A 54,388-nucleotide genomic window follows, 5' to 3' on the forward strand; every position below is an offset into this window, starting at 1 on the left:
TGGCGGTGAGGGAGGGATTCGAACCCTCGATACGTTGCCGTATACACACTTTCCAGGCGTGCTCCTTCAGCCACTCGGACACCTCACCAAATTTTTACTGCTTGAAGTGGCTTTCGTAGCACGCTGCGCGTGCATCTTGCCGACTTCGTCGGTGGGCAGCCTCTCGCATACCTCACCAAATTTTGGTCTGTGGTTTAACGTGTTCAGCCAACACGGTGTTCGCTGCGCCGTTGCGCTGGAACGGGGCGTAATTTAGGGGAAAGGGCTGCCTGGGTCAACCACTTTTCCCCTTATTTTTCATAATCTTTATCGAGTGCCTATCCCTTGAACAGAATGCCGGTTTTTTAATCCCGTTCAAGGCTTGTCGAGAATGATCAGGCTGTCAGGCAGCTCGTTCTGATCCCGGGTTGCGGGGAAGGCGTCGGTCAGAATGGCGCTGGTGCGCTCCACGCACTCCAGGAACCCCTGCTCGACCTCCTTGTTGCGTACCCGAACCACGAAGTCGTCGATGATCTGCTGCCACTGGGTGTTGTCGATGTGCTGGGCGATCCCGTCGTCTACCAGGATCTCCACATAGTGCTCCGCCACCGAGACGAAGATGAGCACCCCGAGCCGGTCCCGGGTGCGGTGAAGTCCCTGCTCGACAAACTGCAGGCGGGCCATCAGGGCGGCCCGGTGACGGCGTACCTTGTTGGGAATAAGCCGCATCTTGATGGGTGTCCAGTGGAACAGCAGGCTCAGCAGCAACCAGACCGACCACTGCACCAGCAGGATCTCGTACCAGCCAAGCCAGAAGCCGAGCTGGAAGACCAGCAGGGGGGTGAGCATGGCCAGCAGGGCGGCCCACAGGGTCGGGATATAGCGATAGCCATCGCTGGCCGGGGCCAGCACGGTGACCAGTTCGGCATCCGTGGCCTGCTCGGCCTGTCGAACCCTGGCCTGCAAGGTGTGGAAAAACTGTTTCGAAATCATCTTGTTGTCTCTTTTTCCCTGATTACCAACCGCCAGATGCACCGCCGCCGCCAAAGCTGCCGCCGCCACCACTGAAACCGCCACCACCACCGCCAGTGCGGCCGCCAAAGGAGCCGGCACCGAATCCACCTGCCATGTAGGCGGCCCGGCGACGTCCTCCCGGCCCACCGCCGCCGCCGCGCAGGTTGTGCAGCACGATCATCGCAATCACCACCAGGATGAAGAGCCAGGGACCGCCCTGCTTGTCGGCCTTGCTGGTGTTGTCCACGGGCTGATACTCCCCGGCCAGGGCCTGCATGATGCCCTGGCTGCCGGCGAGGATGCCGGCCACCATGTCACCGCGCTTGAAGGCGGGCAGGATCCGGGTCTGGATGATATTGGCGGCGATGGCGTCGGGCAGGGCACCTTCCAGGCCATAACCCACCTCGATGCGCACCTTGCGCTCGTCCTGGGCGATGATCAGCAGAACGCCGTTGTTCTTGCCTTTTTGGCCGATGCCCCAGTGGCGACCGAGCTGGTAGCCGTACTCTTCGATGGTATCCCCCGCCAGCGTGTCGATGGAGACCACCACCAGCTGGACGCCGCTGCGCTTCTCGAAGACGGCCAGTTGCTGTGCGAGCTGGTGGGCCTGCTTGCGGGACATCAGATTGGCCTCGTCCACCACCCGCCCGGTCAGGGCCGGGAAATCGGGGGTGGCATGCAGCGCCGTGGCACAGAGCAGCAGACAGAGCGCCAGCCAGCGTCTCATCACGTTCATTGGAAGCTGACCTTGGGCGCCTCATCGGCACCGGGTTTGGCGCTGAAGGTGGGTTTGGCTTCCAGATCGGAGTAGAGCAGCTTGGACCAGATGACCCCGGGGAAGGTACGGATCTCGGTATTGAACTGGCGTACTGCCTCGATGTAATCCCGTCTGGCCACCGCGATGCGATTCTCGGTGCCTTCCAGCTGGGCCTGCAGGGTCAGGAACTGCTGATCGGCCTTCAGATCCGGGTAGCGCTCGACCACCACCATCAGCCGGGAGAGGGCGCTGGAGAGCTGCTCCTGCGCCGCCTCGAACGCCTTGAGCTGGGAGGGGTCACTCACCTGCACGCTGCCGACTCGGGCACGGGCATCGGTGACCGCCTTGAGGGTCTCCTGCTCGTGGCTGGCGTACCCCTTGACGGTGGCCACCAGGTTGGGAATGAGATCGGCCCTGCGCTGGTACTGGTTCTCGACCTGTCCCCAGCTCGCCTTGACCTGCTCATCCAGGGTCGGAATGGTGTTCATGCCGCAGCCGGTCAAACCCAGCAGCAGGGTCAGGGTCAGCAGGGCACGGGTACCACGCTGCCAGAGTGAAGTGGCCATCTTGTTGTTCTCCATTGATATTTCTCTCGGAAATAGGTTCACCATAACAGCTTGTGGTCAGCCCTCACAACGCCTGGGTAACAGGGGGGCGCGGTAGCTCATCGACACCTTGGGCAGCTGGGGTTTGTCCTTGAGCCAGGAGGTCAGCTCCTCCCCACAGCCATTGCCGGGGGGAATGGGAGCCTGGGGCTGGCAGTCCGGACTGTTTGCCGGGCAGCGCAGGCGCACGTGAAAGTGGCTGAAGTGGCCGACCCAGGGGCGCAGCTTGCCGACCCAGGCTTCACCGGGTGCCTGTTTGCACACCTCGGCCTTGATGACGGGGTTGACGAAGATGCGCGCCACCTCGGGGCGATCAGCCGCAAGGCGCAGCAGATTGAGTTGCCTGGGGCCGAATCGGCCGGGCAGCATCCGGTAGCTGGGTTCGTCGATCAGCGCCCACTCCCTGGGGGCATCCTGCTCCCAGCGGCTGATGGGCCTGTCAGCCATCCTGAACCATATGTCGGCATCCAGGCCGGTCTGGTGGCTACGATGACCTGAGGTAAAGGGTCCCCCGTGCATCATGGCGAGGTCTGCGATATAGAGATCCGGCATGCCGGCCAGTCTGGTCTGGTTGGCCAGATGCTGCAGGTAATGGATGAGGTCGGGGTGGCCGTAATAGCGCAGCCGTTTGGTGCGGATCACCTGATAACCAGGGCCTTCGAGGGGCAGGGCCACGGCATTTTTCAGGCAGCCGGCGGAGTAGCCGCCGATGGCCTCGGCATAGAGTGTGCTCGCGGACAAGAGCAGGGCGGTGGCGAACATGGGACTCCCGGGATGGCGCCCAGTGCGGGCTCAGACAGCCCCAAGCATACCAAGAGTGGCGGCTGGCCGTCATCCGTGTCGCGGTGGCGGTTGCATCGCGGCGCGTCGCTCGCGCACAATGCGCGGCAACGCAGCGACGGCAAGGCCGTTCGCATCACAGAAGGAGAAGAGAAGATGAGAGTCAGTGAGCTGGCAGCGCAAGAGAACGTGCGCTGGCTGATGCCCCCGGCCCGGCGGTTTTACGGGGTCATGATCTGCCTGTTGCTGGGGAGTCTCGCCACTGTGGTGGCCGCCCTCTGGCTGGGATATCCCGACATGGGCCTGCTGCCCTGGGTCGGGGTGGTCTTTGGCGGTATCGTGCTGGTGATGATGGTGTTGCCGCGCAACTGGCAGCGCTGGCGTCTGGCGGAGCTTGCCTGGGATGAACGCCATCTCTATCTGCTCAATGGTGGCGAAGACCGGGCCTTGGCGCTGCCCAGAGCTGTGCTGGTGGGCATGGAGCGAGATCGCAAGGTGGGACACGATGGCCAGTGGCTCGATTTCAGCCTGGATCTCGGGCTGGATGAGGTGACCCTGGCGACGGCCACCAGCCTGCTCGGGTTGTCCCGGGAAGGGACTCACGAAGTGGCCCCCGGGGTCTATCGATTCGGGTTCAAACGTGCCTGGCATGGGCGTCGTGCCCTCGGCACATTGCTGGCCGAGCTGCACCCGGCCTGACTATTTTCTCGACAATTCATCCCAATGCTCAGATACTGCCTCTGATTCGATTTGATCTTTCCTGCTCCGATAGCCCAAGAGATCAAGGACTTGGGATACGAAGCTGGAAGTGCCATGGCATGATGCCGTGGCTGGTCCGGCAGGGGGGTTGTGCCCTTACTCCCAGGTCGGTGGATGCATAGATAAGGCACCTTGAATCGAGAGTGGATGGCATGAAGATTTACGTAGGTAATCTGTCGTACCGGATGACGGCCGACGAACTGACAACCGTGTTCAGCCAATTTGGGCAGGTAGACAAGGTCGATATCATCATCGACCGCGATACCGGTCAGTCCAAGGGGTTTGGTTTCATTGAAATGCCGGTCAATGGCGAGGCCGAGAAGGCCATCGCCGAGTTGCACGGCACCGAGGTCGGCGGCCGCACCATCACGGTCAATCAGGCCAAACCGAAGACGGATGCACCCCGTGGTCGCCCCCAGCGCCATCGTTGAATCGTCTCGATAACGGAAAACGGCATGGAATCCTCCATGCCGTTTTTGTTTTCAGGGTCTGGTGCAGACTCAGGGAACGTCGTAACCCAGAGCGGCCTTGCGGATGCGGAACCACTGCTGGCGAGTGAGCTCAATGGACTCGGCTGCCACGGCGGCGGCGATCCGCTCCCGTTTGCCGGAGCCGATGAGGGGCAGCGGCTGACTCGGCAGCATCATCACCCAGGCGTAGACCACCTGCTCCAGACAGTCGGCACCCACCTCCTGGCGGATCAGCTCGAGTTCCGCCCGCAGCGGGGCATAGTCGGGGGCATGGAACAGCCGCCCGCCGCCAAGGCAGGACCAGGCCATGGGCTTGATGCGCAGTTGCTGGCATTGATCCAGGGCTCCATCCAGCGTCCCCTCCTGATGGAGCGGGGAGATCTCCAGCTGGTTGGTGACCAGGGGGAAGGGCAGGCGGGATTGCAGCAGGGCAAACTGGTGGGGCGTGAAGTTGGAGACCCCGGCGTGCTTGATCTTGCCTGCCTGCTTGAGGGTGATGAAGGCGTCGGCCACCTCGTCGGCGTTCATCAAGGGGTCGGGGCGATGGATCAGCAACAGATCCAGATGATCGGTGCCGAGCTTTTGCAAGGAGGCTTCGGCACTGGCGACGATGTGTCCCTTGCCGGTGTTGTAGTGATTCAGGGCGTGGGTCGGATTGGCGGTGAGGGCGATGCCGCACTTGCTGACGATCTCCATGCGATCGCGCAGGGAGGGCTCCAGGCGCAGGGCATGGCCGAAGGCCTCCTCGCACTGGTAGCCACCGTAGATGTCGGCGTGATCGATGGTGGTGACCCCGAGATCAAGGTGATATTTCATCAGGTCCAGCAGGGCGGCGGGGGAAAGCTGCCACTCCATCAGGCGCCAGTAGCCCATGATGAGGCGGGAGAAGGTGGGGCCTTGCTCATGCAGGGCCAGACGGGATACGGACATGGTGACTCCTCTGGAGATAAAAATGCGAAAAGAAAGGGGCAAAATCATGTGCCAGCATCTTGGTCTCTTCCGGCGGACAAGGCAATAATGCCCCCTTCGCGAATTCGAACTATGGTTCTGACTCCAACGGGTCAAGATCACGGTGTCAGTGAGAGGAGAAGGGGTGATGGAAGGATTTGCCGCCAGGCTTCAAAGCCTGATCGGGGAGGGGAGCGTGAGCGCTTTTGCCCGCAAGGTGGGGTTGAGTGAAGCCCTGATCCGCAAGTATCTGAAAGGGGCTGAGCCCGGCCTTGGCAAGGCGAACCAGATTGCCATGGGGGCCAACTGCTCGCTGGAGTGGCTCGCCACCGGTTGCGGGTATCTCTATCGTCAGGCCGAGGTGGTGGACAGGGACGCGCTGGCGGCGGCGGGGGCGCTGGTGCAGGAGACCCGTCCGGGAAAGCCCATGCCGGACGAGGAGCAACTGGTGACCCTGCTCGCCTATTACCAGTTCCTGCGCAGCCACAAGCAGGCGGACGGTTTTCTGGACCTGGCCCGGGCGCGGGAGTTTGGGCGCCATCTGGCCGAGGCCTGAGCCTGACGAGTGCCCCCGGCAGTCCGCCATTCTTCTGATACCCTCTAAGCAGTGATCAAATCCAAGGACACGCAGATGAGCTATCTGATCCTGGGCAGTGGCGGGTTGGGCAGTGCGCTGGCACGGGCGCTGGCCAGACGGGGAGAAGAGTGGTTGCTGGCGGGCAGGCAACTGCCCAGGGGACTGGATCCCGCCTGCTACTTTCCGCTGCAGGAAGTGGACTCGCTCTCCTTTGAAGCCCTCTTCACCCTCTATGACAGCACCACCCTGCCGACGGTGGTGATCAACACCATAGGCCTGCTCCATGATCTTGCCCACATGCCGGAGCGGCGGGTGGAGGAGGTGACCCCCCAATGGCTTGAAGAGAGTCTGCTGGCCAATGCCTGGCCCCACCTGGCCCTTGGTGCCAACCTCAGTCGGCGCATGATGCCCCAGAGCACGCTCTGGCTCTGCACCCTCTCGGATCGGGCGGGAAGCCTGGAGGAGGGGGGCCAGGAGGCCATGTGCCACTACAGCTACCGTATGAGCAAGACCGCCCTCAACATGGGATCCCGGATCCTGGCGGGTGAGTGGGCCGGACGTTTTCCCGGCGCCGGTGTCATCACCGTGCATCCCGGCCTCATGAATACCCCCATGCAGCAACCTTTTCTTCAGGAGATGGATCCCACCTTGCTGCAGGACCCCGCCGAGGTCGCCGTCCGCCTGCTGGATCTGATGGCCACACTGACGCCCGCGCACTCGGGCCGTTTCGTGGACCTGCACGGCCAGTCGCTGCCCTGGTGAGCCGCCGGGCTCACATTCCCGCTTGCCGTTTCTTGCCAGCCGGGTGTCGGCTGGTTAATGTCATCGTCCTGCATCAGGAGGATGACATGCGCTATATCGATTTACGAAGTGATACCGTGACCCAACCCACGGAAGCCATGCGCCAGAGCATGCTGCATGCCGAGGTGGGAGACGATGTCTATGGGGAAGATCCCAGCATCAATGCGCTGGAGCGCCGCGGCGCCGAACTGCTTGGCAAGGAGGCTGCCCTGTTCGTGCCCTCCGGCACCATGTCCAACCTGCTGGCCATGATGAGTCACTGCCAGCGTGGGGAAGGGGCCGTGCTGGGGGCGGCTTCCCACATCTATCGCTACGAGGCCCAGGGCTCTGCCGTGCTGGGCTCGGTGGCCCTGCAATCCGTCCCCATGCAGGCGGACGGCACTCTGGCCATCGAGGATGTGCGGGGGGCCATCGCTCCCGATGATCCCCATTTCGTCCAGACGCGCCTCGTCTGCCTGGAAAATACCCATAACGGCAAGGTGCTGCCATTGACCTACCTGCGCGCCATGCGCGAATTCGTCGACGAGAAGGGGTTGAAGCTGCACCTGGACGGGGCTCGCCTCTTCAATGCGGTGGTGGCGAGCGGGGAACCGGTGGCCGCCATCGCGGCGCCTTTTGACAGCATCTCTGTCTGCCTCTCCAAGGGACTGGGAGCACCGGTGGGTTCCCTGCTGGTGGGATCGGCTGCGTTCATCGCCCGCGCCAGACGGCTGCGCAAGATGCTGGGGGGCGGCATGCGCCAGGGAGGGATCCTGGCCCAGGCCGCCCTGTTCGCGCTGGATCAGCACGTTGCCCGGCTGGCGGATGATCATCGCCGCGCCAGGCGTCTGGCAGAGGGGCTGGCCGCGTTGCCAGGCATCACACTCAACATGGGGGAGGTGCAGACCAACATGGTATTCCTGCGTCTGACTCAGGGGGATCCCGCCACCTTGCTGGGTTTCATGAAGGAGCGCGGTATTCTCTTCTCCGGCTACGGGGAGCTCAGGCTGGTGACCCACCTGCAGATCACCGACGATGACATCGACGAGGTGATCGACGCCTTCACCGAGTACCTGAGTGGCTGACGCCATTCCCCATCGCAACAACAAGGGCGCCATCGGGCGCCCTTGTTGTCATGGCAGGGTCGGTCATCCCTGGCGCTGGCCGGTGATCAGCATGGCCTCGTCGGTGGCGTCATAGATCATGATGGCCAGGTGGGTGACCTCTCCGGCGAAGTCGGCCAGCGGCACCAGGGTCAGGTTCTGGTACATGTAGGGGGCCGATCCCGTGATGGGGCGGTAGTTGGAGAAGCGCAACAGGTAGGGGCGCTGCTCCCAGGTGCTGAAGGCACGGTTGTTGAGTTTGAACACCATGTTGGCCTTGCGCTCGAACCAGGCCTTGTCCACATCGGGGAAGAGCGAGAACAGCCCTTGATCGCGCACTTCGCCTGCCAGCCGGCCGCTGTGACTCTCCATGAAGCCGTTCCACACCTGGATCCGGTACTCCCTGTCGAGCACGACCAGCCCCACGTCCAGATTCTGGACGATGTTCATCAGCCAATGAAATTCCCGAATGTCCATGGTCACTCCTGGTGGTTGCTGCCGCGGGGCGGTCAGAGCATGTGCATGATCTTGTTGTTCATGGTGGCGATGGAATCTTCGGTAAACAGCAGCAAGAGATCGCACTGCACCGCATAGCCCTGCACCCGATAGTTGATCTCGATGGCCAGAGTGCGGCGCCAGCGGCTCTGGTTGGTCCGAATGAGATCCTGAATGGGCCTGTGCTGGCCCAGCACCACGGGGTGACCCTGGCTAAAAGGGGTGTCGAGCTGGTTGGCGTAGCCGCGCAGGAAGGCACCGATCAGCACGTTGGCGGTGTCCATCAGCAGTTCCAGTTCGGCGCCGTGATCCAGCTCCCCCTGATGGTTCATCAGGCGGGCCAGGTCCTGGAAGCTGGCATCGTGGAACAGCAGCAGGGCCTCCCCGGCGATCCCGGCCCCGATGAAGCCTTGACAGACCGCAGAGAGCGTCTCCGACTCGGCGGCGGCCGAGAGCGCCATGTGCAGCTCGGAGACCTCCAGCACGTTGACGTTGGGGATGGGGAGCAGCACGAAGGCGCCGAGCAGGCGGGCCAGCAGATCCGCCCCCTGGCCCATGGCGACGTTGGCCAGCTCCTGATAGACATCCCGCAGCTCGGGGGTGAACTGGATGCTGCTCTGGGCAGCCTGGTGGCTGGCGACGGACTGGGGCTGGATGGCCGTCATCTGGGTGGCCGATTGCCACAGACCGTGGCGCTTGAGCAGGGCAAGGAGGGTGTCTGGTGAGGCCGGCTTCTTGATGAAATCGAGGGCGCCAAGGGCCATGACACGCTCATGGGCTTCCGGCTGGATGTCGCCGGAGACCACGATCACCTTGCTGCGCACCCCCTCTCGCTTGAGGGTCTCGAGCACGCCATAACCGTCCATCTCCGGCATGGTGAGATCGAGAAAGATCAGGTCCCCGTGCCCCATCAGGATCTGCTCGACCCCTTCCAGTCCGTCCGCGGCCTGGTGCAAGGTGACACCCCAATCGGCGGGCAGGGCGCGCACCAGCTGTTTGCGCGCGAACCCGGAGTCATCACATATCAATACATTCATAGTGTTAGCCGACCTGTGCAACGAGGATTGCGCTAAGTGTGGGTCATCAGCCGTCAGATGCAACGGGCAGTGGCTGCGCCGGTGAAAATTGATCGTTCTGCTGGCGGGTACGATAGCGCTCGGAGTGCTTCTCGACGAAATCGGCGAACATCTTAACACGCAACGGGGTGAACCGGGGCTGACAATGGAGCATGTAGAAGGGACGTTTTCCCGACTGCCAGTCCGGCAGGACGGGGACGAGCTGACCATCTTGCAGGAAGGGGTGCACATAGTGCTGCGGGGCGTTGACGATGCCGAGGTGGCGCTGGGCTGCCCGCACGGCGGCCTGGGTCTGGTCGATGCAAAGGCGGGGAGTGCGCTTGATGCAGATCGTCTGTTCGTCCCGCCCGCTCAGTTGCCAGTGCTGGTGGGGCCAGCAGTAGATGAGATCGTGCTCTTCCAGCTGGTTCGGGTGGGAGGGCACACCCATCTTCTCCAGATAGAGGGGGGAGGCGAACAGACCGTACTGGATGTGACCCAGACAGAGGGCGTTGGGCAGGGTCTGGGGGAGCTCGCCGTTGAAAAAGACCAGGTCCCTGTCCTGATCTGCCTGGAGGGCATGGTCGTTGGACTGGCGGATGTCGAATTGTACCCCGGGATAGCGCAGGCCGAAGTCCACCAGCATGTCGACCAGGATGGTGTTGGAGAGGGCGATGGGGGCCGCGAGGCGGATGAGGCCGCTGATGTCCGTCTCCTCACCCCGAATTTCGCCGGTGGCCTGCTCTATTTCCGCAAGGGGGGTACAGAGGCGCTCGTAATAGCGCAGCCCTTCGTCCGTGAGACGCAGCTTGCGGGTGGATCTGTGCAGCAGGCTGCATCCGAGCTGCTCTTCCAGTTGGGAGATACGTCGACTGATGGTGCCGGTCGGCATGCCCAGCGCAGCGGCGGCGTGGGAGAAACCGCCCTCTTGCACCACCTTGACGAACAGATAGAACTCTTCGATGTACTTCATAAGCGGTTTTAGGGGGTGTTCTGGCTGTAACAAGCCAGTGACCTTATGAAGAGTCACCGGGCTTGGCAAGCGCAATCCGGCGTTTAATTGATCTGGATTAGATTCGACTCGCGCTGGTATTGCTGGAGCAGATGGACGAAATCTTCAGGGGATCTGTCCAGGTTGTTGTCGGGCACCAGCAGATCGTACCCCAACAGATCACGCAGCCGTGCCATGCGGTTGCCGAGCATGGCGATCACCCCCTCATAGCGCTGGCCGGAGGGTGAGCAGAAGCGGCTCTCCTCCAGCAGTCCCTCTCCCAGGAGCCCACTGCCGCACCCTCCGGTCGGGCAGTCGGAGCGCTCGCTTCGCATGGCCTGCATCAGCACGGCGCGCTGCTCGGTCAGCAGACGGACGGCGAGCCGGGGTGTGATCAGCGTCAAAAAAGCGTCGTAATCCTTTATTTTCAAACCGATGTAGGGCAGCTCCACCAGATCCCACCCCAAATGGATACGTGGTTGGTCAATTCGCTGAATATTTCTCCATTTCAGGATCCAGCCGCCGTACTTGTGATGGTATTGCAGGCAGTCCTGACACAAAGAGAGACTAAAATGAGGCTCACCCAGTTTCCAGACCCCGACAAAAATTGTCATCAGGCCCGCCAGGAGGAGGGAAATGGCGGGGATTAGTAGTTGTTCACGAAGAAAAAAAAGTATAAAAATCATAGCAATGGTTATCACCATGCCCAACAATACCAGTGTGAGTCCATTTCTTCGTACCATGGGGATCACATGTAGCGTTTTCATATGATTTCGGCCTTTTTTCATCCGTTTGTTATCCGATTATGGGCCGGAACGGATTTTGTACCAGCGCGAATGCTCCTGTCAGGGGGCGCAAGCGACTGGTTCGACCATGAGCTTTCAGCATGAATCATCACTCAACATGAATACGCTAGACGAACGCCTGCTCACCGTGATGGATGTCCTCCACACGCCGGTCTGGGTCTATGACATCCAGCGTCATCATATTTACTGGGCCAACGATGCTGCCCTCGGGCTCTGGGAGGCGAGCTCTCTGGCCGAGCTGAAGTCCCGGGATTTCTCCGCCGACATGGCCGCCGCCATCGATCTGCTGCTGCAGCGTTATCTCGGCGATTTCCAGCAGGAGCGCAGTTACAACGAGTGGTGGACCCTCTCGCCCAAGGGGGTCAAGAAGCAGGTCTATCTGCGTCTTTCCGGGATCCAGCTTGCCGGACGGCAGATGATGATGGCGGAAGCGGTCATCGATGCCGACACCCTCTATCAGGAGTCCTCCCTCGCCACCGGCGACACCCTGGCCTGTCTCTTTGACAACGAGGGGCGCCTTGAGAGCGGCAACCATCACTTCGACATGTGCTTTGGCACCGGCATTCTGACGCTGCCCCAGATCTTCTCCGGTGCGGACGAGGCCTTCTATCGTCGCCTCTCCCGTCTGGACGAAGTGGTGGCCGAAGGGGAGTGTCGCACCCAGAAGGGGATGCGCTGGTTCCAGTACCAGTTTCGCCATATCCAGCAGGGGGCACGGATCCTGCTGACCATGCGGGACATCACGGATCGCAAGCTCGAAGAGCTGGAGCATCGCCACCTGGCCTGGCACGACTCCCTCACCGGGCTGCTCAACCGCTACGGCCTGATGAAATCCCTGGAAGCCTATTGCGGCCTCGGGGGTCGCTTTGCCCTGGTGTTCATGGATCTGGACAACTTCAAGCTGGTCAATGACAACTACGGCCACAAGGCAGGGGATCGCCTGCTGGAGCGGGTCGCCGGACGGCTCAAGCAGATCTGCCCGCGGGACGTGGAGCTGGCGCGCCTTGGCGGGGACGAGTTCACCGCCCTGGTGCCCCTCAACCAGGCGAGCGATCGGGCCCAGGAGGTGGCGGATCTCATGCTCTCCCAGATGAGCAAGCCACTGCAGCTGAGCGGTGTCCCCGAGGTCACCATCGGCGGCAGCATCGGCATCGCCATCTACCCGGACGACGCGGATGACGGCGACAACCTCATCACCCGCGCCGACATGGCCATGTACCAGGCCAAGCAGATGGGGCGACTTCGCTGGCAGCGCTTCACCCCCAGCATGCAACAAAGCCTGCATCGCAAGCTGACCCTGAAGCAGTTCCTGGCCAAGGCCGTCGGGCGGGGGGAGCTCAGCCTGCGCTATCAGCCCCAGGTGGATGTGGCGCAAGGTCGGGTCATCGGTTTCGAGGCCCTGGTACGCTGGTACAATCCTGTGCTCGGCCATGTGTCGCCGGCGGAGTTCATTCCGCTGGCCGAAGAGATGGGGCTCATCCGGGAAATCGGAAGCTGGGTGCTTTCCACCGCATTGGCCCAGATGGGGGAGTGGCAGCGACAGGACGGGGTGAGGGTGCCGGTGTCGGTCAATCTCTCGGGCTTCCAGCTCTCTGCCAGTTTGCCGGAGCTGGTGGCCCAACTGCTCGAGGTATTCTCGGTGGAGGCGGCGCTGCTGACCCTGGAGCTGACCGAGACGGTGCTGATGCTCGACATGAAGGGGTGCATCGAGATCCTCGACGCCTTGAGCGAGCAGGGGATCAAGATTGCCATCGACGACTTCGGGACGGGCTACTCCTCCCTGGCCTACCTCAACCGGTTGCCCATCGACACCATCAAGCTGGACCGCTCCTTCGTGGTGGGGCTCAACCTGCCGGTGATCCGGGCGACGGTGGCCATGGCCACCAGTCTGGGGCTCGGGATCCTGGCGGAAGGGGTGGAGGAGGAGCACGAGCTCGCGGCCCTGCAGACCCAGGGTTGCCATGTCTTCCAGGGGTTCCTGTTCAGCCGTCCCATGACCCCGGAAGAGGTGGCGGCGGCGGGGTTCGCTGTACAGTGCCGACTGGGTCGCTACCCCCTCGTAAACCATTGAGCAAGTTGTCGATAAATGTGCGGCATCTCCCATTTATGAAGTGCGAGATGCCAAATTAAACATAATTAATCGAATTTTTGTCTCATATCATGGGATCCATTAGACGTTATCGCTAGTATGCGCGCTCATTCCTTGGTAATGGAGTATCACCATAATGAGTCAAGCTGCAGTGAACGAGCGTCCGGCCCCTCCCAACGGCTGGTTGAACCGCTTTCTGAACGGGGTGGAGAAGGCGGGCAACAAGCTGCCGGATCCCGCCATGCTCTTCCTCTATGCCTTGCTGATCGTCTGGGTCGGCTCCTGGATAGGCTCCCAGTTCTCCTTCGATCTGGTCAATCCCCGCACCGGAGAGGCCGTGGTCATCAACAACCTGTTGACCGGGGCAGGGCTGGCGGACTTTCTCGCCAGCATGGTCACCACGTTCACCGGGTTTGCTCCCCTTGGCATCGTGCTGGTGGCCATGCTGGGGGTCGGGGTGGCTGAACAGTCCGGTTTCATCAACACCGGGCTCAAGAAGCTGCTCAAGGTGACGCCGGCGCGCTTTCTGACCCCCATGCTGATCCTGGTGGCCATCGTCAGCCATACCGCCGCCGATGCGGGCTATGTGCTGGTGATCCCCATTGGCGGCATCATCTTCCATGCGGCGGGTCGCCACCCGCTGGCGGGGATTGCCGCAGCCTTTGCCGGGGTTTCCGGCGGGTTTGCCGCCAACTTCCTGCCCTCCGGCGGCGATGCGCTGCTTCAGGGTTTCACGCAGTCTGCAGCCCAGTTGTTCGACCCTGACTACATGGTCAACACCCTGTGCAATATCATCTTCACCGGCGCTTCTTCCTTGCTGATCATCTGCGTGGGCTGGTTTGTCACCGAGAAGATTGTCGAGCCGCGCCTCAAGCTGGTGCCTCTCAACGAGGATCTGGAGAGCGCCGACGAGATGGGTCGTTACAGCGCCCAGGAAAGCCGAGCCTTCAACTGGGCCGGGTTCGCCATGCTGGCGGCCGTGCTGCTGCTGGGGCTGGCGCTGGCCCCCGGCGACTCGCCGATGCGGGCACCGGACGGTTCCCTCACCACCTTCGCCGCGCCGGTGATGAAGTCCATCGTGCCCCTCATTTTCCTGCTTTTCATCCTGCCCGGGATCGTCTATGGCTTTGTCGCCGGCAGCTTCAAGAGCGGCAAGGATGTGATCGACGCCATGTCGGCCACCATGAACAAGATGGGCTCCTACATGGTGATGGCCTTCTTCTGCGCTCTCTTCATCAAGGCGTTCGGGGATTCCAACCTCGGTACCCTGCTGGCGCTCTCCGGTGCCGAGGTGCTTCACGCCCTGGCGTTGCCGGGAGAGGTGACCATCGTCGGCATCATACTGCTGACGGCCACCGTCAACCTGGTGGTGGGCTCGGCCTCCGCCAAGTGGGCCCTCATCAGCCCCATCCTGGTGCCCATGCTGATGGCGGTAGGGATCTCGCCCGAGCTGACTCAGGCCGCGTATCGGGTGGGGGATTCCGCCTCCAACATCATCACCCCGCTGATGGTCTTCTTCCCCCTGGTGGTGGTCTATTGCCAGCAGTATGTAAAGAGCACAGGCATCGGCACCCTGGTCTCCATGATGCTGCCTTACTCCCTGGCCTTCCTGGTGAGCTGGACGGGCTTCCTGCTGCTCTACTGGGCGCTGGGGTTCCCGCTTGGGTTGCAGGCCCCCTATGTCTATCCTGCCCCTTGAGGGTGACGGGGGGCCTTGGGCCCCCCGCTTTTTTTGGGTAGAGTGTGACCTTCATCCCGGAGGTACCATGAACCCGACCATCGATCTCATTCTTTCCCATCGCTCCATTCGCCAGTTCACCCCAGAGCCTGTCAGCGCAGAGCAGCTGGATCAGGTCCTGAGCGCCGCCCAGAGCGCCGCGAGCTCCAGCTTCCTCCAGGCCAACAGCATCATCCGGGTCACCGACAAGGGGCTGCGGGCCACCCTGGCGGAGCTGGCCGGTCATCAGGCCTATGTGGTCGAAGCGGCGGAGTTTCTGGTGTTTTGCGCCGACTACCATCGTCATAGCCAGATAGTGCCGGAGGCCCGCACCGGCTTTGTGGAGCAGCTCATGATCGGGGCCATCGACGGTGCCCTGATGGCGCAAAATGCCTTGCTGGCGGCCCAGTCACTTGGGCTGGGCGGGGTCTATATCGGCGGCATTCGCAACAACCCGGCCAAGGTGAGCGAGGTGCTGGGTCTGCCCCATCAGGTGATCCCGCTGTTTGGCCTTTGCCTGGGTCATCCCGCCCAGCGGCCGGAGCAAAAACCGCGGCTGCCCCGGGCGCTGGTGGTGCACGAGAACCGCTATCCTGCCACCCTGGACCGTGCCCTGCTGGCCAGGTACGACGGGCAGATCCACGACTACTACCAGGCCCGCAGCAGCAACAACAAGGATCAGACCTGGAGCGGGCAGATCAGGGGGATCCTGGGCAAGGAGGCGAGGCCCTTCATGCTGGGATTCCTGCAGTCGAAGGGTTTTTGCCTCAAGTAATGGGGGCGGCGGGCGATATGGAGCAAGACGCACCGGATGCGGTCACCGCCTGCGAGCGTTCTTGTGAGGCAATACGGGATCTGGGCGCTACCCTATGAGGCTAAGCTGTTGTAGGATCTCGCAATTGGATTGGGACTGGAGTGTGAACACCCTATGATTTTAACCCTGATATTGCTGTCAATCGGCGCACTCCTGTTTCTGGTCATCGCCTATAACGTGGTGCAGCAATACAAGCAGAAGGCCGAATCGGACAAGCGCCAGGCCATTGCCCGTCACAAGGCGGTGGCAGACGAGACCGAAGAGGTGTTGCTGAACGTCAATCTGGTGCCCTTTTCCAAAAACATGGTGCTGCTGTTGCAACACCGGATCCTGGATGCCTACCGCGCCATCGCGCTGGTGATGCCCAATGCGCAGGTCAAGCAGCGCATCGCCGATGTCCAGCTCCAGATCAAGAACGTGCAGGAGAACTACAGCAGCCAGGACGAGGGGCATTTCAAGACGCCGGAGTCCGACCGCCAGGCCATCCAGATGCTGCAACTGGCCAAGAAGATGCGGGCCGTGCTGCGGGTCGAGCACAACAAGGGCAAGATAGATCCTCAGGGCTTTGCCCAGGAGGATCGCCGCCTCGAGCTGATGCAGCTCAAGATCAACATCGCCAACCTGCTCAAGCGGGCCATGGATGCCCAGATCCAGGGGCAGTACGGCACCTGCCGCCAGCTCTACACCAAGGGACTGGGGGCGCTGGCCAATGTCACCGACAAGGATCCCTACCTGCTGGCGCGGGAAGAGGACATGCGTCAGGGGATGCGCCAGCTGGAAGAACACCTGCAGCAGCACAGCGAGAAGGAGCTGCAAAACATCAAGGACAAAGAGACGGACGAACTGGACGTCCTGTTCCAACCCAAGAAGAAATGGTGATCATGTCACATCCACTGGATTCCACACTGGGGCCCATGGCCCCATTTGTTTGCCAACTGCTCACGGAAATGCATGCCGTCATGGGAGTCAAGGACTCCCCCGTGGTGGATCACCTCTGCTACCGCGCCGCCACCCTGCCGGAATATCTGGAGTTGAAAGCGGTGCTGGCCGCCCACGGAGTCTTGCTGGTGGAGGGGATGATAGGCGGTCGTCCCATCGCCACCTATCGCTTGCACCAGCCTGTCTGCTGGGAGCAGGTGACCGTCCCCTGCATCGAACTGGCCGCCCCCAAGGCGGGTCGAAGCCATCAGGCCGGGCTCGAACATATCGAACTGGTGGTGCCCTCGCTCACGACCTTGGTGACGACGCATCCGGATGTCCCCTTCAAGACCGGCAACATCGATGACGGACGCAATCCGGATATAGGATTGATGCTGCCCTCCGGGCAGATCAAGTTTCATCTGCGCCCGCTTGAGGAGGTGATCGACGAAGAGCTCTGCACCGGCGCCGTGGTGCCGGTACCGGCGGACTATTATGACGGTCTGTGAGGGGAGGGCCCGTTGACGGGAGCATGACCCTGTGGCGTCAACGCACAAGCGGGCGCCACACGTCCTTTCAAGTGACCGAGCCAGAGGCTCAACCCCGCGGTGATCATCAACACCAGCTCGATGCCGAGCACCAGACCCCATAGCCCCCCTTGCTCCCAGAAGGGATGCAGATAAAGCCCGCCCAGACTGGCCCCCAGGTAATACCCCACCAGATAGAGCGACGAGGCGAGCGCCCGGTTGTGCTCCACGTGCTGGCCGACCCAGGCGCTGGCACAGGCGTGGGCCAGGAAGAAGCCGAAGCTCGAGACAAGCAATCCCCCGATGATGGCGACAAGGCTCCCCTGCAACAGGGCCAGGCTGCCGAGTGCCATCAAGGTTATTCCCGCCAGCAGCAGACGTTGTGCTCCCCAGCTATGGGCCCCGCGGCCGCTCAGTGAAGAGGCGACGGTGCCGGTGAGGTAGGTCAGAAACAGCATGCCGAGCCACTGGGTCGGCAGGGAGAAGGGGGCCTTGGCCAGCAGGAAGGTGAGATAGCTGTACTGGTTCAGGAAGACCATGAAGTTGAGGCCGCCGATGAGATAGGCCCCCACCAGCAAGGGGTTGCCAAGGTGGCTCTGGATGGCGCGGCGCAGTTGCCCAGGCGCTGCCTCCACGGCCACGAAGCAGCGCTGGGCGGGCAGCAGCCAGATGACCAGTGGCAGCAGGGCGAGGCTGATGATCCCGATACCGAGGAAAGTGTGCTGCCAGTCACCAAACCAGCCAGCCAGCAGACCGCCGACCACCCGGCCCGCGATGCCTCCCAGGGAGTTGGCCGCGATATAGACGCCGACGGCTACGATGAGGGCACGTTTGCTGAACTCTTCCCCCATGTAGGCAATGGCGGTGGCGGGCAACCCTGCCAGCAGGACGCCTTGCAGGATGCGCAGGCTCACCAGCACATCAAAGTGGGTGACCCAGGGGATGCACAGGGAGAGCAGGATGGCGGCCGCCAGGGTCCACAGCATGATCCGCCGCCGTCCGAACCGATCAGCCAGACGGGCACAGACGAGCAGGGAGCCTGCAAGCCCTGCGGTGCAGCCTGCCAGCGTCCAGCTGGCGGACAGGGCGCTGACGGAGAAGACCTCTGCCAGGAGCGGCAGCAGGGGATGGGTCTGGTAGAGATTGAGGAATACCAGGAAGGAGCCCAGGCTGAGAGCCAGGGTGGCGCGTATCCATTCGCGACTGCCTACTTCGATCATATGGAGTTGTCCCGACGACTTTTGTGCAGGGTAGTGCGACGAAACGTATAAATATAATATATTTAAGTTATCACCCTGATAAATGAAATTGATATGGATCTGAAACAGCTCGGATACCTGCTGGCGGTGCGCGATGCCGGCTCCTTCACCAGGGCGGCCCAGGGGCTGAACGTGGCCCAGCCTGCCGTCAGTATGGCCATCGCCAAGCTGGAGCAGCAGCTCGATCTGCGGCTGTTTGACCGGCAGGACCGTAGCGTGCGCCTCACCCCGGAGGGAGAGGTCCTCTGCCGCCACGCCGAACGGCTGCTGCGCCAGATGCACCAGGCGGAGGCCGAGATGGCCGAGCTCAAGGGGCTGGAGCGGGGGGAGGTGCGCATCGGCATCCCCTACATGATGGGATCCTATTACTTCCCGCCAATCCTGATGGCATTCAAGCATCGCTACCCCGGCTTGAAGATCCGGGTGGAGGAGGCGGGCACCCGGGAGCTGCTCAGCCGCATGGTGGATGGCAGTCTGGATCTCGCCATCCTCATCACCAGCGATCTGCCACCGGCCCTCGAGGGGGCGCAACTGCTGCGGGAAGAGATGCTGATGGTGGTGGGGGAGGAGCACCCGCTGCGCGGCGCTGAGTCGGTCTCGCTGCCACAGTTCTTCGGCCAGGAGCTCGCCATGTTCCGGCGAGGCTTCTACCACAGGGAACACATGGAGGTGTTGGCGCAGGGGCTGGGGGTAGAGCCTGACATCGCGTTCGAAAGCAATCTCATCCCGCTGCTCAAGGCGGTGGTGCGTCAGGGATTCGCTGTGACCACCTTCCTGCGCATGGCGCTGGAAGAGGAGCTGGCCCTCACCGGCATCCCTTTTTCACCCCCCATCTTCCTGGATCTCTGCGTAGCCTGGCGACGGGGGGATCCGCTCTCCATGGCGAACCGGGCATTGCGGGATTTTTTGCTGGCACAAGGGGATGTTTCTCACCATTGCGCTACAGATACTGAATGATTCAGTGGTATCACCAATAAAAACGCCTCCAATCTGGAGGCGTATGCTGACAAGGTGGATGCAACCTTATTTCTTGAACAGGTGATCCAGCTTGTTTGCCTTGGTGGAGAGATAAAACTCGTTGTGGGGATTGCGACCTTCCTGAAGGGGCACGCGCTCCGCCACCGGGATGCCAAAGGATTCCATCGCCTTCAACTTGCGCGGGTTGTTGGTCATCAGGCGCAGGGACTTGACCTCGAGCGCCTTGAGCATGTCGGCACAGATGGTGTAGTCGCGCATGTCGGCGGCAAAGCCAAGCGCCACGTTGGCCTCCACGGTATCGGCCCCCTGATCCTGCAGATGATAGGCCCGGATCTTGTTGAGCAAGCCGATGCCTCGCCCTTCCTGACGGACATACAGCAGGACGCCGCGGCCCGCCTTGGCGATGTTTTCCAGCGCGGCCTGCAATTGGAAGCCGCAGTCACAACGCAGACTGAACAGGGCATCCCCGGTCAGACACTCGGAATGAATGCGTCCCAGCACGGGTTCGCCGTCTGCGATATCGCCCATCACCAGCGCGGCATGATCCTTGCCCGTGCCGGTTTCCTGAAAGCCAACCAGCGTGAAAGTGCCCCAGGGGGTCGGCAACTTGGATTTGGCCACGAGGGTAACGCTGCTCATATGGTTGCTCCTGACTACAGCTGCTTAAAAAAGGGCGGCCAGTTTAGCGCGCATTGTCCGGAACAACCATAAGAACAAAACCTTGCGTGAGAAGTGGGTTAACCCGATTGGTCAGAATAGGGGCAATCACGACGACTTTTGCGCAATTGTGTGCCCTGACAACTGCCAGCGACGGCGCATTCGGGTATAATCGGCGCCCATTAACCCATCCCGACAGGGATGTGTGCAACCAGTCAAGATGCCGAGTGCGCAGGAGAAACGTTATGGCTCAGATGGCCCCCGTGATGACTATTGATGGCCCAAGTGGAGCAGGAAAAGGCACCTTGTGCCAGTTGCTGGCTGAAAAACTGGGCTGGCACCTGCTCGATTCCGGTGCCATCTACCGGGTGCTCTCCCTGGCAGCCCTGCATCACGATGTGGAGCTCGATTCCGAAGCAGCATTGGTTCCCCTGGCCGCCAATCTGGATGTGCAATTCCAGGTAGAAGGGGAGCTGGTCAAGGTGATCCTCGAAGGGGAGGATGTTTCCCGCACCATTCGTACTGAAGAAGTGGGCAACGCGGCCAGCAAAATCGCGGCGTTTCCCCGGGTACGTGAAGCCCTGCTGCGTCGCCAGCGAGCATTTCGCCAAGCCCCCGGTCTCATCGCCGACGGTCGCGACATGGGTACCGTGGTTTTCCCCGAGGCGGATGTGAAGATTTTCCTCGACGCCAGCGCCGAGGAGCGGGCCCAGCGCCGCTATAAGCAGTTGCAAGATAAGGGCTTTGATGTTAACTTTGAGCGTCTTTTAACCGAGATTCGGGAACGTGACGATCGCGACAGAAATCGCGCCGTCGCTCCCCTGAAACCCGCGGAAGATGCTCTTGTTGTAGACTCAACGTCCATGACCATAGATGAAGTGCTGGCAACGGTGCTTGCCTATGCAGAGCAACAACTTGGTGATGTCAGCGCAAACTGATGTCAGTCGTCTGCACCAAGGATGGCGCAGATAATTTAAAACAACCCCGCTTGTGCCGGATTGCAAGTGGATGTTTCATTTGTGACATAAACAATGATCGAATCTTTTGCTCAACTCTTTGAAGAGTCCCTGAACGCCGTTGAAACCCGTCAAGGTTCCATCGTCAAGGGCACTGTCGTTGCTATCGAGAACGGTTTCGTACTGGTTGATGCTGGTCTGAAATCCGAGTCTGCTATCCCGGCTGAAGAATTCAAGAACGCCATGGGCGAGCTGGAAATCAACGTAGGTGACTCCGTTGACGTGGCTCTGGACTCTATCGAAGATGGTTTCGGCGAAACCAAGCTGTCCCGCGAAAAAGCCAAGCGCCACGAAGCCTGGCTGCAGCTTGAAAAAGCTTACGAAGAGCAAGCTACCGTTATCGGTATCATCAACGGCAAGGTCAAGGGTGGTTTCACCGTTGAACTGAACGGCATCCGTGCCTTCCTGCCGGGTTCTCTGGTTGACGTGCGTCCGATCCGTGACACCGCTCACCTGGAAAACAAAGAACTCGAGTTCAAAGTCATCAAGCTGGACCAGAAGCGCAACAACGTTGTTGTTTCCCGTCGTGCCGTGATCGAGACCGAGAACACCTCCGAGCGTGAAAGCCTGCTGGCCAACCTGCAAGAAGGTCAAGAAGTTAAGGGTATCGTCAAGAACCTGACCGACTACGGTGCATTCGTAGATCTGGGCGGTGTTGACGGCCTGCTGCACATCACCGACATGGCGTGGAAGCGCGTTAAGCATCCTTCCGAAATCGTCAACGTTGGCGACGAGATCGCTGTCAAGGTTCTGAAGTTCGACCGCGAGCGTACCCGTGTATCCCTGGGCCTGAAGCAGCTGGGCGAAGATCCCTGGGTTGCTATCGCCAAGCGTTACCCGGAGACCACCCGTCTGTCTGGCCGCGTGACCAACCTGACCGACTACGGCTGCTTCGTTGAAATCGAAGAAGGCGTGGAAGGCCTGGTACACGTATCCGAGATGGATTGGACCAACAAGAACATCCACCCGTCCAAGGTTGTCAACGTTGGCGACGTGGTTGACGTGATGGTTCTGGACATCGACGAAGAGCGTCGTCGTATCTCCCTGGGTCTGAAGCAGTGCAAATCCAACCCGTGGCAGCTGTTTGCCGAAACTCACGCCAAGGGCGACCGTGTTTCCGGCAAGATCAAGTCCATCACTGACTTCGGTATCTTCATCGGTCTGGATGGCGGTATCGACGGCCTGGTTCACCTGTCTGACATCTCCTGGAACAACCAGGGCGAAGAAGCCGTGCGTGAATTCAAGAAGGGCGACGAGATCGAAGCCGTTGTTCTGCAAGTGGACCCGGAGCGTGAGCGCATCTCCCTGGGCGTCAAGCAGATCGAAGAAGACCCGTTCAATAAGTACCTGTCTGACAACAAGAAAGGTGCTATTGTGAAGGGCAAGGTTACCGAGGTTGATGCCAAGGGTGCCGTGATCGAACTGGCTGACGGCGTAGAAGGCTACCTGCGTGCTTCCGACGCTGCTCGTGACCGCGTAGAAGACGCCACTCTGGTGCTGTCTGTTGGTGACGAAGTTGAAGCCAAATTCATGGGCGTTGATCGCAAGAACCGTACCGTAAGCCTGTCTGTCCGTGCCAAGGACGAGGCTGACGAGCGTGTTGCCATCGACAGCCTGAACCAACAAGAAGAAGTTGTGTTCAGCAATGCCATGATGGAAGCGTTCAAAGCCGCCAAGGGTGAGTAATCCTTGATGCAAGAAAAGGGCGGCATTGCGCCGCCCTTTTTTATCTTGGCAAAATGATTATTGCATGTGATCGGGGAAGGAGATTTAACCTTATGACCAAATCAGATCTCATCGAACAACTGGCAGCCAGCCGCATGCATATGCCGGCCAAGGATGTCGAAGCCGCCATCAAGGAGATCCTTGAGCAGATGGCATCGACCTTGCAAAACGGCGACCGGATTGAAATCCGAGGATTTGGCAGTTTCTCGCTGCACTATCGTGCGCCCCGCGTGGGTCGCAACCCCAAGACCGGGGACAAGGTTGAACTGACCGGGAAATATGTCCCGCACTTCAAACCTGGCAAAGAGTTGCGCGAACGCGTCAACATCATCGAATAATGCAGAAAACGGCATACCTGAGTATGCCTTTTTCATTTTTATGGCCTGGAGTCTGCCCGTTGTCGGGTTTCTCACACTCTTTTCCCATTCGCGCTAGAGTCTGCCTGTGATTTTAAGGATAATCAGTCACTCATTCGCTACAGACAGGGAGCTCCCATGAAGCGTATCTTGGCCCTCATTCCACTGGTGCTGGTGTTTGTCCTGACCCTTGCCATCGGTTCTCAAAATGGTCAGCTGGTGCAGTTCAACTACCTGATTGCCCAGGGGGAGTTCTCGCTCTCCATGTTGCTGGGGTTCTTCTTCGCCGGCGGTTTTCTGCTGGGCTGGCTGGTATTTGGTCTGCTGTTCTTGCGTCTCAAGCTGCAAAATCGCACCCTGAACCGAACCATGCGTCGTCAATCTCGCGAGTTGGAGCTGGCCCGGTCGACAACCAAGGAATAATGTCCCTCGATGCTTGAACTGCTTTTCCTGCTGTTGCCCATCGCCGCCGGTTATGGCTGGTACATGGGCCGCAGGAGTGTTCGCCAGGACACCCAGCAACAGAGTAACCAGTTTTCCCGTCAGTACGTGGCGGGCCTCAACTATTTGCTCTCTGACGAGTCGGACAAGGCGGTGGATCTCTTTATCCAGCTGCTGGAAGTCGACAGCGAAACCATCGAAACCCACCTCTCCCTCGGCAACCTGTTCCGTCAACGGGGCGAGGTCGATCGCGCCATCAAGATCCACCAGAACCTGGTCGCCCGTCAGCTGACCCGTGAGCAGCGTCAGCTTGCCTTGCAGGAGCTGGCCCGTGACTTTCTGGCTGCCGGATTGCTCGATCGGGCCGAAGCACTCTGGAAAGAGCTGTGTGATGACAGCGATTTCGAAGAGACGGCTCTGGCACAGCTCCTGATCATTCATCAGCAGTTGCGTGACTGGGACAATGCCATCGCCGTGGCGGTGCGTCTGCAGAAATTCCAGGGCAAGAAGCTGGCCGAGCCCATTTCCCACTTCTATTGCGAACAGGCGGAGAGTGCCTTGCGCGATGGCGACAAGCCTGCGGGCATCGCCAAGCTCAAGCGTGCGCTCGGTGCCCACCCGGCCTGTGCCCGCGCCAGCCTGCGGCTGGCCGATCTAGCGATGGAGGAGGGCAGGTTCGAGGATGCGGCCAAGGAGCTCCTGCGGGTGTTCGAGCAGGACATCGACTTTGCCTCCGAAGCCATGCCAAAACTGCTCGAATGCTATCGCCAGCTTGGTCGCAGCCAGGAGCTTATCCCGCTGCTTGAAAAAGCGGTAGAGGATCATGCGGGGGTCAGCGTGACCCTGGCGCTGGCCAATCTGGTGGAGGCCCGCGATGGGTTGAGTCAGGCCCGTGCGCTGGTGCTGCGCCAACTGCGTCGCCACCCCTCCATGAAGGGGTTTTATCAGCTGGTCGGTTTCCAGTTGGCCAGTGCCGAGGAGGGGCCTGCCAAGGAGAGCCTGGAGCTGCTGCAACAATTGGTCGGTGAGCAGATCAAGATCAAGTCTACCCACAAGTGCCGCCAGTGCGGCTTTGCCACCCATTCGCTGTTCTGGCAATGCCCTTCCTGCCGGCAGTGGGGCACCATCAAGCCGATCCGAGGGCTGGATGGAGAGTAAACGCCAGCGAGGCCAACACGCCCGGGCGAGCACGGATACCCAAGAATTTCAGATGCCAGCGTGCAACCGGGCCCCGGCTCTGCTGCGCCTGGCTGTGGCATAACAATCCATAGGAAGTGACATGCAAGACCCCAAAGTACTGGTCGCGCTGGATTATCAGCACGAAGCCGACGCCTTTGCCTTCATTGAGCAGATCTCACCGGCCCAGTGCCGCCTCAAGGTAGGCAAGGAGATGTTTACCCTGTTTGGTCCCCAGTTCGTTCGTCAACTGGTGGCCAAGGGGTTCGACGTCTTCCTGGATCTGAAATTTCACGACATTCCCAACACCGTCGCCAAGGCGGTGGCGGCCAGTGCGGAGCTGGGCGTCTGGATGGTGAATGTCCATGCCAGCGGTGGCGAACGCATGATGCGTGCCGCCAGAGAGGCGTTGCTGCCATACGGCGACAAGGCGCCCCTGCTCATCGGGGTAACCGTGCTGACCAGCATGGAGCAGTCCGACATGGCGCCCCTGGGTCTGGATGTGACGCCGGCAGAACAGGTGATCCGCCTGGCCACCCTTGCCAAGACTGCCGGGCTGGATGGTGTGGTCTGCTCCGCGGAAGAGGCGAGTGTGCTGAAGGGGCTGCTGGGAGCCGAATTCAAGCTGGTGACGCCGGGCATTCGTCCGAGCGGATCGGCTGCCGGTGATCAGCGCCGCGTCATGACGCCGCTGGCAGCGGTGGAGGCGGGGGCGGATTATCTGGTGATCGGCCGTCCTATCACCCAGTCCTCGGATCCCGCCGCCGTGCTTGGGGCGATCAATGCCGAGCTTTGCCGGTAACGGCGTCATGGGCGAATGAGCGCAGGCCGGATCCCAGATCCGGCCTGCTGCATTTTGGCCGTGGGCTGGCCTTGCCTATGGGGAGCTCAGGAGTGGACGGCCTGGGCGTCCAGACGAATGGGGAAGAAACCGAGCAGCAGGCCGGCGAGAGCGCCGATGAAGTGTGACTCGATGTGTACCCTGGCACCGATCAAGGCGGAGACAGGGCTCTCGCCGGCACTGTAAAAGTCCACACCGAGCTTGATGGCGACGCCCGCCAGCATCAGCCAGCCGGAGTGACGGCGAAAGCGGATGTCCTGCATGGCTCCCCATACGAACAAGCCGTGCAGCAGGCCGGAGAGTCCCATGTACCACTGGGTTTGCGGGCAGCCCCACCAGATGCCGAGTCCGACCGCCGTTCCCAGCAGCAGCAGCAGCACGGGCAGGCGCCATCCCGTCAGGTACTCCTGAAACAGGCTGTAGAGCACGGCCAGACCGCTCAGGTTGAGCAGCAGATGCCATCCATTGGTGTGTGCCAGATTGCCTGTTATGATGCGCCACCCTTCGCCCTGGGCGATCAGGTCGCGATCGAAGGCGAGCTGATGATTTGGCACGGTGAAAAAGAGCAAGGCAGTGACGAGCGAAAGCGCGATGACCCAGAGCAGACCCGATTTTCCTGACAACATGAAGCAGCCCAACGACAAAGAGAGCCGATACTGTACACGCTGTACCCGGGCCCTCAAAGCGTGCCTGTGCGATTATATTCAGCGGGTGCCGAACCTGGCTGCGCTCCATATCCTGCAACACCCTGCCGAAGTAGGTCACCCCAAGGGGACGGCGGCGTTGCTGGCGGCGTCCCTGTCCGATGTGCGCATCCATGTGGGGGAGGACTTTTCCGACGACGAAGGGCTCAATACCCTGCTTGCTGACCCCGCTGTCCAGTGCTACGTGCTGTGGCCCGATGAGGAGGCCCTGACTCTGATAGAGGCAAGGGAGCATCTCCTGAGGCGTGGACGCACCGTGCGAGCCCACTTCATCCTCCTCGATGGTACCTGGCGCAAAGCCTATCGCATGTTGCACAGCTCGCCTGCACTGCTCGGGTTGCCGCGGATCACCCTCGGCGCCATTGCCGGGCAATATTCCATTCGCAAGAAGCCCTTTGAGGAGGCACTGTCCACCCTGGAAGCGGGCTACCATCTGTTGTCCCGGTGGGAAGGAGAGCCTGAGCGCTTCGCCCCGCTGATGACCCTGTTTACCCATTTGAACCGGCAGTGGCATGACTTTGCACAAGGCCGCCGCCGTTGAGTTGCCCAGAGGAGTGAAAAACATGAAAAAAGCCGTCGTGGTCTTCAGTGGCGGGCAGGACAGCACCACCTGTCTGGTGCAGGTACAGGCCCGCTATGACGAAGTGCATGCCATCACCTTCGATTACGGCCAGCGCCACCGGGCGGAGATTGACACCGCCCGCCATCTGGCGACGGCGCTCGGGATCGCCGCCCACAAGGTAATGGATGTGACCATGCTCGGGGAGCTGGCCATCTCTGCGTTGACCCGGGACGACATACCGGTGAGCTTCGAGCTTCAGGAGAACGGCCTGCCCAACACCTTCGTGCCGGGACGCAACATCCTGTTCCTGACCCTGGCGGCCATCTATGCCTATCAGGTGGGCGCCGAAGCGGTGATCTCCGGGGTGTGCGAGACCGACTTTTCCGGCTATCCCGATTGCCGCGACGACTTCGTCAAGGCACTCAATCAGGCGGTCTCCCTGGGGCTGGATCGCCCCATCCGCTTCGAAACCCCCCTGATGTGGCTCGACAAGGCCGAAACCTGGGCGCTGGCGGATCATTACGGTCACCTCGATACCGTGCGTCACCAGACGCTCACTTGCTACAACGGTGTCCAGGGAGATGGTTGCGGGGCCTGTCCGGCCTGCGAGCTGCGTCGCCGTGGCCTGGATCACTATCTGGCTGACAAGACCGGCATCCGTGCCAGACTTTACGAGAAGAGCGGACTGGGCGAGAAAAGCGGATCCTGAGCCTGTGCCTAGCCCGGGTTTGGGGTATAATCCGCCCCTTTTGCAGCAAGTCGTGACCAAGATGCACTACCCAATCAACGAGATCTTCCAGACAATCCAGGGGGAGGGGGTATTTACCGGCCTGCCCGCCATCTTCGTTCGCCTTCAGGGCTGCCCGGTGGGCTGCCCCTGGTGCGATACCCGCCACACCTGGGTGGTGGACCCCGAGCGTGAGGTGGCCCCTGGCGAGGTGCTCGATCGTTCCAATGAGTCCGACGGCTGGAGCAAGATGAGCACGGAAGATATCCTGGCCAGCTTTACCCGGCTCGGTTACCGGGCCCGTCACGTGGTGTTGACCGGTGGTGAGCCCTGCCTCTACGACTTGCGCGAGCTCTCTTCGGCCCTGGTGGCATCGGGTTATCAGGTGCAGATCGAAACCAGCGGGACCAGCGAGGTGCTGACCCATGAGCAGACCTGGGTGACTGTTTCCCCCAAGATCGGCATGAAGGGTGGGTTGCCGGTGCTGGTCTCTGCACTGGAGCGGGCCAACGAGATCAAGCACCCGGTGGCTACCGAGCACCATATCGAGGAGCTGGACGCCCTGCTGGCCACCGCCCGGCTGCGCCCCGATGTGATGATTGCGCTGCAACCCATCAGCCAGAAAGCCAGGGCCACGGAGCTGGCCATGGCGACCTGCATCGCCCGTAACTGGCGACTCTCCATCCAGACCCATAAATACCTGAATATCGATTGATATGGATGGACTCAGCGATGAGCGCATCTTGCTGATGCTGGCCAGCAAGATGCCTTACGGAAAATACAAGGGGCGGCGCATCATCGATATTCCCGAGCCCTATCTGGTATGGATGGCGCGAAGCGGTTTTCCAGCCGGTACCTTGGGCCAGTCTCTGGCACTGGCCTACGAGATAAAGCTCAATGGACTCGAGTCCATGATTATTCCCATTATTAACAGGATGTCGGAATGAGAATATATACAAGGCAAGGGGACAAGGGGCTCACGCGACTTGCCGATGGGACTTCCCTGGCCAAAGACGATAAACGTGTCGAGACCTATGGCGCCATCGACGAGCTGAATTCCCAAATAGGCTTGTTGATGGCTGAAATACCCGTCGGGGAGAGCACACTCCTGGCCGATCTCATATTGTTGCAGCAGGAGCTGTTTGATCTGGGCGGGGAGCTGGCATTTTCCAGTGAATCGCAAACGGATGCGCTGTGGCAGGTGAACGAGGCTTGGACGAACAGGCTCGAGCAACAGATAGATGCCTACAGTGCCGGGTTGCCGGTGCTGCGCAATTTTATTTTGCCGAGCGGTTCGCGGGCGGCGGCCCAGGCACATGTGGTGCGTACTCTGACCCGTCGCTGCGAGCGCCTGCTGCTTGGGTTGAGCCGCGTAGAGCGGGTGAATCCGGCTGTTTTGCCCTATCTCAACCGGCTGAGCGACTGGTTTTTCACCATCGCCCGATACTTGCTGGTATCGTCAGGCACCCCGGAGATCCTCTGGGTCAAGGCGGCTGACAGAGGCTGACAACCGCTCGAAGCGGCAATAAAAAAACCTCGCCTTGCGAGGTTTTTTTATTGCTGTGGAAAGGGGACTGATATTGCTGTCAGATAGCAAAGGCTTCCACGGATTTGCCTTCGGCAACGGCCTTGGCAATGACCGAGGGCATGCGGCCCTGACCGGTCCAGGTTTTTTCCACGCCATTGTCAAGATAACGATATTTGGCGGGGCGGGGTGCACGTTTGCTGACCTTGGTATTCTCGGGCACCACGGTGTTGACCAATTCGGCGGGATCGATCCCTGCGGCCTTCAGCATTTCGGCATATTCGGCAATTTTCTTTTGATGTTCTTCACGGGCCTGGCGTTCGGCGGATTCATCTTGCCGACGTTCATCGACGATGGCTGAGAGCTTTTCCAAGCCTTCTTCCAGTTGTTCCAGCGTCAAATCGCGGCAAGCTGCACGCAGGCTACGGATATTCAACAGCACTTTCAGAAATTCGTTCATATTGGCTACCACGCGAGCAAAATATTAAGGGAAGAACTGGTTTTTCGATAATTTATAGGGGTGATTGGTACCAAGTCAAGCCTGCCAAAATAATTAATTAGGCTGATAAATTAAGTCTTGAAATAGGTATGAAGGATATTTTTATCCGTTTGACGGGCCAAGATCTTCGAATGGGCTCGTGTCAGATGAAAATATCGCCAGCGGAGTCTTTGATGAACCATTTGACTATCTTTGAAGATGTGGGTGCCTCAGAAACCTTGAAATTTAATCAAAAAACTTGCTATCACCCGGCGGCTCGATAAAATGTGCCGCGAATACCTTTAAGTAGAGGCGCGCTGCCTATGAGTAACCGAGCGGAGGGTGATGCCTGCGATGCTCGATGAAAGGAGTCGGCGCCGAAGTGACCAGGCCATCATACCGGGTTGCTGGTTCTGCATCTAATAGGTGCAGGACTGCCATAGTCATCCACTATGGAGCGCTACCTGAAGGGGCTGAGGAGTATACCCTCCCCATGGGTTTTGTTTCTTTGATCCTCTCGGTAGATCTCCACCTGTTGTCTTTAGGTGCAAAGAGATCATGGACATCGTTCATTACGCCGACTCCGGTTGGTCCGTCGTTCCCCCCCTGCTGGCCGTTGCGCTGGCGATCATCACCCGCCGCGTCCTGGTGTCGCTGGGGGTGGGCATAGTCGCAGGCAGCCTGCTGCTCAACCAGTTCTCTCCCCTTGCGTCTCTGCATTACATGCTCGATACCGTGCTCAAGATCTTCTGGGTCGACGGTGCGCTCAATCGTGACAACGTCAACATGATCCTCTTCATGTTGCTGCTGGGCGGCCTCATCAGTCTGATGAGCGTCTCCGGTGCGACCCGGGCGTTTGCCGAGTGGGCGGAGCGCCGCGCCAAGACCCGCAAGGGTGCCAAGTCCCTGACCGGTCTGATGGTGTTCGCCTTCTTCATCGACGACTTCTTCCACAGCCTGTCGGTGGGTGCCATCTGCCGTCCGGTGACCGATCGCTTCCAGATCTCCCGCGCCAAGCTGGCTTATCTGCTGGACTCCACCGCCGCGCCGGTTTGCGTGCTGATGCCGATCTCCTCCTGGGGGGCCTACATCATCGCCCTCGTCGGCGGCATCATGGCGGCTCATGGTCTGACCGACCAGAGCCCCATCTCCGCCTTCGTCGAAATGATCCCCATGAACCTCTATGCAGTGTTCACCCTGATCATGGTGCTGGTGGTGATCGCCTTCCAGCTCGACATCGGCCCCATGCGCCAGCATGAGCAGTGGGCACTGGAGGGCAAGCTGTGGGACGAGTCCAAGGGGCGCCCCATCGGGCTCGACATGGAGAGCCCGGAGGAGAGCAATGGCGGCATGATTGACATGGTGTTGCCCATCCTGACCCTGACCCTGGCCACCGTCTATTTCATGATTGACTCCGGGGCTGCGGTGCTGGCCGACAAGGGGCTGCCGTTCAGCGTGCTCGGCTCCTTCGAGAACACCAATGTCGGCTCCTCCCTGGTCTATGGTGCCCTGTGCAGCCTGGTGGTCTCCATCGGTCTGGCCATGCGCCTCAAGCTCGGGGCAAGCAACTGGATGAAAGCGGCTCCGCAGGGGATCATGGCCATGCTGCCCGCCATCAACATCCTGCTGTTCGCCTGGACCATCGGCGCCGTGGTGCGCGATGTGGAAACCGGCAAATACCTGGCCTCCCTGGCCAATGGCAATCTGCCGGTGGAAGTGCTGCCCGCCGTGGTCTTCGTGCTCTCCTGCGCCATGGCGTTTGCCACCGGCACCAGCTGGGGTACCTTCGGCATCATGCTGCCGCTGGCCGGCGACATGGCGGCCGCCAGCGACATCAGTCTGATGCTGCCCATGCTGGCCGCCGTACTGGCAGGGTCCGTGTTCGGGGATCACAGCTCCCCCATCTCCAGCACCAGCATCCTGTCTGCCACCGGGGCCGGTTGCCATCACATCGATCACGTGATGACCCAGCTGCCCTATGCCCTGGCCATCGCCTTTGGCGCTGCGCTCGGCTACCTGGTGATGGGGCTGATGCACTCCGCGCTGGCCGGTTTCACCGTGAGCGGGCTCTGGTTCCTGATCTTCTCCGGTTACCATTTGCGCAAATCCCGGGCGTATAGCGCCGTGGCAGTCGCATAAGAGAACAAGGGGCCTGCGGGCCCCTTGGTTTTGGCAGGGGCTTTGGTTAGCATGCGCCCCATCACTCCCGTTTCGGAACCCCATCATGGCTTCACTGCACTACAAATTTGCCACCATGAACTCAGGCAAATCGACCCAGCTCATCCAGGCCCACTTCAACTATCTGGAGCGTGGCATGTATCCGCTGGCCATGACGCCCGCCATCGACGATCGCTTCGGTGCCGGCGTCATCAGTGCCAGGGTCGGTCTTGAGCTGAAAGTGGAGGTGTTCAGCGATAGCTGCGATCTGTTCGAGATGGTCAAGGCGCGCCACGCAAAGCGGCACATCGATGTCTTCATCGTTGACGAGGCGCAGTTCCTGACCCGTGAGCAGGTCTACCAGCTCGCCCGCATCGTCGACGAGCAGGACATTCCGGTGATCGCTTATGGTCTCAAGACTGATTTTCGCGGTGAACTGTTCCCCGGCTCCTACCACCTGCTCTGTCTGGCGGACAAGTTCGAAGAGCTAAAAAGCATCTGCTGGTGCGGCAACAAGGCCCACATGAACTCGCGGGTCAACGAGGCGGGGCAGGTGATGCGCGACGGTGAGCAGGTGGAGATCGGCGGCAACGATCGCTATGTGTCGCTCTGCCGCAAGCACTATCTGGAAGGGCGGGCCTTCAAGTAACCCGTGGCTGGCTCGTGCAGCCTGGACACCAAAGAGGGCGCCCATCTGGCGCCCTCTTTGTCTATGGGAGTCAGTCGATTTCGATGTCGACAGGGGCGATGATGGGGTCGGCCGCCGGGAGGCGGTGGAAGAGCTGGCGAAAATGCTGCTGTACCCGGCCTATGTCCACCAGGGACATGCCGGAGGCGAAGCCGAACCAGACGTAGAGCCCTGTGAGGTCGCGAAACATGGGAGGGAGGTAGCGAGGAGCGTCGATGAGCCCCTCCAGATAGTGCTGATAGAGCACGGGGATGTCGTCCAGGGTCACCTTGCCGACGAACAGCATGGGCAGGATCTCCGGCACTCCCTCCAGCACGGCGCTGCGAATGAAGTTCACCGTCTCCACATAGCCCTTCACATAGGAGAGATCCTTGGTAAAGCAGGCGCCCCCCTCGACCATGCCACCGCGAAACACCCGCTGGGTGATCTTGTAGGCGTCGTGCTCGCTGGCCCCCTTGGCCACGAAGTGGCGGAACACCTCGATGAAATCGGCGCCACGCTCCGCCATGTCGATGGCCATGACCCGATCCGAGATGCGCTTGGCCCTGTCCGGGAAGGAGCTGAACGTGAGGGTCTCGATGAGTACTGCCAACCCTTCCTGACAGGCGGTGATGCGGGGCGAGCCGGCACCGAGCCAGGTGGCGTAAGATTGCTGGCGGCCGTTGAGGGTGGTGCCGACGTGAACCCAGCCTTCGTGTACCTCCAGCACCTGCAGATCGAGTTCCGAGAAACGGGCGTGGGAGTTGAGCTTGATGTAATCCCCCCCGGCGGCGGCATCGGAGACGATGCCATCGCTGAGCTTGACCTGGACTGTGCCGTCGCTGAAGTAGCTCGACAGCTTGCCCTGCAACCTCGCCACCGCGGCTTCCCCCTCGAACTCCTTGGGGTAGGGGCGCACCAAGTGGCGGGCGCCGGGCAGGGAGAAGATGTCGCACAATCTGGCCCCCAGCTCCTTCAGGGTCTTGCGATCCCCGCGCAGGTGATCGCTTGCCGAGCCATAGAGCCGCTGACTGTAGCGCTGGAAGTCAGGCTGCCCGCGCTGGCGCAGCATCTCGATGACCACCATGTACTGATCCACCGTCTCTTGCAGGATCCGGCCGAGATCGTCCTGAGGGCCGAGGCGCCGGCGGATCCTGTCCCTCAACTCCTTGAGCTCAAGGTACTTGTTGCGGGGATCGAACCCCAGGGGGAGGGATTCATAGAAGTGCCTGTCGATGGCGGGCAGCGCCTTGCCGCCACTTGCCAGAAAGTCGCTTTGCAGGTGACGGGGCCATTTGATGGCATCCAGGATGCGGATGGGTTTTTGCAGGGCGAGCAGTTCATCCGAGAGGGATTTGAGGTGCAGGCGATACTTTTCTTGGATGGTCATCGGGCTCTTTGGAGGCGAGTGCGCTACGAGAATGGCTGAGTATAGGCACAGGGCCTGTCAAAAAGAAGCGAGACGACGGGGATCCGGCCTGTGTGCTTTTGGTTGTCTGAAAATTGGTTTAGACTGCGCCCCTTGATCTCTACCGTGTCGTGAAAATGATGAATATCCCCAGCTCTGAAATGATAATGCGTTGGTTGCAACAGGCCCGGATCGAGCACTATGTGTGCGATCAGTGTCATGGCATCCACATGGTCTCCCTGCAGTCCGTCGAGGGCATCCAGGAGAGCCGGATCTTCGTGGAAGAGGAAGGGCTGCTGTTCTCATCCGAGCTGGAGGTGCGCCCCTCATCGCTACTGCCCCTGGTGGCCGAACTGGGTCGTCTCAACATGCAATATCCGTCCCTCAAGGTGTTCCTCGACATCATCGATGACAACCTGCCACGCCTCGTCGTGGGTCACACCGTCTTTACCAAGGCGGGTCTCACCGTCGAGCAGTTCCTGCTGTTCGTTGAAAGCACCACGGCAGCCACCCATGAAGTGGTTTCCGAATGTGAACGCCTTGGCTTCCTCAATCTGCCGGAAATCCAGGTCGCACCGGAATCCGTTCACTGACTTCAGCATCTGAACTGTGCGTTTAATGTGCGAACGGTTCGCTGCGGCTAAAAAGCCGTTGACGGCGGCGGGGCTTTCCCCTAAATTACGCCCCGTTCCAGCGCAACGGCGCAGCGAACACCGTGTTGGCTGAACACGTTAAACCACAGACAAAATTTTGGTGAGGTATCCGAGAGGCTGCCCACCGACGAAGTCGGCAAGATGCACGCACAGCGTGCTCCTAAAGCCACTTCAAGCAGTAAAATTTGGTGAGGTGTCCGAGTGGCTGAAGGAGCACGCCTGGAAAGTGTGTATACGGCAACGTATCGAGGGTTCGAATCCCTCCCTCACCGCCAAATAAAACAAAAGGCCCCGTCGCAAGACGGGGCCTTTTGTTTTTCCGGTAACCGGCAATCTGGTCTCCACCCGGTATCGACAGGCGGGTGGACTAGCCCGCTTGGACAGCCGAAGGCTGCCCGCAGGGCGAGCGCCAGGGATGGCGCGAGTCAATCCGGACCCAGCACCAAATTAGAAAAACCGACCTCAGGGTCGGTTTTTTGCTTTCTGAGCCAGCCGTACACACCCTTATTCCCGTCACGGTGTTATCTCTTCAGCTTGGAGATATAGGGGACATTTCTGTACTTGTACTCCCGGGGCAGCCCTTAGTCGACAGGCAGCTCATCCGTTGCCATCTCATAGGCATCAAATTGCTCGGCAGGGATCGCCACGCGGCCCGGTTTCACAAACAGGGTCGCGATGGAAGGTGCGTTCAGTAATGACGACAAGATGGAATCCCTGGCGTCTACCCCTTCCTGCAATACAGTGAGCTGGACTACCGACAGTACGCCGTCCTCATGAGCCATTTCGAGGCGTACGGCTGCACCGTGATCGCGGCACCATGCGCTCAGGCGCCTTGGGGGCGAAGCGTACAAATACGCTCACCCTCTGCTGGCATCGCGGGACTTGCTGATCCCATGGAGGGGTTGCTCACCGATAACCTGATATTGCGTTCCACTAATAGACACAATGACATTCGCTAAAAATTTAGGCTCCATGCAGAGCCTAAATATTCCTTCTCTCGTCTAAGCCATGGGCAGATACGCGAAAATCTTGCCGGCGTGATTGTGATAGTAATCACAGTTCGAGCGTTTAGATTTATCCTTCCTCGACCGGGTCACTCCTTTTGTTACACTGCGTGACATCATCCTGAATAAGGACGCGGCTGCGCTCGGTGAATTACCATGTTTAATAATCAGTTGGTCTCAACATTAAATACCTTCGAGTTCAAGGTATATAACTATGTAATAAAGAACCATCAGACGGTTATCTATATGACGGTCAGGGAATTGGCCGAAGCCTGTGATGTGTCGACCGCCACCATATTGCGATTTTGCAAGAAGATGAATTGCAGCGGTTATGCGGAATTCAAAGCCTATCTAAAAATGAATGCCGAGAAGCGCGGCGAAATATCGCTGCCACACGGTGCCAACGAGTTCCTCTCTTTTTTCAAGAGCATCAACAATGACGAATTCGACGCCTTGATCGCGAGCGCCGCCGAGCAGATCGCGGGGGCCGAGCGGGTGATCTTCGTGGGGGCGGGCAGCTCGGGCACGCTGGGGCGCTACGGGGCGCGCTTCTTCTCCAACATCGGCAAGTTCAGCAACCACATCGATGATCCCTACTACCCGGTCAACACCGACATGTACAAACAGGCGGTGGCGATCGTGCTCTCGGTCTCCGGGGAGACCACCGAGATAATCAAGTTGGCGAAGCAGTTTCTGTTTCATCACTGCAAGCTCATCACTATTACCAGCAATAATAAATCCACCCTGGCCCAGATGGCGGATTTCAATATTTCATATCATGCGGCCAGGCTGGTGGTCGACAATGAATATGATATTACCACCCAGGTGCCGGTGATTTATATCATCGAATCCATCGGTCGCCAGTTGGCAAACAAGATAAGTGCCGAGGTGTCACAGGGTGTGTCTTTTATGTAACAAGTAACAAAGCGGGTATTTTGTTATATCGTGACAAGGATGAATGCTTTCCCTACCATCGATTCACAACATTTGAATTGTTTCGATATTAATTAATAAATGGCAGGGAAGGATCATTATGGCAATTAACTATGCGGACTCGGCGAAACAGATCGTCGAGTTGATTGGTGGTGACAGCAACGTCATCAGCGTCACCCACTGTGCCACCCGGCTGCGGTTTGTCCTAAAAGAGATGGGACGGGTCGACAAGGAGGTGTTGAAACGGGTGCAAGGGGTCATCACCGTCATCGAGTCCAGCGGTCAGCTGCAGGTGGTGATCGGCAACCACGTCGGGGATGCCTATCGGGAAGTGCAAAAACGGGTGCAGATCGACGAAAACGCCGTGGTCGACGCCCCCAAGGTGGGTATGGTCAACCACCTGATGGACATCATCTCCAGCATCTTCGCCCCCTTCCTCTACCCACTGGCCGCCTGCGGCGTGTTGCAGGGGCTCATCTCCTTCTTCGCCGCCATCGGCTGGATGGACTCCGCCAGCGGCACCTTCCGCATCCTCAACTTCGTCTCCTGGACCGGCTTTACCTTCCTGCCGGTGATGGTCGCCTTCACCGCGGCCAAGAAGTTCAACGTGAACCCCTTCACCGCCGTGATCGCCGCCTGCGCCTTGGTGTCGCCCGATTACATGAACATGCTGACCGCGAACAAAATCATCCTGGCAAACTCCGCGGATCCGGCGGTGCAAGCGCTGATGCAGTCGGCGATGGAGAACCCGGCCATCAACGAGGCCATCGTCAACCTGGTGGGGGTTCCCCTTAACAGCGCGCCGCTCAGCTTCCTCGGTCTGCCGGTGCAGTACCTGAGCTACACGGCCTCGGTGATCCCCATCATCCTGATGGTGTGGGCCATGTCCTATGTGCAGCGCTTCTTCGAGCGGATCCTGCCGGTGGTGGTGCGCAACCTCTTCACTCCCATGTTCTGCCTCGCCATCATGGTGCCCCTGACCCTGCTGGCCTTCGGCCCCATCGGCAACCTCATCGGCGGCGCCATCGGTGGCATCTACAACACCCTCTATCACCTGAGCCCGTCCATCGCCGGCTTCGTGGTGGGGGCTGTCTGGACACCCCTGGTGACCCTCGGCGTGCACTGGGGCATCACCCCGGTGACGGTGGGCAACTACGCCACTTTGGGCTATGACACCTTTACCGGCCTGCAAGCCTCCGCCGTGTTCGGCATCGCCGGCGCCGTGTTCGGGGTCTACTTCAAGGCCAAGGATCCCGAGCTGAAAAGCGTGACCCTCTCGGCCGGCGTGACCGCCCTGTTTGGCATCACCGAACCCGCCATCTACGGGGTGGCCCTGCGCTTCAAACGCCCGCTCATCTGCGGCTGCCTGGCCGGTGCCATCGGTGGTACGGTCGCGGGAGCCTTCAACGCGGTCTCCTGGAGTTACTGCATCCCCGGCATCGCCGTGCTGCCGGTGTTCTTCAAAGAGGGCCACATGGCGCAGTTCCTGGGCTTCCTGCTCTCCATCGGCGTGGCCTTTACCCTGGGCGTCATCTTCTCCTGGATGGCGGGCTTTCAGACCGATGCCGAAATAAGCCAATCCCAGCCGCTGACATCCAAAGCCGTATAAGGAGCGACAAGTCATGAACAACGCATTACCGAAAGACTTTCTGTGGGGGGGGGCGGTCGCCGCCCACCAGGTAGAAGGGGGCTGGGATCAGGGCGGCAAGGGGCTCAGCATCGTCGATGTGCTCACCAGCGGCGCCCACGGGGTGGAGCGCGTCATCACCGACAAGATTGAGGCCGGTCATCGCTACGCCAACCACGAGGCGGTGGATTTCTACCACCGCTACAGAGACGACATCGCACTGTTTGCCGAGATGGGCTTCAAGTGTTTTCGCACCTCCATCGCCTGGTCGCGCATCTTCCCGCTGGGGGATGAGGCCGAGCCGAACGAGGCGGGGCTGCGTTTTTATGACGACATGTTCGACGAGCTGCTGCGCCACGGCATCGAGCCCGTCATCACGCTCTCCCACTTCGAGATGCCGAACCACCTGGTGACCCAATACGGCGGCTGGAAGAGCCGCACCGTGCTGGACTGCTTCGTGCGCTTTAGCGAGGTGGTGCTGCGCCGCTACCAGCACAAGGTCAAATACTGGATGACCTTCAACGAGATCAACAACCAGCGCAACTGGAAGGTGCCGCTGTTTGGCTACTGCTGCTCCGGGGTCATCTACAACCAGGAGCCGAACCCGGAAGAGTGTATGTACCAGGTGCTGCACCACCAGTTCGTGGCGAGCGCCAAGGTGGTCAGCCTGGGCCATGAGATCAACCCGGACTTGCAGATAGGCTGCATGCTGGCCATGGTGCCCCTCTACTCCTATTCCTGCCACCCGGACGATGTGATGTATGCGGAAATGGCCATGCGCGAGCGCTTCCTGTTCGGGGACGTGCACATACGCGGCCATTACCCCGCCTATATCCGCAAGGAGTGGCAGCGCAAGGGCTATGAGATTGTCATGGAAGCGGGGGACGAAGAGACATTGCGGGCGGGCTGCGCCGATTACATCGGGCTCAGCTACTACATGAGCAACGCGGTGCGAGCGCACGGCGCCGGCACGGGCACCGCCTTGTCGGGCTTCGAGGGCAGTGTGCCAAATCCCCATGTGCAGGCCTCAGAATGGGGTTGGCAAATCGACCCGGTGGGGCTGCGTTACACCCTGAACCTGCTCTATGGCCGCTACGAGAAGCCGCTGTTTATCGTCGAGAACGGCTTCGGGGCGCGGGATCAGAAAGATGAGCGAGGGGAGATAGATGACGATTATCGCATCGCTTACTTGCGCGCCCATATCGAGCAGATGAAGCTTGCCATCGTCGAGGACGGGGTGGATGTCATGGGCTACACCCCCTGGGGATGTCTCGACTGCGTCTCCTTCACCACAGGGGAATACAGCAAGCGCTACGGCTTTATCCACGTGGATAAAAACGATGACGGCAGCGGCAGCTTTGCGCGCAGCAAGAAGCGCAGCTTCGACTGGTATCGCCAGGTCATCGCCAGCAACGGTGAGACACTATAACTGGGTGATTCAATATGCTGCCTTGATTAAATAAAACCTGTTATTGATACAGCAAAGTGCCATTTAACTATGTGGCTATGCAGGTTTTTTAATGTCAAGGCAGTGTAATATCTTCCCGTGACAAGGCTGGTGTGACATGTCGACACTGAGTTGTCGAGCCGTGGATCCCGCCCTTATCCGCAATAAGAAAAACCGACCTGATGGTCGGTTTTTTGTTTTGGCTGTTCTGCTTGGTACCGCTCAGACGCTGCCTGAGTTTGCCATCCCCCCTCGGATTCTGTCTGCCAGCCAGCGCGGTGAGCCCATGTGCCTTATTTCACCGCTTTTTCACTACTTCCAGCACCGGCATCGGGTACTTGCCTTCGCGAATGGCTTTGTTCGGCCCATACAGCCGCATGATGATGTAGGCATCCTTCTCCGGAATGGGCAGCCAGTTCGGGTTGCTGGCATCCCCCTTGGCACTGAGCTCTATGGTGTACATACCATCCGGGCCCGGCTTGAGGGTGCGATCCCCACGGCTGTGGCGGTTGATGGTGTTATGGGCCATCAGCTTGTTATCCGTGCCGTAGACGGTGAAGGACCAGAACTGGCTGACCTCGGGCGCCTTGAAATGCATGCGGTATTGCTTGCCGTTGGCGCCGTTGATGCTCTGGCCATCGGATCCCTTGAGTGCCTGTAGATAGACGGACTCTTCCGGCGGTAGTCCCCATTGTCCGATCAGGGTGCCTTCGGCGAACAGATCGCGCTTCTGGTTTTGAAGCTCAGCCCGGGTGCCGAGCAGCCCTTCCGAGCTGGTCATCTTGGGCAGGAGCGCGTTGAGATAGGCCAAGCCCTGTTTCTCGCCTTGCTTGGCCGCGGCCATTTGCGCCGCGCTCAGCTTGGTGTTGCAGGGCGCGAGGCCCGTCTCCTTGTACTGCGCCAGCCAGTGCTTGTCGGCGGTGCCCATGTCCCCCTGACACAGCACGAAGTTGACCCGCTGCAACCAGTTGGTGCTCGCCGGATCCGGCCACTGGTGCTCGGTGGCTTTGGGCCCAGGCTGGCCGAGATAGGCCGACAGGGTGCGCACGTTCCAGTCATCCATGTAGCCAAGGGCGACCTTCTCGTCGTCCTTGCTGGTGGCCATGATGCGGCCCATCACTTTGAGGATGTCGGAGTCGACGCGGATCACCTCGGTGACGCTGGCCGGCGTCTCGCCTTTCCAGCTACGGGAGGCAAACATGAAGTGACCCCCCTTGGTGCCGTGGGTGCGGGAGCCGATCATCGAGGTGGTGTAATGGCCCATGTCCATGGTGTGCAGGATCCAGTAACGGCCCTTGTCCATGTCCGGCACGCTGATGATCACCGGCTCCACACTGAGATCCAACCAGCCCTGCAGGTGCAGGGTATCGTTGTTGATGGTCGGGTGATCGGTGTAGGTATCGTCCGCCAGGTGGCGAATGTTCTGGAAGCGGTTTCGCGGGGGGGCTGTCTTGACCGCCGTTTCATAGAAGAACTTGTAGGCTTCCTCCATGGAATAGCCGTAGATATAGGCATCTTGTGCCATTTTATCAGTGATTTGTGCCATGGCAGGCATGGCTGCGATACATAACACTGCCGCAAGGGATAGCTTTCTCATAAGTGCTCCACTCCTGTTCATGGTTTATGCGCGCTCGAAATCCGCCAGCTTGAAGGTCTTGTGGTTCAACTCGTCAGTCGGGCCATAGAAACGCATGGCCGGCAGCGGGCGTTTGCCACTGGTCGGGATCCAGTTGTTTTCCTTGCCTGGCGGGGCGGTCGGGCCCACGTAGAGGGTGATGCTGCCGTCCGGATTCTTGGCCATCTTGTCGAGATCGTAGGAGGAGAGGGTGGTGCGCCCGCTCTCGCTGTAGATAAAGGACATGGTGTCGCGGTTGTAGACCGTCAGTGCCCAGAACTGCTTGACCGGCATCTTGGCCGGGATGGTGAGCTTGTAGAGCTGACCGGCTTCCAGCAGTTTGCCGTTGTTGTCCGCGAGGCACATCAGGTACTGGGTGGCCGGGGTATCGCTCAGCGCCTTGGGCATATAGGTACACCAGAAGTACTCGGCGGCGCGATTGATGAGGTCGATGCGATCCTCATAAGTGAAGGTGAAGGTCTTGTTGTCATCGGCCTGCAACAGGGAGGCGTAGTGCCTGTCAGGCCAGTAGCGTTTCTCCTTCGGGAAATTGTCATACCAATGCTGCATGTAGAACCAGGCATCGATGGCCGCCTGGCGCATCGCCTTGCGGGTTTTCTCATCCGGGTTGAATGAGGTGCCGCGACCTATGCCAAGGGAGGTGAGCATCCCCATCATCACCTTGTCCTGCTCGCGCACGGGTTCGACGCTGGCCACTGCATGCAGATCCGCGAAGTGACGCTCGTCGTAGTAGGGCAGGGTCGGGTAGCGCTTGTTGCCCGGATCGACGAAGCGCTGGGTCGGCGGATTGCTCGCCTCGGAGAGAGAGTACATGCGCAGGCGCTTGGAGTAGTGATAGGCATCGTTCGTCGACTTGCCGGGCGCTGGCACAGAGCGAAAGGCAAACGCCACGCGATAATTCGGGGAAGGAACATGCAGATAGCCGGCCGGGATCGGCTCGCTGTAGCCGGGGGGCGTCAGCAAAAACTTGCCGCCCTTGCCTTGGTCGAGCCCCGCCGGGCCCACATCCGCTATGGTGAATTGCCAGGCATCGACAATCTGCCCATACAGGCTGCCATCCGGGTCCGCAGCGGGCACTTCCAGCACGGTGGGGCCGTGTTGCAAGTCGGTGAAGGCCGTGATGTAGGGGTGGTGCTGTTGGCCGTGATGGCCTCGAGATGCGGGGTGGCGGGTTTGGAATAGGCGATGATGTCGTTGTCTTTAAGGCCCAGATTGTCAAAGGCGGCGCGCCTGAAGCTGTAGATGGCGACCGCCGGCATGTTCCACAAGACAGCCTCGAAGGCCCGCTGGTACTTGATCTGGTACTCAAAATCTTCGACCGAGCTGACGGAGCCCGCTGGCGGCAGGCCCTGCTGGGGTATTTCCTGGTTTCCCGGGGCTGGGGGCATTGGCCATCTCCCCTTGCGGGTTGGTCGATGGCAGCACTCAAAGGGGAGGGATGGGACTCCCCTTTAGCATCGATAAAAAAGCCCGGTAGTGATACCGGGCTTGGTGGTCGAGCAGTGCTTTAGCCTCAGGCGAGGTCGAAGCGATCCAGATTCATCACCTTGGTCCAGGCCGCCACGAAGTCCTTCACGAACTTCTCCTTGGCATCCGCACTGGCGTAGACCTCCGCCAGGGCGCGCAGCTGGGAGTTGGAACCGAACACCAGATCGACCCGGGTTCCGGTCCACTTCACCTTGCCGCTCTGGCGATCACGGCCTTCATAGACTCCCTGGCTGCCCGCCTCCGGCTTCCACTCCGTGCCCATGTCGAGCAGGTTGACGAAGAAGTCGTTGGAGAGGGTACCCGGGGCGGCGGTAAAGACCCCGTGGCAGTTGCCCGCGTTAGTGCCGAGCACCCGCATGCCGCCCACCAGTACCGTCATCTCGGGGGCACTCAGGGTGAGCAGTTGCGCCTTGTCGATCAGCATGGTCTCCGCGAAGCCCGCACACTCGCCCGCGTAGTTGCGAAATCCATCTGCGAGGGGCTCGAGCACGGCAAAGGAGTCGACGTCCGTCTGCGCCTGGGAGGCGTCCATGCGACCTGGAGTGAAGGGCACGGTCACGGCGACACCGGCTCTCTTCGCGGCCTGCTCGACCCCCACGCCGCCCGCCAGCACGATGAGATCGGCGAGGGAGACCCGCTTGCCGCCGGTGGCGGAAGCGTTGAAGGTCTGCTGTATCCCGTCGAGGGCCTGAAGCACTTTCGCAAGCTGGGCAGGCTGGTTCACGGCCCACTCCTTTTGCGGAGCCAGGCGGATGCGGGCACCGTTGGCGCCACCGCGTTTGTCAGAGCCACGGAAGGTGGACGCGGAGGCCCAGGCGGTCGACACCAGCTCGGCCACGGACAGGGAGGCCGCCAGGATCTTCTCCTTGAGCAGGGCCACGTCCTTGTCATCGATCAGGGGATGATTGACGGCGGGGATGGGGTCTTGCCAGATCAGCTCCTCTTTGGGTACCTCCGGCCCCAGGTAGCGGGCGATGGGGCCCATGTCACGGTGGGTCAGCTTGAACCAGGCGCGGGCGAAGGCATCGGCGAAGGCCTGCGGATCCTCGTAGAAGTGGCGGGAGATCTTGCCAAACTCGGGGTCAAAGCGCAGGGTCAGGTCGGTGGTGAGCATGGTCGGCTTGTGGAACTTGCCCGGGATGTGCGCATCGGGAATGATCTCCGGGGCATCCTTGGCCACCCACTGCTTGGCGCCAGCAGGCGACTTGGTCAGCTCCCACTCGTAGTTGAACAGGTTTTCAAAGAAGTTGTTGCTCCACAGGGCCGGTGTCTTGGTCCAGGTCACTTCGAGCCCGCTCGAGACGGTGTCCTTGCCATGGCCGCTGCCGAAGTCGCTCATCCAGCCGAGGCCCTGTGCCTCCAGAGGCGCGGCTTCCGGCTCTGGCCCCTTGTGGGATTCGGGCGCGGCGCCGTGGGCCTTGCCGAAGGTGTGGCCGCCCGCGATAAGGGCGACCGTCTCTTCATCGTTCATGGCCATGCGACCGAAGGTGGAACGGATGTCCTTGGCAGCCTCCATGTAGTCACCGCTGGCGTTGGGCCCTTCCGGGTTGACGTAGATGAGGCCCATGTGGGTGGCCCCGAAGGGGGCCGTAAGCTCGCGATCGCCCTTGACCCGATCGGGATCGACCCCGAGCCAGGCAATTTCATCCCCCCAGTTGACGTCCTGATCCGGCTCCCACACGTCGGGCCGCCCACCGCCAAAGCCGAAGGTGCGAAAACCCATGGTCTCCAGGGCGACGTTGCCGGCGAGGATCAGCAGATCGGCCCAGGAGATCTTGTTGCCGTATTTCTGCTTGATGGGCCAGAGCAGGCGACGGGACTTGTCGATGTTGACGTTGTCAGGCCAGCTGTTGAGGGGGGCGAAGCGCTGTTGGCCACGGCCGCCGCCACCGCGACCGTCGGTGGTGCGATAGGTGCCCGCAGCATGCCAGGTCATGCGGATGAACTGGGGGCCGTAGTGACCGAAGTCCGCCGGCCACCACTCCTGGGAATCCGTCATCAGCTTGACCAGATCTCTCTTGAGTGCCTTGTAATCCAGGCTGGCGAAGGCCTTGGCGTAGTCAAAGTCCTTGTCCATGGGATCGGAGCTGGGGGAATGCTGGTGCAGCAGATCCAGCCGCAACTGATTCGGCCACCAATCACGATTGGTTCTGCCGACGCCGGCGGTGTGGTTGAAGGGGCATTTGCTTTCTTCACTCATCTCAGTCTCTCCTTGGCAGTCATGTGCAATGCAGACAACTCAGTATGGGAACTTTTCCTGCAACCGGCGGGGCATGTGACAGGTTGGGCCTTGGACCGGCATCGGGGGGTTATCAATAACTCCTTATATTTCAGATAATTGATTAAGGATGGGATGACCGTATTACGAAAAGATGAATCGGTGCCATCGAATTTGGCTGCTCCTGGACAAGGGATAAGAGAAGGAAGGAGCGCCCTGGCAGCCGTGTTATCAATCTTTTTATCCATAACACTAGGGATCAGACCTGGACTTGCGCTGGGTCATGGCATGAGTAGGGCTTGTCTTGAGCGGGGCAGAAAACCCCATTTTTGTGACGGCGGTCCGGATTGCGTCCTGAGCAGGGCGCCGAGCGCCAGAGGATGGGGTGGGGGCGTTGCGCCAAAAAGCGGACGGCGCAGAAACAAAAAGACCGGCCAGTGGCCGGTCCAAACAGACAGCGTGCTGCTGTCTCATCAGGCTGATCCCAGCCTGGAGGGGAATAATGGGGTGGCTGATGGGGCTCGAACCCACGACAACCGGAATCACAATCCGGGACTCTACCAACTGAGCTACAGCCACCACTGAAATCTGCCTTCGATACAGCAATCAAACTCATCCGTATCGATGGCGCGCCCTGCAGGATTCGAACCTGCGACCCACGGCTTAGAAGGCCGTTGCTCTATCCGACTGAGCTAAGGGCGCGTTGTATCAAGAAATCCGGGGATTTCCCGATGAACCTGGTCGGTGATAAAGGATTCGAACCTTTGACCCTCTGGTCCCAAACCAGATGCGCTACCGGGCTGCGCTAATCACCGAAAATTCGCCATCCAGCATACCTTCGGCGGCACCACTGGGCAACGGGCGGGCATCATACCCAAGCGCCAAAGTCAGCGTCAATGACTTTTTCCGCCAGTAAATTCAAGTGCCTACTTATTGCCCTCCCTGCGAGAGCCGCTAACACCCGCGCCAAAAAAATGCGACAATGCGCCGCAGTTGAACACATGGTGAGTGAAGAACGATGTCTGCCAAAATCATTGATGGAAAACAGGTTGCGCAAACGATTCGCAATCAGGTCGCCGCGCAAGTCCAACAGCGGTTGGCGCAGGGGAAACGGGCACCGGGTCTGGCGGTGATCCTGGTGGGGCAGGATCCGGCCTCCCAAGTCTATGTGGGCAGCAAACGTCGCGCTTGTGAAGAGGTGGGATTTGTCTCCCGCTCCTATGACCTCAGCGCCACGGCGACACAAGCGGAGCTGCTGTCCCTGATCGACCAGCTCAACGAGGATCCGGAAGTGGACGGCATCCTGGTGCAGTTGCCCTTGCCGGCTCACTGCGATGCCACCCAGGTGCTGGAGCGCATTCGTCCCGACAAGGACGTTGATGGCTTCCATCCCTACAACGTGGGTCGTCTGGCCCAGCGCATCCCGGCGCTGCGACCCTGCACCCCCAAGGGGATCATGACCCTGATCGAGACCACAGGCGTCAAGACCCATGGTCTGCATGCGGTGGTGGTCGGGGCTTCCAACATCGTGGGGCGTCCCATGACGCTGGAGCTGCTGCTGGCCGGTTGCACCACCACCACCTGTCACCGCTTCACCCAGGATCTGGAAACCCAGGTGCGCCGGGCCGACTTGCTGGTGGTGGCGGTGGGCAAGCCCAACTTCATTCCGGGGGAGTGGGTCAAACCCGGTGCCCTGGTGATCGACGTGGGCATCAACCGCCTTGCGGACGGCTCCCTGGTGGGAGATGTGGAGTATGAGACCGCGCGCAATCACGCCGCCTTCATCACGCCGGTACCGGGGGGCGTGGGCCCCATGACGGTCGCCAGCCTGATGGAGAACACCCTGAGCGCCTGCCAGGATTACCACGACGCCTGATGAGGGCGCCGGGCAGAAAAGAGAAAGGGAAGGCATTGCCTTCCCTTTTTTTATTGCGTCACTCCCCCGGATCGCTACTGGATATCAGAGGAGGGCCAGGGCAGCGGCCAGATCGGCAATCAGATCGTCGGCGTCTTCCACCCCGATGCTGAAGCGGATGAGATCGTCATTGACTCCGGCGGCGAGGCGGCTCGCCTCGTCCATGGCGGCGTGGGTGGTGCTGGCCGGATGGCAGGCCAGGCTCTCGAGATCGCCGAGGCTCACCGCCTGCACGAAGAGTTGCAGGTTGTCGAGCAGGGTGGCGCAGCGCTCAAACCCGCCTTCCAGCTCGATGCTCACCATGCCGCCAAAGCCGCTGGCGAAGGCGCCGAGGGCATCGTGGCCCGGATGGCTGGCAAGGCCCGGGTAGATCACCTTCTTCACCGCCGGGTGGGCATCCAGGAACTCGGCCACCTTCTGGGCGTTGTGCAGGTGGGCATCCATGCGCAGGGGAAGGGTCTTGACCCCCCGTTGCAGCAGGTAGGCCTCCTGCGGGCCGATGGGAGAGCCGATGTGCTTGAGGGCCACGGTGCGAATCGACTTCATCAGCTCATGACGACCCGCCACCACCCCGGCGATGATGTCGCCGTGACCGCCCAGATACTTGGTGCCGCTGTGCATGACGATGTCGATGCCAAGCTCGAGCGGGCGCAGCAGGTAGGGGGTGAGGAAGGTGTTGTCACATACCGTGATGGCGCCCACCTTGCGGGCCGCCTCCACCACCACCCGCGGATCCACCACCTTGAGGGTGGGATTGGTCAGGGTTTCGAACAGTACCACCTTGGTGGCGGGGCGGATGTTGGCCAGCAGCGCCTGATCGCTCTCGTAGGCGGTGATCTTGATGCCGGCGCGGCTGAAGGTCTGCTTGAGGAAGGCATCGGTGCCGCCGTAGAGGGGGCCGATATAGGCCACTTCATCACCGCTGTCTGCCAGGGCATACATGATGGCACTCACCGCCGCCATGCCGCTGGCCACCACCAGTGCCTCATCTGCACCTTCGAGGGCTGCCAGCTTCTGCTCCAGTTCGGCAGTGGTGGGGTTGCCAAAGCGGCTGTAGATGAAGCCGGGCGCCTGACCGGCGAAGCGCTCCTTGCCCGCCTGGGCGTTGAAGTAGCTGAAGGTGCTGCTCTGGTAGAGCGGGGTGGTGAGGGCGCCGGTCTGGGGATCGATCCGCTGGCCGCTGTGCACGCTCATGGTCTTGAATTTCATTTTTGTACTCCGTCATTGCCAGGTTGTTGCCCGACTGCTTGTGTTATCCGGGGCGCCGTCGCGCCCCTTTTCTAATGTGGTGTGGCGGCGTTGTCAGGCTAGCGCTGGCTCGCGCTGCGGCTCGCCTGCATAGTGGCGGGCCGCCACATCCGGGTGGGAGCGCAGCCTCCCCTTGAGCACGTTTTCCCCCACCTGATAAAAGAGCGGGTTGGCGGGATCGCTCTGGGGCCCTTCGGCCAGTGCCGCCAGCTCGGGGGAGAGGCTAAGCAGTGGCACAGTCGCATCCAGCCTTGCCGCCATGAAGAAGGCGCAGGAGAGGCGCGATACCCCGGGAGGCGGGCTCACCACCCGGTGCAGGGTGGCCTTGAGGTAGCCGTCGGACGCGAGCTCCAGCAGCTCGCCGATGTTGACCACCAGGGCGCCCGGCAGGGGGGGCGCGGGGATCCAGCCATCTGCCGTCTCCACCTCGAGCCCGGAGTGATCGTCCTGCATCACCAGAGTCAGGTAGCCGGGATCCTTGTGGGCACCCACCCCCTGACCACTGCTGCCTTCCGGTTGTCCGGGGTAGTGAATGAGCTTCATGTGCTGGTAGGGGGCACCGCGAATGCTCTCATCAAATACTCCGGCGGGCTGCCCCAGCACCTCTGCGAAGGCATCCAGCAGGGTGAGGGTGATGTCGCTCAGTCGATCCTGCCATGCCAGCAGCCGTGTTTTCATCTCGGGCAGGGCGGCGGGCCACTGATTGGGGCCGATGAGGCGCTGCCAGGGTTCACGAATGTGCGCCACAGGCAGGGCCTGGGCCTCGTTCATGATATCGAACTGCTCCCGCAGATCCGGCCGTGCCCGGGTGAGCTCTGCCCCCACCTGGTTGTAGCCGCGAAAGTGGGGGGAGTGGACCATCTGCACCGCCAGTTTTTCTTCAAGTGGCAGGGCGAAGAAGCGGGCGGCGAGCGCCAGGGTCTCCTGGCGCGCCGATTCGCTCAGATCATGGCCCACCAGATAGAAAAAGCCCACTTCGCGGGCGGCCTGGCCAAGCTGCGCCAGCATCTGGCTGCGTGCAGCCGGGGTGCCCTTGAGGGCGGCGAGATCGATGATCGGCAATGATGGGGTGGTCATGGGCATCTCCTCACTTTCCGTGAACGGGGTCTGCATGCCCCGGCGTGCGGGGTGTTGCGAAACCGGGGCGCACTCTTCTTGAGTGGCGCCGTTTGGGTTGAGGGTGATGCTACTGTTCGAGGTTATAAGGTGGAAGCAACAAAATATTCTTAGTTATATACAAAATTCGAAATGGAATTCGGACTTGAGCGAATGGAACGAGCAACGGGCGGCTCCGGCGGCGATCTGCCGTACCGGGTGAGAGCGACATTGGCGTGACGGGATAGACGCGGGAGAGAAAAGGCGGAGGGAGGCATCCGCCTCCCTCCGTGTGACTGTCATGGGAAGGGTTGCTGGCGCGCCTTTCCTCAATAACCCAGGGTGAAACGCTGGCGCAGGTGAGCCGGTGCTTGCACCTCGTTCAGCACCCCGTCCGCCAGATCGCCGACCGTGATCCCGGCGGGCTGCTCGCCGCTGAACAACACCTGATCCGTGCCAAGGCGGTAACCGCCGCGCTTCTCGCCGGGTTCGAGGAACACGGGTGGGGAGACGAAACGCCAGTCGAGGGTGGTTTCCCGGCGAAGGGCGGTGAGACCATCCCGGGCCGCGAGGGCCCCTTGCTTCCACTCTGCCGGGAACTCCGGGGTGTCCACCAGCTGCACGCCCGGGGCGATTTCCAGACTGCCGGCACCGCCGACCACCAGCAGCCAGCTGTTGGCCGCGACGGCGGCGGCCACGATGGCGCTGGCCCCCTTGAGGTACTGATCGTAGATGTCCGGGGCACTCCAGCCCGGGTTGTAGGCACTGATCACCCGATCGTGCCCCTTGAGCACCCTGGCCAGTGCCTGGCTGTCCTGTGCGTCCACCGCCACGGCGGTGACTTGCGGGTGAGCGGCGACCTTGCTCACGTCACGCACGATGGCGGTGACCTGATGACCGCGGCTGACGGCCTCCTGAAGGATGGCTGAACCGACAAAACCGCTGGCACCGATGAGGGCAATCTTCATGGGAATTCTCCTTCACTGTGGGAATGGGGCTATCCTACGCCCCCGAGTGTGATTTAATAATCCACTTAAAATTGCATTCACTTATAAGCAGGGCTTCATAATGGATCAGCTCAGACGCTACGCCATCTTCGCCGCCGTGGTGGAGGCGGGCAGCATGACCGGCGCCGCCAAGGCCCTCGGCATGACCCCGTCCGCCGTCAGCCAGCATATCAGTCAACTGGAGAGCCAGCTCGGTCTGCCCCTGCTGCACCGCTCCACCCGCCGCCTCAGCCTGACCGAAGCGGGGGAAGTGGTGTGGCAGGGCTGCCAGTCGTTGCAGCAGACCCTGAACGACACCGAGCTGCGCCTCTCGGAGGTGCGCGACAGCCTGCTCGGAGAAGTGCGGATCACCGCGCCGGTGGGGATGGCGGGCCAGCCCCTGGCGCGGGCGCTCTCGCCGCTGCTGCAGGCGCACCCGGGCCTGTGCATCCAGATCATTGCCGACGACGAGAAGCGGGATCTCATCAAGGATCGCATCGACGTGGCGCTGCGGGTCGGCACGCTTGAAGATTCCACCCTGGTGGCGCGCAGGCTGGGTCAGACCCGGATGCTGCTGTGTGCCTCGCCCGCCTATCTGGCACGCAAGGGCACGCCGCGCAGCCCGGCGGATCTGCTGGCCCACGACTGGCTGGCCTCGGACATGCTGGGGGGCGGGATACTGCTGCTGGACGAAAAAGGGGAGGCCCACAAGGTCAAGCCCAAGCCCAGGGTGCTGTGCAACAACGTCTTGCCCCTGCGCCAGTTCACCCTGGCAGGGCAGGGGATTTCGCTGCAACCGGAAGGTGAAATAGAAGAAGATATCGCCACCGGTCGATTGCTCGTGCTGCTGCCGGGCTTTTTGGCCCCTCCCATGGAGATCCATGCCATCACCCCCCAGCGGGAGATCCCGGAGAAGGTGCGGCGGGTGATCAGCGCCCTTCGCAGCCACTTTGCCGAGCATGGCCAGAGCCGTCTACCCTGAGCGGGGCGGGATGAATAGCCAGGCGGTGCGCCAGCCTTGCGGTCGGCGCGACACCCCTGTTTAATGTGGCCCTCCCGGGCCAGAGCGCCCTCTGCTGGCGTGGTCTCAAGCGCATCATGACACCGACTTCTCCCCACCCACTCCGTGAGCCGGCACCCGAGGCGCGCGCCCACCTCACCCGCATCGAGCGAGTGCTCGACTACATCCATGCCAATCTGGATCAGCCGCTCTCCCTGGAGGCGCTGGCCCGGCAGAGCTGCTGGTCCCGCTGGCAGTTGCAACGGGTATTCCTGCATGAGACGGGCCAGACGGTGGCTCACTATGTGCGCGAGCTGAAGCTGAGCATGGCGGCGGAGGCGCTACTCTCCACCCGGCTGCGGGTGCTGGATGTGGCGCTGGATCACGGGTTTGGCTCGGAAGTGAGTTTCAGCCGCGCCTTCAAGCAGCAATTTGGCTGCTCGCCGCTGGCGTATCGCAAGCGGGGCCTGCGGCTGGGGCTGCGCACGCCCCTGGTGCGGGCGGCGGTCCCCCGCTCTGCCTCTCCCAACCTGGTGCAGGTGCGCATAGAGAGCCTGCCGGCGTTCACCTTGCAGGGAGTCAGTGGCACGATCCGGGGGTTGTTCGATGCCTCACCGGATTTTCAGCAGACGGTGCCCGCCATCTGGCGAGCGCTGCGCGAGACGGGGGCGCTGGACCTGTCGAGGGAATGGCTGGGGGTGGTGGATGTGTCGGGGGCAGGGGAGCGGCTGCCTTACTGGGCCGGAGTGGCCACGACGGCGCCTACGCCCCCCGGCCTGTCGAGTCTCAACGTGCCGGCTCAGGAGTATGCCGTGCTCACCCACAAAGGACCCATTGCCCAGCTGGGGGAGAGCCTGCACTGGTTCATCCTGCACTGGCTGCCGGAGTCGGCATACCGGGGGCTGGACGGTTTCGAGCTGGAGCGCTATGCCCCCGGCTTTGATGGCCAGCAGCCCGACGCCACCATGGAGTACTGGCTGCCCGTTGCCCCCCGTTAGGGAAGGAGGCTCACCCCGGCATGGCGCCGCGATGGCTCCGGGCGTGTGGCGCTGGTCAGGAGATCAGTGAACTGGGCCGGTGGCAGCGGCTTGGCGAAGTAGAAGCCCTGCAGGTAGTCGATGCCATAGTGGCGTGCCATTTCGACCTGTTCCTGGGTCTCCACCCCCTCGGCGACCAGAGCCAGCCCCATGCGATGGGCGAGATCCAGGATGTTTTCGACGATATGGCGGGAGGGGCCTTCCTCTTTCATTCCCTTGATAAAGCTGCGATCGATTTTGATGATGTCCACATGGAACATCTGCAGATAGCAGAGGCTGGAGTGGCCGGTGCCAAAGTCATCGATGGCGATGAGCACGCCCAGCTCGTCCAGGGCATCGAAGATCGCGCGGGTCTGCTCGTCCGCATCCACCATCTCCCGCTCCGTCACCTCGAGCACCAGGCGCAGATCCTGGCCCGGGAAGGCGTGAAGAAAGTCGCGGCACTCGGCGATGATGTCCTGGTTTTTGAAGTGCTGGGCGCAGACATTGACGGCGACGTGAAAGCCGGGGGGTAGCCTGTCGGCTACCTCGAGCAGATAATCCCGGGTCTGGGCCATCAACTGGCGGGTCATGGGTACTATGTAGCCGCACTCCTCCGCGAGGGGAATGAAGTGGTTGGGGGCAATCATCCCTTGTGTGGGATGACGCCAGCGCATCAGCACTTCACAACCGCGCAGGCGCCCCTGCCTGTCCATCACGGGTTGCAGATAAGGGATGAACTCCCGGGCCGCCATGGCTCTGGCAAGCTCGCTGCGGGGGGAGCCGCTGCGCCCCCTCAGATAGAAGGTGAGCAGCCCCAGCAACAGCGCCAGCACAGGGGCGGCAAGCAGGTTCTCCTGGTTGTACGCCCAGGCAAACGCCAGCACTTCCTTGTAACCGTTGAGCGCCACCAGGCGATAGGGATGAGCGGTGGGCTCGCTCTGTTGCAGACGCTGTCCCCCTTCCAGCAGGCGGGCTGCGGGCAGGGTCCTGCCGTGGCCATCGAGGGCCTGGTCCCCGAGGAGGAAGAAGAGGTTGTCCTCTCCCATCACGGCTTGCAAGGCGCCGAAGATGTGGAAGCCGTCCAGCTCCACCAGCAGGGTGCGATCGCCGGATGGCTGACGGTAGAGGATGGCTGTCTGCCCGGTGATGGGGCTGTGTCTGGCGAGGATCAGTGTCTGGTTGCCCGCCGGGCCACGGGGAATATCCCGGGTGAGGATGGGCCTGTGCAGGGTGGTACAGCGCAGTTGCTGCCCCTCCAGCACATAGAGTGCCCGCGCATAGGGGGAGGCGGTGATGAGGTCGCGCAGGGCCAGTTGCTCATCCTGGCAGCGGCCCATGGCGAGGGGGCGGGCGGCCTCGACCAGGGACTGACTGTCGTTGATGGCACTCTCTATCATGGCCAGGGCATGGTTCAGGCTGCGCGCGTTGTCCTTGCGAAGGCCGCTGGCCGCCTGCAGGAGGTTGAGGGCGGTGAGGCCGACCAGCAAGAGGAGCCCGAGCACGATGGCCAGACGCAGACGCTGTGCCAGGGGATCAGTCGGCATGGTGCACCCGATTCTTGCCAGCATCCTTGGCCTGATAGAGCGCCTGATCGACCCGCGCCAGCAGTTGCTCGGCGGACTCCTGTCGCCACAGTCCCAACCCGGCAGAGAAGGTCACCACCAGTTCCGGTTCGCGCCATGACCGCTGTGCCACCTGGGTGCGCCACTGCTCGAGCAGCGTCAGTGCTCTGGTGCTGTCATCCCCGGGAATGATGATGGCCAGCTCCTCGCCGCCGTAGCGGTAGAGGGTGGCCTCCTTGCCTGCAATCTGCCGCCCTTCCCGGGCCACCGCCCGCAGGACGTCGTCACCGACCGGGTGACCGTGGGTGTCATTGATGGATTTGAAGTTGTCCAGATCGATCAACCCCAGACAGAAAGGGCGGCCGGCGATCAGCTGGTCGTCGAGTGCCTTGTCAAAGCAGCGGCGATTGAACAGGCCCGTCAGGGCATCCGTGTTGGACGCCTCCATGGCTTCCAGTATCTGGCGATGGCCGTTCTGGATCTCCTGGCGTAACTGATCCCCCGGTTTGCCCGCGTGGATGCGTCCGGTGCGCATCAGGGCGATGCTCTCGAAGATCATCTTGCTGAGCACATGACGCAAGGACCACCAGCAGAGCAGGCAGATCAGCATGCAGCCCACCAGGGTGATCTGGAGCTGGTGGGACTCGCTGCTGCTCACCTCCTTGAACCTGGCATCGCTGACGGCATAGATGACGA

54 protein-coding genes, 5 tRNA genes and 1 riboswitch (1 of these 60 cut by a window edge) are annotated in these 54,388 nt (G+C 60.9%); of the genes, 32 read left to right on the forward strand and 27 right to left on the reverse strand.

Going from position 1 to position 54,388, the window contains the following annotated elements; translation table 11 throughout:
- The 5 genes from AB5Y89_RS06015 to mepA form a co-directional block, all read right to left on the reverse strand.
- Positions 1-88, reverse strand: a tRNA-Ser gene (locus AB5Y89_RS06015).
- A gap of 266 nt (positions 89-354) precedes the next feature.
- On the reverse strand, positions 355-972 hold the full coding sequence (locus tag AB5Y89_RS06020; RefSeq protein ID WP_010675024.1) for a TPM domain-containing protein: 618 nt from the start codon (positions 970-972) through the stop codon (positions 355-357).
- A 22-nt stretch (positions 973-994) separates the two neighbouring features.
- Entirely contained in the window at positions 995-1,729 is a 735-nt protein-coding gene (locus AB5Y89_RS06025; RefSeq protein ID WP_210600110.1) for a YgcG family protein, read from the reverse strand.
- A complete protein-coding gene (locus AB5Y89_RS06030) occupies positions 1,726-2,331 on the reverse strand; it encodes a LemA family protein (protein ID WP_010675022.1) in 606 nt (201 codons plus the stop codon). The genes AB5Y89_RS06025 and AB5Y89_RS06030 overlap by 4 nt, the downstream gene beginning before the upstream one ends.
- A 42-nt stretch (positions 2,332-2,373) precedes the next feature.
- The gene (gene mepA, locus AB5Y89_RS06035) at positions 2,374-3,117 is read right to left on the reverse strand and encodes a penicillin-insensitive murein endopeptidase (protein WP_039038706.1); all 744 of its coding nucleotides are present in this window, start codon (positions 3,115-3,117) and stop codon (positions 2,374-2,376) included.
- A 174-nt stretch (positions 3,118-3,291) separates the two neighbouring features.
- Here mepA and AB5Y89_RS06040 point away from each other — a divergent pair, with 174 nt between their 5' ends.
- Positions 3,292-3,834, forward strand: coding sequence for a hypothetical protein (locus tag AB5Y89_RS06040; RefSeq protein WP_104453025.1), 543 nt, complete (start codon positions 3,292-3,294; stop codon positions 3,832-3,834).
- Between the two features lie 212 nt (positions 3,835-4,046).
- Positions 4,047-4,325, forward strand: coding sequence for an RNA-binding protein (locus AB5Y89_RS06045; protein WP_029314670.1), 279 nt, complete (start codon positions 4,047-4,049; stop codon positions 4,323-4,325).
- A gap of 69 nt (positions 4,326-4,394) precedes the next feature.
- On the opposite strand, the gene AB5Y89_RS06050 is transcribed toward AB5Y89_RS06045, so the two are convergent.
- Positions 4,395-5,294, reverse strand: a complete 900-nt coding sequence (locus AB5Y89_RS06050; protein ID WP_368223108.1) for an aldo/keto reductase family oxidoreductase — start codon at positions 5,292-5,294, stop codon at positions 4,395-4,397.
- 166 nt (positions 5,295-5,460) lie between these two features.
- Between AB5Y89_RS06050 and AB5Y89_RS06055 the strand changes: the two genes are divergently transcribed.
- The 3 genes from AB5Y89_RS06055 (at position 5,461) to ltaE (ending at position 7,754) form a co-directional block, all read left to right on the forward strand.
- A complete protein-coding gene (locus AB5Y89_RS06055) occupies positions 5,461-5,868 on the forward strand; it encodes a transcriptional regulator (RefSeq protein ID WP_039038703.1) in 408 nt (135 codons plus the stop codon).
- Positions 5,869-5,943: 75 nt separating this feature from the next.
- Entirely contained in the window at positions 5,944-6,651 is a 708-nt protein-coding gene (locus AB5Y89_RS06060; protein WP_368223111.1) for a short-chain dehydrogenase, read from the forward strand.
- A gap of 86 nt (positions 6,652-6,737) precedes the next feature.
- A complete protein-coding gene (gene ltaE / locus AB5Y89_RS06065; protein WP_113070137.1) occupies positions 6,738-7,754 on the forward strand; it encodes a low-specificity L-threonine aldolase in 1,017 nt (338 codons plus the stop codon).
- Positions 7,755-7,817: 63 nt separating this feature from the next.
- Here ltaE and AB5Y89_RS06070 read toward each other — a convergent pair whose 3' ends face one another.
- The 4 genes from AB5Y89_RS06070 to AB5Y89_RS06085 all read right to left on the reverse strand — a co-directional run bounded on the left by AB5Y89_RS06070 (position 7,818) and on the right by AB5Y89_RS06085 (position 10,927).
- Positions 7,818-8,249, reverse strand: coding sequence for a PAS domain-containing protein (locus tag AB5Y89_RS06070; RefSeq protein WP_039038700.1), 432 nt, complete (start codon positions 8,247-8,249; stop codon positions 7,818-7,820).
- Between the two features lie 32 nt (positions 8,250-8,281).
- Entirely contained in the window at positions 8,282-9,304 is a 1,023-nt protein-coding gene (locus tag AB5Y89_RS06075) for a response regulator (RefSeq protein ID WP_368223113.1), read from the reverse strand.
- Between the two features lie 46 nt (positions 9,305-9,350).
- Positions 9,351-10,295, reverse strand: a complete 945-nt coding sequence (locus tag AB5Y89_RS06080; RefSeq protein ID WP_368223115.1) for a LysR family transcriptional regulator — start codon at positions 10,293-10,295, stop codon at positions 9,351-9,353.
- A gap of 83 nt (positions 10,296-10,378) precedes the next feature.
- A complete protein-coding gene (locus AB5Y89_RS06085) occupies positions 10,379-10,927 on the reverse strand; it encodes a DUF2982 domain-containing protein (protein WP_368223116.1) in 549 nt (182 codons plus the stop codon).
- 322 nt (positions 10,928-11,249) lie between these two features.
- Here AB5Y89_RS06085 and AB5Y89_RS06090 point away from each other — a divergent pair, with 322 nt between their 5' ends.
- The 5 genes from AB5Y89_RS06090 to AB5Y89_RS06110 all read left to right on the forward strand — a co-directional run bounded on the left by AB5Y89_RS06090 (position 11,250) and on the right by AB5Y89_RS06110 (position 17,166).
- A complete protein-coding gene (locus tag AB5Y89_RS06090) occupies positions 11,250-13,190 on the forward strand; it encodes a putative bifunctional diguanylate cyclase/phosphodiesterase (RefSeq protein WP_368223169.1) in 1,941 nt (646 codons plus the stop codon).
- A gap of 154 nt (positions 13,191-13,344) precedes the next feature.
- A complete protein-coding gene (locus tag AB5Y89_RS06095) occupies positions 13,345-14,907 on the forward strand; it encodes an AbgT family transporter (RefSeq protein ID WP_368223118.1) in 1,563 nt (520 codons plus the stop codon).
- Positions 14,908-14,974: 67 nt separating this feature from the next.
- Entirely contained in the window at positions 14,975-15,700 is a 726-nt protein-coding gene (gene nfsA, locus AB5Y89_RS06100) for an oxygen-insensitive NADPH nitroreductase (protein WP_368223120.1), read from the forward strand.
- A gap of 153 nt (positions 15,701-15,853) precedes the next feature.
- Positions 15,854-16,618, forward strand: a complete 765-nt coding sequence (locus tag AB5Y89_RS06105; protein WP_010675007.1) for a hypothetical protein — start codon at positions 15,854-15,856, stop codon at positions 16,616-16,618.
- A complete protein-coding gene (locus AB5Y89_RS06110) occupies positions 16,612-17,166 on the forward strand; it encodes a VOC family protein (protein ID WP_010675006.1) in 555 nt (184 codons plus the stop codon). The genes AB5Y89_RS06105 and AB5Y89_RS06110 overlap by 7 nt, the downstream gene beginning before the upstream one ends.
- Here AB5Y89_RS06110 and AB5Y89_RS06115 read toward each other — a convergent pair.
- On the reverse strand, positions 17,151-18,404 hold the full coding sequence (locus AB5Y89_RS06115; RefSeq protein ID WP_323950590.1) for an MFS transporter: 1,254 nt from the start codon (positions 18,402-18,404) through the stop codon (positions 17,151-17,153). The two genes, AB5Y89_RS06110 and AB5Y89_RS06115, sit on opposite strands and share 16 nt — an antisense overlap.
- Positions 18,405-18,497: 93 nt before the next feature.
- On the opposite strand from AB5Y89_RS06115, the gene AB5Y89_RS06120 reads away from it, so the two are divergent.
- Positions 18,498-19,400 (forward strand): LysR family transcriptional regulator, encoded by a 903-nt coding sequence (locus tag AB5Y89_RS06120; protein ID WP_268451563.1) that lies wholly within the window; start codon positions 18,498-18,500, stop codon positions 19,398-19,400.
- Positions 19,401-19,466: 66 nt separating this feature from the next.
- On the opposite strand, the gene ribA is transcribed toward AB5Y89_RS06120, so the two are convergent.
- Complete coding sequence (gene ribA, locus AB5Y89_RS06125) at positions 19,467-20,060, reverse strand: GTP cyclohydrolase II (protein ID WP_010675003.1); 594 nt, start codon at positions 20,058-20,060, stop codon at positions 19,467-19,469.
- A gap of 263 nt (positions 20,061-20,323) precedes the next feature.
- Here ribA and cmk point away from each other — a divergent pair, with 263 nt between their 5' ends.
- From cmk to pyrF, 6 genes are all read left to right on the forward strand, one after another.
- Positions 20,324-21,016, forward strand: a complete 693-nt coding sequence (gene cmk, locus AB5Y89_RS06130) for a (d)CMP kinase (RefSeq protein WP_041215039.1) — start codon at positions 20,324-20,326, stop codon at positions 21,014-21,016.
- 93 nt (positions 21,017-21,109) lie between these two features.
- Positions 21,110-22,780 carry a 30S ribosomal protein S1 gene (rpsA, locus tag AB5Y89_RS06135; protein ID WP_010675001.1) on the forward strand — a complete coding sequence of 557 codons (1,671 nt, stop codon included), beginning with the start codon at positions 21,110-21,112 and terminating at the stop codon, positions 22,778-22,780.
- A gap of 92 nt (positions 22,781-22,872) precedes the next feature.
- Positions 22,873-23,157, forward strand: a complete 285-nt coding sequence (gene ihfB, locus AB5Y89_RS06140) for an integration host factor subunit beta (RefSeq protein ID WP_005299934.1) — start codon at positions 22,873-22,875, stop codon at positions 23,155-23,157.
- A 156-nt stretch (positions 23,158-23,313) separates the two neighbouring features.
- Positions 23,314-23,598, forward strand: coding sequence for a LapA family protein (locus AB5Y89_RS06145; protein WP_010675000.1), 285 nt, complete (start codon positions 23,314-23,316; stop codon positions 23,596-23,598).
- 9 nt (positions 23,599-23,607) lie between these two features.
- Complete coding sequence (lapB, locus tag AB5Y89_RS06150; protein ID WP_010674999.1) at positions 23,608-24,774, forward strand: lipopolysaccharide assembly protein LapB; 1,167 nt, start codon at positions 23,608-23,610, stop codon at positions 24,772-24,774.
- A 121-nt stretch (positions 24,775-24,895) separates the two neighbouring features.
- Entirely contained in the window at positions 24,896-25,594 is a 699-nt protein-coding gene (pyrF, locus tag AB5Y89_RS06155) for an orotidine-5'-phosphate decarboxylase (protein ID WP_069785130.1), read from the forward strand.
- Between the two features lie 86 nt (positions 25,595-25,680).
- Here pyrF and rrtA read toward each other — a convergent pair whose 3' ends face one another.
- Positions 25,681-26,259: a rhombosortase gene (gene rrtA / locus AB5Y89_RS06160; protein ID WP_223931729.1), complete on the reverse strand. Its 579-nt coding sequence runs from the start codon at positions 26,257-26,259 to the stop codon at positions 25,681-25,683.
- On the opposite strand from rrtA, the gene AB5Y89_RS06165 reads away from it, so the two are divergent.
- The 5 genes from AB5Y89_RS06165 to AB5Y89_RS06185 all read left to right on the forward strand — a co-directional run bounded on the left by AB5Y89_RS06165 (position 26,225) and on the right by AB5Y89_RS06185 (position 29,133).
- On the forward strand, positions 26,225-26,878 hold the full coding sequence (locus AB5Y89_RS06165; RefSeq protein ID WP_368223123.1) for a tRNA-uridine aminocarboxypropyltransferase: 654 nt from the start codon (positions 26,225-26,227) through the stop codon (positions 26,876-26,878). The genes rrtA and AB5Y89_RS06165 overlap by 35 nt on opposite strands.
- Positions 26,879-26,900: 22 nt before the next feature.
- Positions 26,901-27,608, forward strand: coding sequence for a 7-cyano-7-deazaguanine synthase QueC (gene queC, locus AB5Y89_RS06170; RefSeq protein ID WP_368223125.1), 708 nt, complete (start codon positions 26,901-26,903; stop codon positions 27,606-27,608).
- 61 nt (positions 27,609-27,669) lie between these two features.
- The gene (gene queE, locus AB5Y89_RS06175; RefSeq protein ID WP_010674994.1) at positions 27,670-28,341 is read left to right on the forward strand and encodes a 7-carboxy-7-deazaguanine synthase QueE; all 672 of its coding nucleotides are present in this window, start codon (positions 27,670-27,672) and stop codon (positions 28,339-28,341) included.
- 1 nt (position 28,342) lies between these two features.
- Positions 28,343-28,573: a DUF3820 family protein gene (locus AB5Y89_RS06180; protein WP_042863966.1), complete on the forward strand. Its 231-nt coding sequence runs from the start codon at positions 28,343-28,345 to the stop codon at positions 28,571-28,573.
- Positions 28,570-29,133 (forward strand): cob(I)yrinic acid a,c-diamide adenosyltransferase, encoded by a 564-nt coding sequence (locus AB5Y89_RS06185; protein ID WP_010674992.1) that lies wholly within the window; start codon positions 28,570-28,572, stop codon positions 29,131-29,133. Before AB5Y89_RS06180 ends, AB5Y89_RS06185 begins: the two co-directional genes overlap by 4 nt.
- Before the next feature lie 79 nt (positions 29,134-29,212).
- On the opposite strand, the gene AB5Y89_RS06190 is transcribed toward AB5Y89_RS06185, so the two are convergent.
- A complete protein-coding gene (locus AB5Y89_RS06190; RefSeq protein ID WP_041215041.1) occupies positions 29,213-29,611 on the reverse strand; it encodes an H-NS family nucleoid-associated regulatory protein in 399 nt (132 codons plus the stop codon).
- Between the two features lie 317 nt (positions 29,612-29,928).
- Positions 29,929-30,100, forward strand: a riboswitch (Lysine riboswitch).
- A gap of 87 nt (positions 30,101-30,187) precedes the next feature.
- Here AB5Y89_RS06190 and AB5Y89_RS06195 point away from each other — a divergent pair.
- Positions 30,188-31,768, forward strand: coding sequence for a Na+/H+ antiporter NhaC family protein (locus AB5Y89_RS06195; protein ID WP_368223127.1), 1,581 nt, complete (start codon positions 30,188-30,190; stop codon positions 31,766-31,768).
- Between the two features lie 85 nt (positions 31,769-31,853).
- Positions 31,854-32,435: a thymidine kinase gene (locus tag AB5Y89_RS06200; RefSeq protein WP_010674989.1), complete on the forward strand. Its 582-nt coding sequence runs from the start codon at positions 31,854-31,856 to the stop codon at positions 32,433-32,435.
- Positions 32,436-32,505: 70 nt separating this feature from the next.
- Here the strand turns inward: AB5Y89_RS06200 and AB5Y89_RS06205 are convergent, their stop codons facing one another.
- Positions 32,506-33,843, reverse strand: a complete 1,338-nt coding sequence (locus AB5Y89_RS06205; RefSeq protein WP_010674988.1) for a flavohemoglobin expression-modulating QEGLA motif protein — start codon at positions 33,841-33,843, stop codon at positions 32,506-32,508.
- A 155-nt stretch (positions 33,844-33,998) separates the two neighbouring features.
- Between AB5Y89_RS06205 and AB5Y89_RS06210 the strand changes: the two genes are divergently transcribed.
- Both AB5Y89_RS06210 and AB5Y89_RS06215 read left to right on the forward strand, forming a co-directional pair.
- Positions 33,999-34,454 (forward strand): YbjN domain-containing protein, encoded by a 456-nt coding sequence (locus tag AB5Y89_RS06210; RefSeq protein ID WP_160839247.1) that lies wholly within the window; start codon positions 33,999-34,001, stop codon positions 34,452-34,454.
- Between the two features lie 247 nt (positions 34,455-34,701).
- Positions 34,702-34,789, forward strand: a tRNA-Ser gene (locus AB5Y89_RS06215).
- Positions 34,790-35,095: 306 nt separating this feature from the next.
- Here the strand turns inward: AB5Y89_RS06215 and AB5Y89_RS06220 are convergent.
- Positions 35,096-35,218 carry a hypothetical protein gene (locus AB5Y89_RS06220; RefSeq protein ID WP_258057335.1) on the reverse strand — a complete coding sequence of 41 codons (123 nt, stop codon included), beginning with the start codon at positions 35,216-35,218 and terminating at the stop codon, positions 35,096-35,098.
- Between the two features lie 456 nt (positions 35,219-35,674).
- Here AB5Y89_RS06220 and AB5Y89_RS06225 point away from each other — a divergent pair, with 456 nt between their 5' ends.
- The 3 genes from AB5Y89_RS06225 to AB5Y89_RS06235 all read left to right on the forward strand — a co-directional run bounded on the left by AB5Y89_RS06225 (position 35,675) and on the right by AB5Y89_RS06235 (position 39,507).
- Positions 35,675-36,433 (forward strand): MurR/RpiR family transcriptional regulator, encoded by a 759-nt coding sequence (locus tag AB5Y89_RS06225; RefSeq protein ID WP_045524477.1) that lies wholly within the window; start codon positions 35,675-35,677, stop codon positions 36,431-36,433.
- 118 nt (positions 36,434-36,551) lie between these two features.
- A complete protein-coding gene (locus AB5Y89_RS06230; RefSeq protein WP_319873714.1) occupies positions 36,552-38,060 on the forward strand; it encodes a PTS transporter subunit EIIC in 1,509 nt (502 codons plus the stop codon).
- Between the two features lie 13 nt (positions 38,061-38,073).
- Positions 38,074-39,507, forward strand: coding sequence for a 6-phospho-beta-glucosidase (locus tag AB5Y89_RS06235; protein WP_368223128.1), 1,434 nt, complete (start codon positions 38,074-38,076; stop codon positions 39,505-39,507).
- Between the two features lie 316 nt (positions 39,508-39,823).
- Here AB5Y89_RS06235 and AB5Y89_RS06240 read toward each other — a convergent pair whose 3' ends face one another.
- The 6 genes from AB5Y89_RS06240 to AB5Y89_RS06265 form a co-directional block, all read right to left on the reverse strand.
- Positions 39,824-41,050, reverse strand: coding sequence for a DUF1254 domain-containing protein (locus tag AB5Y89_RS06240; protein ID WP_368223130.1), 1,227 nt, complete (start codon positions 41,048-41,050; stop codon positions 39,824-39,826).
- A gap of 96 nt (positions 41,051-41,146) precedes the next feature.
- A complete protein-coding gene (locus AB5Y89_RS06245; RefSeq protein WP_202607996.1) occupies positions 41,147-42,265 on the reverse strand; it encodes a DUF1214 domain-containing protein in 1,119 nt (372 codons plus the stop codon).
- A 409-nt stretch (positions 42,266-42,674) separates the two neighbouring features.
- Complete coding sequence (katG, locus tag AB5Y89_RS06250) at positions 42,675-44,849, reverse strand: catalase/peroxidase HPI (RefSeq protein ID WP_368223133.1); 2,175 nt, start codon at positions 44,847-44,849, stop codon at positions 42,675-42,677.
- A gap of 521 nt (positions 44,850-45,370) precedes the next feature.
- Positions 45,371-45,446, reverse strand: a tRNA-His gene (locus AB5Y89_RS06255).
- A gap of 46 nt (positions 45,447-45,492) precedes the next feature.
- A tRNA-Arg gene (locus tag AB5Y89_RS06260) sits at positions 45,493-45,569 on the reverse strand.
- Positions 45,570-45,605: 36 nt separating this feature from the next.
- A tRNA-Pro gene (locus tag AB5Y89_RS06265) sits at positions 45,606-45,682 on the reverse strand.
- Positions 45,683-45,885: 203 nt separating this feature from the next.
- On the opposite strand from AB5Y89_RS06265, the gene folD reads away from it, so the two are divergent.
- Entirely contained in the window at positions 45,886-46,743 is an 858-nt protein-coding gene (gene folD, locus AB5Y89_RS06270; RefSeq protein ID WP_368223134.1) for a bifunctional methylenetetrahydrofolate dehydrogenase/methenyltetrahydrofolate cyclohydrolase FolD, read from the forward strand.
- A gap of 84 nt (positions 46,744-46,827) precedes the next feature.
- Here the strand turns inward: folD and AB5Y89_RS06275 are convergent, their stop codons facing one another.
- From AB5Y89_RS06275 to AB5Y89_RS06285, 3 genes are all read right to left on the reverse strand, one after another.
- Complete coding sequence (locus AB5Y89_RS06275; RefSeq protein WP_042863960.1) at positions 46,828-47,991, reverse strand: PLP-dependent aspartate aminotransferase family protein; 1,164 nt, start codon at positions 47,989-47,991, stop codon at positions 46,828-46,830.
- A gap of 93 nt (positions 47,992-48,084) precedes the next feature.
- Positions 48,085-49,107, reverse strand: coding sequence for an isopenicillin N synthase family oxygenase (locus tag AB5Y89_RS06280; RefSeq protein WP_045524490.1), 1,023 nt, complete (start codon positions 49,105-49,107; stop codon positions 48,085-48,087).
- A gap of 347 nt (positions 49,108-49,454) precedes the next feature.
- The gene (locus AB5Y89_RS06285) at positions 49,455-50,093 is read right to left on the reverse strand and encodes an NAD(P)-dependent oxidoreductase (protein WP_322130832.1); all 639 of its coding nucleotides are present in this window, start codon (positions 50,091-50,093) and stop codon (positions 49,455-49,457) included.
- Positions 50,094-50,193: 100 nt separating this feature from the next.
- Here AB5Y89_RS06285 and AB5Y89_RS06290 point away from each other — a divergent pair, with 100 nt between their 5' ends.
- Both AB5Y89_RS06290 and AB5Y89_RS06295 read left to right on the forward strand, forming a co-directional pair.
- Entirely contained in the window at positions 50,194-51,093 is a 900-nt protein-coding gene (locus tag AB5Y89_RS06290) for a LysR family transcriptional regulator (RefSeq protein ID WP_368223137.1), read from the forward strand.
- A 116-nt stretch (positions 51,094-51,209) separates the two neighbouring features.
- Complete coding sequence (locus tag AB5Y89_RS06295; protein WP_128343616.1) at positions 51,210-52,109, forward strand: AraC family transcriptional regulator; 900 nt, start codon at positions 51,210-51,212, stop codon at positions 52,107-52,109.
- Here AB5Y89_RS06295 and AB5Y89_RS06300 read toward each other — a convergent pair.
- Both AB5Y89_RS06300 and AB5Y89_RS06305 read right to left on the reverse strand, forming a co-directional pair.
- On the reverse strand, positions 52,106-53,674 hold the full coding sequence (locus AB5Y89_RS06300; protein WP_368223138.1) for an EAL domain-containing protein: 1,569 nt from the start codon (positions 53,672-53,674) through the stop codon (positions 52,106-52,108). The two genes, AB5Y89_RS06295 and AB5Y89_RS06300, sit on opposite strands and share 4 nt — an antisense overlap.
- Positions 53,664-54,388 carry the 3' end of a diguanylate cyclase gene (locus tag AB5Y89_RS06305; RefSeq protein WP_368223140.1) on the reverse strand. Its footprint extends 799 nt past the window's final position, so the window shows 725 of its 1,524 coding nt (coding positions 800-1,524); its start codon lies beyond the right edge, outside the window; the stop codon is at positions 53,664-53,666. Before AB5Y89_RS06305 ends, AB5Y89_RS06300 begins: the two co-directional genes overlap by 11 nt.

Source organism: Aeromonas sp. s4, from assembly GCF_040907855.1.
Lineage (GTDB): Bacteria > Pseudomonadota > Gammaproteobacteria > Enterobacterales > Aeromonadaceae > Aeromonas > Aeromonas caviae.

Bases quoted from the DNA above. Each gene is read 5' to 3' on its own strand.
- AB5Y89_RS06020 (WP_010675024.1), bottom strand. From the start codon at position 972: ATGATTTCGAAACAGTTTTTCCACACCTTGCAGGCCAGGGTTCGACAG.
- AB5Y89_RS06025 (WP_210600110.1), bottom strand. From the start codon at position 1,729: ATGAACGTGATGAGACGCTGGCTGGCGCTCTGTCTGCTGCTCTGTGCC.
- AB5Y89_RS06030 (WP_010675022.1), bottom strand. From the start codon at position 2,331: ATGGAGAACAACAAGATGGCCACTTCACTCTGGCAGCGTGGTACCCGT.
- mepA (WP_039038706.1), bottom strand. From the start codon at position 3,117: ATGTTCGCCACCGCCCTGCTCTTGTCCGCGAGCACACTCTATGCCGAG.
- AB5Y89_RS06040 (WP_104453025.1), top strand. From the start codon at position 3,292: ATGAGAGTCAGTGAGCTGGCAGCGCAAGAGAACGTGCGCTGGCTGATG.
- AB5Y89_RS06045 (WP_029314670.1), top strand. From the start codon at position 4,047: ATGAAGATTTACGTAGGTAATCTGTCGTACCGGATGACGGCCGACGAA.
- AB5Y89_RS06050 (WP_368223108.1), bottom strand. From the start codon at position 5,294: ATGTCCGTATCCCGTCTGGCCCTGCATGAGCAAGGCCCCACCTTCTCC.
- AB5Y89_RS06055 (WP_039038703.1), top strand. From the start codon at position 5,461: ATGGAAGGATTTGCCGCCAGGCTTCAAAGCCTGATCGGGGAGGGGAGC.
- AB5Y89_RS06060 (WP_368223111.1), top strand. From the start codon at position 5,944: ATGAGCTATCTGATCCTGGGCAGTGGCGGGTTGGGCAGTGCGCTGGCA.
- ltaE (WP_113070137.1), top strand. From the start codon at position 6,738: ATGCGCTATATCGATTTACGAAGTGATACCGTGACCCAACCCACGGAA.
- AB5Y89_RS06070 (WP_039038700.1), bottom strand. From the start codon at position 8,249: ATGGACATTCGGGAATTTCATTGGCTGATGAACATCGTCCAGAATCTG.
- AB5Y89_RS06075 (WP_368223113.1), bottom strand. From the start codon at position 9,304: ATGAATGTATTGATATGTGATGACTCCGGGTTCGCGCGCAAACAGCTG.
- AB5Y89_RS06080 (WP_368223115.1), bottom strand. From the start codon at position 10,295: ATGAAGTACATCGAAGAGTTCTATCTGTTCGTCAAGGTGGTGCAAGAG.
- AB5Y89_RS06085 (WP_368223116.1), bottom strand. From the start codon at position 10,927: ATGACAATTTTTGTCGGGGTCTGGAAACTGGGTGAGCCTCATTTTAGT.
- AB5Y89_RS06090 (WP_368223169.1), top strand. From the start codon at position 11,250: ATGGATGTCCTCCACACGCCGGTCTGGGTCTATGACATCCAGCGTCAT.
- AB5Y89_RS06095 (WP_368223118.1), top strand. From the start codon at position 13,345: ATGAGTCAAGCTGCAGTGAACGAGCGTCCGGCCCCTCCCAACGGCTGG.
- nfsA (WP_368223120.1), top strand. From the start codon at position 14,975: ATGAACCCGACCATCGATCTCATTCTTTCCCATCGCTCCATTCGCCAG.
- AB5Y89_RS06105 (WP_010675007.1), top strand. From the start codon at position 15,854: ATGATTTTAACCCTGATATTGCTGTCAATCGGCGCACTCCTGTTTCTG.
- AB5Y89_RS06110 (WP_010675006.1), top strand. From the start codon at position 16,612: ATGGTGATCATGTCACATCCACTGGATTCCACACTGGGGCCCATGGCC.
- AB5Y89_RS06115 (WP_323950590.1), bottom strand. From the start codon at position 18,404: ATGATCGAAGTAGGCAGTCGCGAATGGATACGCGCCACCCTGGCTCTC.
- AB5Y89_RS06120 (WP_268451563.1), top strand. From the start codon at position 18,498: ATGGATCTGAAACAGCTCGGATACCTGCTGGCGGTGCGCGATGCCGGC.
- ribA (WP_010675003.1), bottom strand. From the start codon at position 20,060: ATGAGCAGCGTTACCCTCGTGGCCAAATCCAAGTTGCCGACCCCCTGG.
- cmk (WP_041215039.1), top strand. From the start codon at position 20,324: ATGGCTCAGATGGCCCCCGTGATGACTATTGATGGCCCAAGTGGAGCA.
- rpsA (WP_010675001.1), top strand. From the start codon at position 21,110: ATGATCGAATCTTTTGCTCAACTCTTTGAAGAGTCCCTGAACGCCGTT.
- ihfB (WP_005299934.1), top strand. From the start codon at position 22,873: ATGACCAAATCAGATCTCATCGAACAACTGGCAGCCAGCCGCATGCAT.
- AB5Y89_RS06145 (WP_010675000.1), top strand. From the start codon at position 23,314: ATGAAGCGTATCTTGGCCCTCATTCCACTGGTGCTGGTGTTTGTCCTG.
- lapB (WP_010674999.1), top strand. From the start codon at position 23,608: ATGCTTGAACTGCTTTTCCTGCTGTTGCCCATCGCCGCCGGTTATGGC.
- pyrF (WP_069785130.1), top strand. From the start codon at position 24,896: ATGCAAGACCCCAAAGTACTGGTCGCGCTGGATTATCAGCACGAAGCC.
- AB5Y89_RS06165 (WP_368223123.1), top strand. From the start codon at position 26,225: ATGACCCAGAGCAGACCCGATTTTCCTGACAACATGAAGCAGCCCAAC.
- rrtA (WP_223931729.1), bottom strand. From the start codon at position 26,259: ATGTTGTCAGGAAAATCGGGTCTGCTCTGGGTCATCGCGCTTTCGCTC.
- queC (WP_368223125.1), top strand. From the start codon at position 26,901: ATGAAAAAAGCCGTCGTGGTCTTCAGTGGCGGGCAGGACAGCACCACC.
- queE (WP_010674994.1), top strand. From the start codon at position 27,670: ATGCACTACCCAATCAACGAGATCTTCCAGACAATCCAGGGGGAGGGG.
- AB5Y89_RS06180 (WP_042863966.1), top strand. From the start codon at position 28,343: ATGGATGGACTCAGCGATGAGCGCATCTTGCTGATGCTGGCCAGCAAG.
- AB5Y89_RS06185 (WP_010674992.1), top strand. From the start codon at position 28,570: ATGAGAATATATACAAGGCAAGGGGACAAGGGGCTCACGCGACTTGCC.
- AB5Y89_RS06190 (WP_041215041.1), bottom strand. From the start codon at position 29,611: ATGAACGAATTTCTGAAAGTGCTGTTGAATATCCGTAGCCTGCGTGCA.
- AB5Y89_RS06195 (WP_368223127.1), top strand. From the start codon at position 30,188: ATGGACATCGTTCATTACGCCGACTCCGGTTGGTCCGTCGTTCCCCCC.
- AB5Y89_RS06200 (WP_010674989.1), top strand. From the start codon at position 31,854: ATGGCTTCACTGCACTACAAATTTGCCACCATGAACTCAGGCAAATCG.
- AB5Y89_RS06205 (WP_010674988.1), bottom strand. From the start codon at position 33,843: ATGACCATCCAAGAAAAGTATCGCCTGCACCTCAAATCCCTCTCGGAT.
- AB5Y89_RS06210 (WP_160839247.1), top strand. From the start codon at position 33,999: ATGATGAATATCCCCAGCTCTGAAATGATAATGCGTTGGTTGCAACAG.
- AB5Y89_RS06225 (WP_045524477.1), top strand. From the start codon at position 35,675: ATGTTTAATAATCAGTTGGTCTCAACATTAAATACCTTCGAGTTCAAG.
- AB5Y89_RS06230 (WP_319873714.1), top strand. From the start codon at position 36,552: ATGGCAATTAACTATGCGGACTCGGCGAAACAGATCGTCGAGTTGATT.
- AB5Y89_RS06235 (WP_368223128.1), top strand. From the start codon at position 38,074: ATGAACAACGCATTACCGAAAGACTTTCTGTGGGGGGGGGCGGTCGCC.
- AB5Y89_RS06240 (WP_368223130.1), bottom strand. From the start codon at position 41,050: ATGGCACAAGATGCCTATATCTACGGCTATTCCATGGAGGAAGCCTAC.
- katG (WP_368223133.1), bottom strand. From the start codon at position 44,849: ATGAGTGAAGAAAGCAAATGCCCCTTCAACCACACCGCCGGCGTCGGC.
- folD (WP_368223134.1), top strand. From the start codon at position 45,886: ATGTCTGCCAAAATCATTGATGGAAAACAGGTTGCGCAAACGATTCGC.
- AB5Y89_RS06275 (WP_042863960.1), bottom strand. From the start codon at position 47,991: ATGAAATTCAAGACCATGAGCGTGCACAGCGGCCAGCGGATCGATCCC.
- AB5Y89_RS06280 (WP_045524490.1), bottom strand. From the start codon at position 49,107: ATGACCACCCCATCATTGCCGATCATCGATCTCGCCGCCCTCAAGGGC.
- AB5Y89_RS06285 (WP_322130832.1), bottom strand. From the start codon at position 50,093: ATGAAGATTGCCCTCATCGGTGCCAGCGGTTTTGTCGGTTCAGCCATC.
- AB5Y89_RS06290 (WP_368223137.1), top strand. From the start codon at position 50,194: ATGGATCAGCTCAGACGCTACGCCATCTTCGCCGCCGTGGTGGAGGCG.
- AB5Y89_RS06295 (WP_128343616.1), top strand. From the start codon at position 51,210: ATGACACCGACTTCTCCCCACCCACTCCGTGAGCCGGCACCCGAGGCG.
- AB5Y89_RS06300 (WP_368223138.1), bottom strand. From the start codon at position 53,674: ATGCCGACTGATCCCCTGGCACAGCGTCTGCGTCTGGCCATCGTGCTC.